We start from the raw sequence: 57,671 nt of genomic DNA on the forward strand, positions 1-57,671 counted from the left end.
AACTTATACATGGGATTTATTTTGACAGTTTTAAAATTTGTAGACAAACGCGTTGATATTCATGCCTGCTCCAACAGAGGCGAATAGCGTAATATCTCCTTTATTGATCGAATGCTCGGGTATTTCTCCGTGTAGAATCATTGCTAATAATGTAGGTATGGTTGCAACACTATTATTGCCCAATTTCTGAATGATCATAGGCATAACATTTGGCGGCTTCGGGAGATCGTATAGTTGATAGAACCTGCTTACGATCGCTTCGTCCATTTTCTCATTAGCTTGATGAATGATGATCTTAGAAAGTTCTTTTATGGAGTAACCGCTATTGTCAAAACACGTTTTCATAGCCAGAGATACATTTGTTAGCGCAAATTCATATATTTTACGTCCTTTCATTTTTAAATACTTGGTATTTGAATCCTGATGGAAGTAAGACTTGCCGAAATATAAATAATCGCTTTCATTAAGGGTGAAAGAAGCCGATAGATGAGATAGAAGTCCAGAATCATCTTGATTAGCATCTAGGATTACTGCACCAGCACCATCTGCATAAATCATGCTGTCTCTATCGTGAGGATCTATTACTCTAGATAATGTTTCTGCTCCGATAACCAGACATCTTTTAGCAATACCTGCTTGAATAAATGCATTGGCCTGGATGACGCCTTCAATCCACCCCGGACAACCGAATAATAAATCGTACGCAACACAAAAGTTATTTTTAACCTTTAAAAGGTGTTTAACACGAGAGGCTAAACTTGGAACCATGTCGGACTGTATAGATCCATGCACAACATCTCCATAATTATGAGCAAAGATGATATAATCTAGGGTTTCGGGATCGATCTGAGCATCTTCGATTGCTTTCTGTGCAGCAAGAAAACCAAGGTCAGATGCCACTTGGTCAGTTTCTGCATAACGCCTTTCTTCAATTCCAGTTATTTCCTTTAATTTTTGGGTTATAATTGCATTTGACTGTTTTAATGGTACTCCGTTTTCGTCAAAGAAAGTAGACTCGTCAAAAAATTTATTTGTAACGGTATGTAAAGGAATATAATTTCCAGCGCCTATAATTTTGCTATTCATTTTTTTTATATTACTTATTAATGTAGTCATTATTACTGATATCTGCAAATCTGCATCTCACGGCAATTGTAAATTTTATCAATCTAATGTAATTTTCCTTTATTTGTGAATATTATATTTGTATATTAAGTTAAAGCTATACTTATGTAGTTTTTAAATTGGTTCACACACTATAATTTGATTTTATAATGGGTAATAATTGTAATTTGATATTAGGTTCGTTTTATACGAAAAATCTTGTAGATGAACTTCAGCTTTCGATGTGCGTGTTTATTAACAAGCATAAACAAAAGTCGATCGGGTTATTTCTCATGAGCGATCTAAAAGTAGATAATGAATTATTGGTCAGTTATGTACAGAAAAATGCAGGTCAAGGTCCAAAGCTTATCATCAATGAGGATTTGGTATTAAAGCATTTCAATAATAAAAAGGAACAATTTTACTATTGGAAGGGTACTGTCGCTACAATTCGAAGTATGGTACGACTATTGGATTTCTATTGTTTTACTGAATTGGGACAAAAACCAATTACTCCGATTGAAGGCCATCCATTTGTTATTCAAACAATGTATATGTTAGAGGAAGTGGAAAAAAGAAATTTGCAGATTGGAGCGAAGCTGAAGCAGTAATTGTTTTCGCTTTTATACATCATGTATATGAATTTAGAGTGATTTGTATTTGAATAAGACATTAAGATTGATTCTTCAAATTTACTCGTTACGATGATTTGGTAATTCTCCGATTTTGGTTGATATTATTTATACAGGATGATTTCCTGAACTCGTGAAAAATTCAACCTCATTTCCAATCTTTGAGTACCATATCTTTCCTATATCTTCCATACTCAAAGTATCTTTATTCTCTAAAAGTTTTATAATCTATGTTTATCACGTGCTATAACCATATTGGGTTGGTTTTTAGCAGCGCAGTCTACTTTTTCAAATTTATCACCGTACCAACACATACATTCCTTAGATGTGAAGGTGTAGATTATAGTGGTAATAAAAAAAGTTAATAAAGGACAAAATTATGCTCGATCAAATCAGTTGGGACTGTGGAAACTATATGAAAATTCAGTATTTGATTAATGTCTACACGTTTAAATTAAAAGTTTTCTTAATAAAAGCTCGACCTCTTTAGCATGGGTAATGGTCATAAAATGACCAGCATGATCGATTACATAAGATGTCTTGATATTATTAATGGGGATTATACGATCTTTACTCCCATGGATATGAATGAGATCAGCTGAAATGATTTCATTTTTCCAGTTTAATATTTTATCGACTGCCCATACTAAGAATTGTGGGTCAGTATCACGTAAAATCTGTTTGAGCATCAATTTGTCTTCTTCGTAAGTTATGCCAAAGAAATAATTCATCACCATAGTATGTTTTTTGAGGAAATTATTAGGAATAATATTATTGAGTTTTAGCGCTCCTATGATTCTGTAAAGTACGGGTATTTCCTTAGTGCACTTTGCGGAGGCTAGCAGTATTATTTTTTTTACTTTAATTATCTTTGCTATTTCCATTGCCATCATGCCTCCAAAAGATAGCCCGATTAGGATGGGATTTTTGACTGTTATTTTTAATGATAACCTTTGAGCATATGATACCATTGACTCACTCGGAAGCGGAGACATCCAATCTAAGTATTCTATATTTATACCTTCAAAGTTTATTTTTGAAAATACTCTTCGATCTACGCCCAATCCGCTTAGTATATAAATATGACTGTTGCTCATGTACTAATTGATGATTATACTTGATGAATAATTCAATTCCTTAAAATTTATAGAGATATTGACCGGAATCTATATTTTATTATTAATACTTTTAAATTAGTGAAAATATCACAAAATCGATCTTATGAAAATTATTTTTTTGGTTTAATGGGAAGATGTTCAATATAAAATTTGAAGCAAACATGTTACATTATGATTTGGGACAATAATTAATTGGGGAAATTAATTATTGTCAGAAAAAAATATTTCTAATCAAAGGATTAGTCACTTCTTTTTGATCGCTGTAGAAATTTAGTTATTAAAAATGTGAATTTTGGATATAAGCTTAAATGATTTGTCATATCATGTAAGCTTAAACTAATTATTTTCCAGTTATTGCAATTTTGATTTCATTTCCTTTATCAAGTCCACTAACACCACCGCCCGTGTATTTTACGGTGTATTTTCCCGGCTTAATGGTGTAATTCTTGGCTAGATTATATATGGTACTCACGCTATCATGTGGTTGCACATGAATATAGCTCTCTATAGAAGGGGGCATTATTCTTCTAGCCATAGGACCAGTAAAAAGTGCTTCGTTGCCCTCCTCATCGAGAACTTCCATGTATTTTCCTAAAAATGGTTCAAAAGGTGTTTCCCATTTGCAAAAATGCTGCACCGTATCTGCATGATTGATCACAGTGAAAGACAATTGTACAGAATCTGTTGAGAAATTATTACCTATTGTTCTTAAATGTGTTTGAAGTGTGGGTAGTGCGGAGTCATTTTGTTTTACTTCATTGGACGAGCTTACCGTTTTTTGATTTTGACAACCTGTTAACGTTACAGCTGCAATACATAATATTAAGGAATAGTGACGAATCATACATTTTTTAATTTTAATAATTAATTATTGTTGTGTTTAGGATGTATTTAGATCGATGACATGTTACTGAGAAAGGGGAGTGCTGATGAACATTTTTCATATCTGAAATTGTATTGTGTTCAATATCATTACTTGAGCGAAATATCTGATACTTCAATCAATTCGGGTCCACCCTCTAAAGGATAGCCTGCGAGCTTTTTACCTTTAATTATAACAGATTTATTTATATAATCATCCAACTTTATTTTAATACTTTTCAACGCATAGCTTTTATTCTCTGCATTTATCATGTGTGTTCCATATTGAAAGGTAGTTATTCCTAACGGAGTTATTTCCCCTGTAATAACAAGATTGCTCTTATCTCCAGTATTTTTCATACTGCAGCAGCTAGAGAGAAAGCCTACAAGGATGGTAAATATCACGATCTTTTTCATACGTACTAAACGATTAAAACAATATTTATGCTACACATTTAATAGTATTAAATAAATCAGCTTAGAAATTGATAAACATACTGGTGCCTGATATCTCTTTATATATACAAAACGCCCATATATATGAGCGTTTTGCATTACTTTAAATATACTAATCTATATTTTTCTTATAGATTTCTTCTGCTTCTTTATCATCAAAAAGACGCATTTGTTTTACTAACTTTTTTTTCATCATCTTGACCACAGCGCCATATCCAGGATCAAGATATACATTATGAAGTTCTTGAGGATCTTTTTGTAAATCAAATAATTCCCAGGTTTCTAGACGTTTGTAATATCTGATCAATTTGTATCGGTCATCACGCACTCCAAAATGTGGACTTACTGCGTGCTCCCCATTTTCAAAATAATGATAGAAAAGATCTTTCCTATGTTCTTTGTTAGGTTTTTTGAGCACATGTACAAAAGATTCACCTTGGATATCCTTCGGCTTTTTGACCGATGCAAGTTCAAGTAGAGTCGGTGCAATATCGGCATTGACCACTTTGGCATTAATTTCAGTATGGGGTTTTATCAATGCTGGATAGCGCATGACCATCGGTGTACGGAAGGATTCTTCATACATCCAACGCTTATCAAACCAACCATGTTCGCCCATATAAAAACCTTGATCGGACAGATAGATGACGACTGTATTTTCCTTGAGTTGCTTACTGTCTATATAGTCCAATACTTTTCCGATGTTCCTGTCCATGGATTGTGCAGTATTGAGGTAATCGGTCATATAGCGCTTAAATTTCCACTCTGCTAAAGCTTTTCCCGTCAACTTGGATTGCTTAAGTTCTTCATAGATCGGTCTGTAATAATTGATGTATTTTTCTTGCTGTGCTGGTGTCATGCGTTTAAAATTACCATCCTGCATCATCGCTTCAACAGATTCGAACATCTTTAGATCGTAGCCCATGCGCATATCCTTATCAATAGACATCTCCTGAAGCTTGGCTGGTTTACGGCTTTCGTAGTCGTCGTAAAAGGTTTCCGGTAATTTAAAATCAACGCTGTCATAAGTGCCAAAATCTGCAGGATCGGGCATCCATGTACGATGGGTCGCTTTATGACCGATAACCAAGCAAAAAGGTTGTTCTTGATTTATGGTATCGAGCCAATTTAAAGCTTTGTCGGTCACGATATCTGACACATATCCTTCACTTTGTTTACGTCCTTGTTTACTGATAAAATCTGGATTGAAATAGGTGCCTTGATCAACCAAGATGTCAAAATAATTGAATCCTTGTAATTTATCCCCCAAATGGATTTTACCGACCCAGGCGGTATTGTAACCGACCTGCTGGAACTGTTTGACAAATAAATCTTGACTGAAATCGAATTCGGAAGTCTCGTTATCCTTAAAACCATTTTTGTGACTGTACTTTCCTGTCAATAAAGTGGCCCTACTGGGGCCACATATTGAATTGTTGACAAAAGCATTTTTAAAAATAGCCCCTTCATTGGCGATACGATCTATCTGGGGTGTTTTTCCGTATTTTGAACCATATGCTCCTATGGTTTGATAGGCATGGTCATCGGAAATGATGATCAAGACATTAGGTCTTTTTTGTCCGTAAGCATGTCTTCCTGTAGTCAAAGCAAGCGCTAGAATTACAATAAAACTTAATTTCATGAGCCTTTTTGTTTAAAGTTGATGGTTAATTCTTCTTTTGAAGTGGAGTTTATTTTGACCCAGCCTGATCGATCTTGACCCGAATCATTTGCTTTGATCGTCAGCTTTTGTGTTACATTACCAGATCCGAATTTGCGTTCCACACTGTACCACTGTACATTTGCCGGTAAAGTAACCCACCAGCCATTGGTGGTCCCCTCAATACTTATGGTATAAGTACCTGCTATTTTCTCTATTTCGTTTGTCACGGTACTGGTCACCTGAAATGGACCAGAGACAGGTTTAGCAGGAAGGTTTTCTTTTTTGCAAGCAATTAACGATAATAAGATTAGGAGGATAAGGAAACCGAAGTTTCCTTTTTTATAAATTAATGTCTTCATGATAGTGATTTTACCAGTTTGGGTTTTGTTTCCATTTACCATTTGTCAATTCGATCATCCGTTGCTGGATGGGAAGTAAGTAATCTCGATCGACTCTAAATCGATAGCCACTTGGCAATACTGCTTTGTAAGGATCCATGTAGCGTGTAGCATCACCAGGATTACCTGAAAGGAAGAAATTGACATTTTTTCCTGTTGGTGCTGTGTCATAGTATAAAAGATTGTCTTTGTAAAAACCTGCACTGCTGTTTTCTTGCGCAATATTGCTTCCCATAAAAAGGATACCTAAAGGTCTTTTGCCAACGATCAGTTGATCAGCAGCTGCCCAACGGAAAATATCTTGCAAGCGCAGACCTTCAGCTACGAGTTCAACACGTCTTTCTCTTCTCACTGCTTGTATATATTTGTCTAGCTGTGCAAAAGGATAGTTTACTGAAGTATTATATTCTCGGTCGAAGTCCATGTCAGGCATATTAACGCGTGCACGCAATGGTCGTATCGCATCAATAATTTTACTCGGATCTTCTTTAAGTTCAGCTATAGCTTCCGCATAGTTGAGCAATACTTCTGCATAACGAAAATAAATGACAGGAGCAGCACTCATGCCATCATCAGATACCGCAGGAAGACTGTTGTATTCCACATATTTGTACATCGGGTAACCTGTGGTGGAACGATTGAATCCACTTTGATTGATCGGTGGAAAATTGGCTGCAACAGCATCAGGTCGTAAAGGTGCCTGTGGCACTACTGCTGTTTGTGCCAATCGTGGATCACGAACTGTAGGTCTTAAATCTTGGCTGTATGTTTTTTGCACTTCGGTCTGTAGTGTACCTACAAATGGTTTCCCATCTGCTGTTAAATAATCACTCACGAGACTTTGGGTCAAACCGATATCTCCTCCTCCTGTTGATAGGTATTTGGAAACACCGTGTCCGACATTTTCTGAAGGATTATAGCGTCGATATAATAAAACTTCATTGTTTGTAGAAAGATTTGCCGTATTGAACATATTGCGATAATCATCATTGAATTTTCCGGTGGTATATATTTTCCAGCGGTTACCATCTATAATAGTCTTGGCGGCATCGCGTGCTTGAGTCAAATAACTCTTAATCTTATCTTCTGTAGCTTCCGTGCTCGCAAATGGTGTCCCTTTTAATTTATGGTACCGCTGCCACGTTCCTTCATAAAGACCAACTCGCGATTTTAATGCCAGAGCTACATCACGGTGCACACGCATACTCGCATTAGTAGATGCTGTAGGTAAAAGATCGATTGAACGGTTCAGGTCGTTGAGGATAGAATCTACGATCATAATACGACTATCCCTAGCTAATAACGTGGATTCATCTTCGGAACTCAACAATTGATTGACCCAGGTGACATCGCCATACTTTTTGACCAATTCGAAATAATACCAAGCACGGAAGAAATATGCTTCGCCAAGATATTTGTTGATATCGGTTTGATTTCCTTTTGCATTTTTAGATTGCTTTAGAAAAAAGTTGATCGATCTTATTTGCGTGTATTCACTAATGTTGGAAGCATTGGAGATCGTCAACTGTCCGCTAAGTCTCGGATCCACACTGGTAAAAATCATATTGTCAGTACGTGCGTCATCAAAAGCAGGCCCGATACCACCGGTAAAATTCGGATGACCGGGTAAAGTTTGATAGAATTGATTGACATACAATTTAAGCTCATTGGTCGAAGATAAACTCCCTGTTGTGGATAGCTGATCCAATGGTTCCCGATCCAGAAAATTACTGTTGCATGCTGAAAATATCGTAATACTTGCTGCAAGTAGGCATAAATATAGATTATATAGTTTCATGTTGCTCGGATTAAAAATTAACGTTTAGACCAAAAGAATACACTTTGCTCAAGGGATATATCTTCCCAGTACCTGAACCGCCGTTAATGGTTTCTGGGTCAAACATTTTCGCCAATGGGCTAAAAGTCAACAAGTTTTCGCCACTAAAGAATAGATTGATGCGTTCGAATTTCCAGCGCTGTATTAATGATTTTGGAATATTATAACTGATAGTTAGGTTTTTGAGGCGCAAGTACGCAGCACTTTGCAAATAACGGGTTGAAGATAGCTGTGTCTTATTGATATAAGAATTGATGGCACCTGCAGGTGCTGCATAAGGATTTGGATAGTAAGCATCAGGATTACTTTCAGAGAAATAATCTAAATGTTGTTTGAAAACGGTCACTTGTGCTAGGGCACCTGCTCCCCAGAAATAAGCATCGGCAACTGCTGGACTAAAATCCCTTTTACCAATACCTTGCCACAGCATATTCATCGATAAATTTTTCCACGTTAATCCACCAGATAAACTATAGTTGTACCTTGGGGTGTTGTTTCCGATGATGGAAATGTCGCCCATATCACCTAATCGGTTGGTCCCATTATTGATTTTCCCATCATTGTTGTTATCTAGATACATGACATCTCCAGGGATCCAATCACGAGCGGATAAAAATGATTGATCCAATTTATTATAAGCATCTGCTTCTGCTTGTGTACGGATCAATTGATTGGCGGTATAGCCCCAGATTTCACCAGAGGTTTTGCCTTCATACCATTGTCCACTTGGATCAAATTTGGTTGGATTTTGATATTTCGTAACCATTGATTGGTAATCTGTGAGTATTAAGCCTAGGTTATAGCTCCAATCGTCAGAAAGTTGATCACGCCATTTAACATTGACTTCCCAGCCACGTGTTCTTAAATCAGCATTATTACTTTTTGCAGGTACTGTACCGAAAAGATCGGCTACATCTCGAGATGGACCGAGCATATCTTTGGTATTGCGCTGATAGATATCAATTGCACCTGTCAATCTATATTGGAATGCCGTAAAATCAAGACCGAAATTTGCGCTGCGTACAGTTTCCCAAGTAATCAAAGGATTGAATGCTCCTGGAGCGTTTATGTAGCTCTCGCGGCCATTTTCAAAATAATACCTTCCCCCAGCTCCATTAGCTCCTGGTACGACGATGCTCATGTTTTCCGAGTACGCATAGAGTCCTGCTCCAGCCTGATTTCCTAGTGATCCGTATGAACCTCTTATTTTCAGTTGATTGACCCAGCTGACTTCATCTTTAAAGAATGATTCTTCACTGATGTTGTATGCAGCCGATACCGATGGAAAGAATCCCCAACGATTGTCGGATGCGAAACGTGAAGAACCATCATAACGTCCATTCACTTCCAATAGGTATTTTTGGTCGAAATTGTAATTCAAACGCGCAAAGAAACCACGAGTTGCCCAATGATTACGGGCTTCTTTACTGGATTTGGTTCCTGTTGATAAGTCTATGCCAGGGCGGTCAAAACTAATCAAATCACTAGCGGATGTATAGATTTCCTTAAACTGATTTAGCTCTTGCTGAAAACCGGCTGTGAGATCAAAGTTGTGCTTGTCGACCGAAATTTTGTAATTGGTATAGATGTTGGGTGTGAGATAATTGTTAGTATTCATTTTACGTTCGAAACTGCCACCTAAGGGTATATTGTACTCAGAACGGTTAACAAGATAGGACGTTCCATCGATGCCATAGATCGTGCCTGGTAATTTTAAGATATCATTGGCATCATTATCCAATCTGTAATTGAGATCAGCAAATATTTTCCAGTTTTTTAGCGGACTTATTTCTACACCACCTAATATAGCTAATGTATTGTTTGTTAATTCATCTTTTGTTCCCGATTGTAAATATGGCACCATGGATTGTTCATTCCAGTTTCCATAAAAATCATAGGGTGATACATTAGGACGCATACGAGCTAAATTGTGAAAGAACATGTCTTCGTATCCTGCTAAAGGTGTTTGATTGTTGTTTTTAGTATATTTAACATTGGCTTTGACTTTTAACCAAGAAGTCAGATCTGAAGAAATAGAACTGTTGAAATTATAGCGTTTATAGTCAATATTTGCATAGCGCAAGATTCCTTCTTCGTTGTAATAACCTGCCGATACGTAAAATTGAGTACCAGCATTACCTCCGCTCATGTTTACGGTATAATTCTGACGTAGAGCAGTAGGTTTATAGTGCAGATTGAACCAGTTAGTATTAGCAATTCCATTGGCACTGTTTTCCCAGCTTGCATAATTGTTCGTGTTGACTTCTGGAAAGATCGACAGACTGCTTGGATCATTAATATACTGTTGCAATAGCGCAATTTTGTCTTCCGAATATTGCTTTGTACCCAATGCATTAAAGGTTGCTGTATTGAAGAAATTGGCAAACTCTACCGAATTGGCCATATCGGGTAATCTTACAGGGGATGTGAGTCCAGTATTACCAGTAAAACTGATTACTTTTTTTCCTGCGGTACCTTTTTTAGTTGTTACCAAAATAACACCGTACGCAGCTCTTGATCCATATATCGCAGATGCTGATGCATCTTTTAATACCGAGATGTTTTCAATATCGCTGGGATTGATATCTGCTAGTGACATCTCCATTCCGTCGACAAGTACATAAGGACCATCGGTACCGCTGATATTTCCTACTCCACGTACATTGAGATTGAAACTTTGACCAGGCTTGGTATTCCCTCCAACATTCACATTTAGTCCTGGGACCACACCCTGCAAGCTTTGTGTGGCATTGACAACGGGTCTATTCTCCAATTCCCGACCGCTTATAGCGGAAACAGCACCTGTTAAGTTGACACGTTTTTGCGTTCCATAACCAACGACAACGACTTCTTCGAGTTGAGCAAGATCATCGGCCAATTGGATAGATTGAAAAGTCGATGAGTAAGATAATTCTCGCGAAACAAAACCGACACTACTGATCATGATCGTACTTTGAGTGTTTTTAACTGCAATTGTAAATTCACCTTTTTCATTTGTAAGTGTACTTCTATCAGATCCTTTTTCCTTAATGGATACGCCAGCTAAAGGCTCGCCTTTGCTATCGGTGACCTTACCATGAAATTTTGGATCTTGTATTACGATTGGTGAAATGATGATGCGACCACCATTGATCTCCTGCATTTTTAGTCCTGTTTTTTGTAAAATAGGTTCCAATAGTTCATACCATGGTTTTCTAATTGCATTGATATCACTGATCACAAATTTGTCGATCTGATTGTCATTGTAGATAAATCGCAGATCAGTTTGTTTTTCGATCAACTGCAGTAAAGTTTTAAATTTTATGCTTTTGTTTTTTAATGTAATGTTGCCTTGAGCAAGTGTCGAATTTGCATAACTACTGTAGCCAAAAGCTACAATAAGTAAAAGCGTAAATTTTACCATGAAGAGCCACTTTAGGTAATAAAGAATTGGCACATGACTGACGACATGTGAATTTTTTTTCATAATTTTAGATATTAGAAGTTAGTAATTAAGCACATTACTTTCCTAGGGCTTTGTGCTTGTTCATTCATCTTTAAGGGTGTATCATTACGATATACCCTTTTTTGTAAAGTTCTGATTCATAATTTTAAGTTTTAATAAATTAATATACTGTCTTGTTTTTCTGTATAATGTAAATTAACACCTGTTTTAATCAACAGGTCAAGTAAATCTTTACAGGTTTTTTCCTCAAATACACCGCTGAAAGATTCATTCATAAGTTTTTCATTTTCGATTAGAATCGTTTTATTATACCAACGTTCCATTTTTTTTGTCATAAGCGCTAGTGGATCATTTTGAAAAACAAGCTTATTTTTAGTCCAAAGCATATCCAGTTGCTCACCGTCTTCAGAGTTAGCTTTTTTTATATCAATAATTACTTTCGTATTTTCAGTTGAGGCACTTTGACGATTTGTGTTGATCCGCATGGCATTGGTCATCATATTGGTCACTTCAATCTTGTCTCCAGGCTGCATGATATAGTGGCGAAATTTACCATTGTCCTTTATCTGCAAGTTGACCTTCCCTTCAATCAATGCTGTTTCCATTCTCTTTTCTTCGGGATATGCTCTGACATTAAATTGAGTCCCTAATACCTCGATTCGGTTACCATAAGAATCGACATGAAAAGGTAGCTTTTTGTTTTTTGCAACATTAAAGTAAGCTTCACCAGAGAGTTTCACATCACGGTTACTATGTCCATATGACTTGTTGTACTCCAATTTGCTCTCACTATTGAGCCAAATCTCCGTACCGTCTTTCAACCGGTAGAATTTGCGTTCTCCTTTGGCAGATATAAGTATGATGTTGTCATTGGTCATTGGTTTATAGATGTAGTTTACAACTATTGCGAGCATAAAAAGTATTAGTATTGCCGCTAGAGGAATACTATATTTTCTTATTTTACTGTATATTTTTTGTTGTTGCGGTATGATTTGTTCTTCTTGAATAGCAGTTAATTTAAATTTCTGCTTAGATTTTTCATATTGCGTCTCGATCGATATTATTTTTTCGGTAGAAGTAGGTTTACTGTTCGTAAGGAAAAGGTATAGATCGATTCTGCTTTCATCTTCAGCCATCAGACGATATAGATCATCTAGTTGTGGTCCCGTGATAGTTTGGTCCAAAACTTTATGAATCAATTGTAGATATTGCTGATCTGTTGATGACATATTTTTAGGGTTTATCATGAAGACACATGAAAAGATCAATATCCCCAATATGAAATCTTATTTTTTTGATTTTAATAGAAAATACAATTTTTCAATCGCGATCTGGATATGTCGATCTACTGTTTTTACCGCAATGCCCATCGTTTCTGCAGCTTGTTTATAAGTCATTTGGCAATCTTTTACCAATAGAAAAGCTTCTTTGGTTTTAGGCGAAAGTTGATCTATAGCTCGTTCTATCTCTCGAGTTTTTTCTTTCGATATGAGTAGAGCTTCCGGTGATAAGTCGTCCACTAGAGTATCACAATACACTTCTGCAGGTTGGTATTGAATGATTTTGTTTCGCAATAGATTGAGACATTTATTCTTTGTCGCTCTGTATGTATAGGCAGATAGTGATTTGATCTGAACAAGTTTTGGACCCATATTCCAAATTTCCCAAAGAACTTCACATGCTACATCTTCAGCATGATATCCGTCTTTTATAATAGATGATGCATAGCCTTTTAGAACTTCAAAATTTTGCATGAAAAACTGTTTAAACACATCTTCATTGCGCATAATGGCAATTTTATGTTTTTGTTCTTCAGTGATTTCTTGAATGTCGTACATCGTTATGGGTTTTTGATTGGGCTTGACTAAGATAAACAAATCATACATAAAACGATTATTCTTGAAAAAATATTCTTTGCGCTGTCTCTTACTTAATGAAAAAAAATCAATCTACTATCTAGTTTTAACATCTACAAACTTATCTTTCTTTAAATCTTACGTACATTAAATAACACTGAAAATCTTTTAGTTATCTACATGTAATTTATCAATGGTTTGAGTATTTATCAAATATTCTTTTCAAGTATTAATGCTGTTTTGCAAATATAAAACGAGGAAAATTGCAATGTTGAATTGGGATAATACTAAATAAAGCTAGCATATTCAAGTAATACATTTGATAATGTATACTTAAAAATTAACCAATATTGTAAACCTTTTCTTTGTTGCCAAAGAAAACGAAACCAAAAAACATAAAAAAAAGTATGTTTTACTGCCTATTATGATCGGGCTTTCCCTACATAGTTGGGTTCAGGCTAAACTCACATTTATATCATTTAAAAATGATTTGGAATCGAATAATATAAATCAATGACCTATTAAAGGAGTTCTCAAATCTACTAATGGAACAGTAATCACCAACCTCTCTACGTGTAAGACGACTCAAACAGACACAGTTGGGACATTTGAAATAGCTGGATTTATGGACCAAAGTCTTAAAATCACAATGGTAGGTTATCATGCACAAATACTCAAGGTTGAATCAAATGAGATACAGATTATGTTATCTACAGCGGACGTATCACTCGCCAACACTAAAATACCTAATTTTAATTATAAATTCTATTTTGGATTTTTGATCAGGTTTGAAGTTATTCAATAATTTCGGTAGGCTTGTGGATATGCTATGGTAACCTTTTTTATCTGATAAATATTTCTGAAGTTGAAATAGAGGTGATTGAGCAATTATTACTACTAAATATCGAAAATGTGTTACGTTGATATCTGTATAAATTGATTACATGTAATACTTAATCTGACCTAATAAAGTATTTGTATACCATTGATTTTTATATCTATACAACCGGTCTTTCCATCTCTTTAGCCATTCCAAAAGCATTGCTGCCACTATTATTTTTGTTAGATTATTTTTCTAGATAATAGATATGTAATTCCAGTTGACCATTTTTCATGTCATAAAGATATTAGTAGATATTAAGTATTGAAATGTATCATTAATGGAGTGAAATTGTCGGCTATGGGATAAATAAAATATATACATATTTATTGATCTCTCCATAGTCGGCTAATAAATAGATGTTACAGAGTGAATTTGGGTATAAATTTTTTTTATAAAAAAAATAGTTATTATAAAAATTATTGTATCTTAGAAATATTATGTACTACATAACTAATAAATTAATCATTTGTAACTAAAGCAGCTAAGATTAGAATAGACTGAAAAAGAAATGTGATAAGGAGGATTTTCTAGTTACAATTTATAGTGAACACATTTTAAATTTTTTTAATAATCATTATGAACAAGAGAATCCTAAATTTTATGACAGCAAGTTCCTTGCTATTTCTTTGCAGTACAATAGTATCTTGCAACAAAGAACAAGTAGATCAATCAAGTAATCAAATGGTAAGTGTATCAAAAACAAATGCTTTGACGATTACTTCTTCTTTACAAAGCCTATCCGATTACGAGTTAATTTGGTCAGATGAATTTAATACAGTCGGTGGATTTGACGATAGTAAATGGAGTTATGCAGAACGTGGTACCGTTGCCTGGAACAAATATATGACGCACACTTCTGATTATGTTTCGCAAGATGGTAATAACTTATTATTGCGTATGGATAATGCTGTGATTCCAACAGATCCAGTCCCTTATCATAGTGGGGGAGTAAAATCTCAGAATAAATTCAGTATGACTTTTGGTAAGGTTGAGGTAAGAGCAAAATTTACACAGGGTAGGGGTTCATGGCCAGCAATTTGGATGATGCCAGAGCCTGCAACAGCTTACGCTGGATGGCCAGGTTGTGGCGAAATTGATATTATGGAACATGTTAATAATGAGATGGTCGTACACCAGTCCGTACACAATGCTACAGTTACAGGTTCTGGGGGGGGCACAAGTGCTACACATTCTACGAGTTATAATGCAGCAGACTATAATATTTATAGTCTAGAATGGAGCCCGGTTGCACTCAAATTTTATGTCAACAATATTTTGCAATATACTTATAACAAAGCCAGTGGAGCTACTTGGCAACAATGGCCATTTGATGTTCCATTTTATATAATTTTAAATCAAGCTGGAGGTGCTGGTTGGCCAGGAGCCATTACAAATGCAGATTTACCTTTTAATATGCAAGTGGATTATGTTCGTGTTTATAATCTGCCTATATTTTACAATGGTGGTTTTGAAACAGGCACACTTTCCCCTTGGACTTCTTGGGGTGGAAATGCATCTATTATCAACACCAATGTGCGTACCGGTTTAAAATGCATTCAATTATCAGGTGGGGCCAATGCTATAGAACAATATTTAACAGGTTTACAACCCAATACAACATATCGCTTTTCTGGTTATGGTAAAGTGTCTGCAGCTGGCCAACAGGTGTTGTTAGGAGTTAAAGGCTATGGCGGCACGGCTGTTAATGTCGCTTTTAATACGACCTCATATATCAATAACTCAGTTACATTTACAACAGGAGCGACACAAACTACAGCAACCCTATATTTTTATAAGGCAGGTTCTGGAACTGTTTATGGCGATGACTTTACATTGGAAAAATTATAATAATATCTTAAGTATTTAATATTTCATTCACTAAAACTCAATGAATATCAGCAGGTTTTAGTGAGTGAAATTTATCCCCTTTTAGGGGGGGGGTATCGTTGCATTCTTTTGCAGATGTACTTTTTAAAAAGTAGCAAGGAGCTCGCATGGAAATTCTTTTTGGCAAGAAATGTACAATAATTAAATCCTAACCTTTCCACTGTATAGTTAAACTAGCGGTTGTTAAAATGGTCATTGATAATTATGCTTGCTAGCTAGTCCAAATAGATCAAGTGTGTTTATATGAAAAAAAAAGATCTGATTATCCTACAATTTTTACTTAGTATCGGCTGACAAATAATTTGCATTAGCTATTTAGTTATTATATTTCTAATAATATGTTTTGTTCAAAGCATTAGTTATGAGTGTGTAACATATGTTGTGATTGATTTTACGTTGATATATAGTCTGGGCGTGACTTACATAAAGCTCAATTTAACCGATTATAAGTAATACGTATGTTAAAAACTAATTGTATTATGTTATGTATTAATATACATATTGCTTTATTTTTATTTAAAAATATTCATGGAAAAAAGAACAGTACTAGTATCTGGAGCCAGTATTGCTGGTCCAACTCTTGCTTTTTGGTTGTCTCGATTTGGTTTTGAAGTGACTGTAGTAGAGCGCGCTCCAGAATTGAGATTAGGTGGACAAAATATAGATGTTAGAGATGAAGCACAGAAAGTCGTACAACTCATGGGGTTGGAAGATAAAATCCTAGCCGCTAATACTGGTGAGTTAGGAATTCGTTTTGTCGATGCCGCTCATCGTATTAAAGCTGAGTTTCCAAAAGCAAATTCAGATTTTGGAACGGCTGAATTAGAAATCCTCCGAGGGGATCTTGCTCAAATCCTCTATCATGCAACCCAGGAAAATGTAGGTTATATTTTTGATGACCAGATTACGGTGTTAGAAGATCAGGGAAATCAGGTTTTAGTTACCTTTAAAAATAATGCGCCGCGCATTTTTGACCTCGTGATCGCGGCAGATGGAATCCGTTCCACGACACGTAAGTTGATGTTCGGAGATGAGCCACAAATCAAGTATATTGGCGTTTATTGTTCATATCTCACCATTCCTCGGATCGAGTCTGATGATGAATGGGCATATTGGTATAATGCACCTGGCTCGAGAGTCTTAAACACAAGACCTGATAATGTGGGTACAACCCGAGCTTCCTTTTCTTTTCTTTCACCAGATAACGGCTATGAAAAATTAGATTTAGTAAAACAGAGAGAAATTTTGAAGGATAAATTTGCAGATGCCGGATGGCAAGCTCCACGTATTCTAAAAGCATTAGATCAAAGTAAAGATGTGTATTTTGATCGTATAAGTCAGGTAAAGGCTCCTCGATGGTCTAATGGAAGGTGCGCAATGGTTGGTGATGCGGCCTATTGCCCCACTCCAATGTCAGGAATGGGAGCAAGTCTATCCATTGTGGGCGCATATATATTGGCAGGTGAATTAGGACGACATAAAAATCATCAAGATGCTTTTGAAGCTTACGAAAAGTTGATGAGACCTTTTGTTGAAGATATTCAAAACTTACCTCCAGGAGTGCCATGGGTAGCACATCCTAAGACAAAGTTGGGCATCACACTTTTTAATGCTGCCCTTGGAATAGCATCAAGCAGGTTGGTGAAAAAAATTTCAAAAATTTTTGGAGGTAATGCCAAAAAGGATCTAAAAGAGCGTGTTAAATTGCCTAATTATAGATAAATAAGTTGTTAAATTTTAATGGTTCAATCTTTCTTTGTTTCCATATTAATATTTGGATAATAAACAGATACTAAATTTAATTTTTTAAGTCAATGCTTATATACTCTCCCAAATATCTGGTTTTAATTTTTGCCATGCTGGTATTGATCGTAAGTAAACTGAAAGGGCAGTTGATTAATAATAATGATATTGGGTATGTTGAAGATTACCAGAAATTACCAAGAATAAATTTTGTAAAATCCAATGTTGTGGAATATGAACAATGCAAATCACTAAATCAATTCGTAATACCTAAGATTAAGCAGAGCAAAACAAATTTTTATTTACAGACAAATACCGGTCAAATAAAATTTAAGAAAACACTACCGGATAAAAAAGATTTTAATGGATATGAATTCCTTGGATACTATCCTCAGCTTAATATGTATGCGATCACAGAGAATATCATGTCTGATGAATTAAGTTTTGGTTCACTTGCATTAATCGATAGTATAACAGGAAATTCGTATACGATTGTTTCCATAGGGGATGGGGCAGTTGAAACCCCTATCATATCTCCACGGGGCAACTATTTAGTTTATTATTATAATTGGCTATATGATGGCAATAGTTGTTTTATTGGGTTATTGCAGATGAATAGAAATAAGACACATATTCTTGAAGAGCATCAAAGTTTCGAGAGTAAAAATTTTATGATTGAAGGAATCCGTTGGTTGGACAACGATACGTTTATAGTAAAAACTTTTCAATCAAAAGATATCGATGGTGTTCACTTTAAAAAAATCAATTATTATAGAGCCAGTTTAAATTGATAATGGATCAAAGACATGTAATAGATCCATTGGAATGTTACTATAAAATAAAGACGTAGTTCTCACATAAAAATGTATGTTAACATTTAAGCGTATTTTTTGTTAATAGAGTACTTATCGTAAATCAGAAGTTAACCGTTAAATTATAGATATATTGAATTATAAATATTTTATTATGAGAATTAAGTTGGCCATTTTATTATTGTCCGTTTTGTTTTGTGCTCCGGTTTTTGGTCAGATCAAAAGTATTTATGAAAAAACAGTAGATTCTTTAAATCAAATCGGCCAACCAGAGAAGATTATTCCATATTTAGAGATAGAAGTTAAAAAGCAACCTAAAGACGAAACGTTACTTCGATTAACGGGGTATCAATATTTGCAATTAAACAACTTAGAGCGTGGTGAGCATTATTACCGTCAAGCACTTATGGTCAATCCAGCATGTGCACGTTGTTATCTCAATCTAGGTCTGATTTACGCTTTTAAAAATGATTTTAATCAAGCATTAAACTATTTAGATAAAGCTGTGGCTAATGATTCAAACGATGATATGATTTTATCAAATCGAGGAAGAATAAAGGATATGATCGGTGATAAGATTGGTGCTTTAGTAGATTATGATAAATCAATATCAATTGCTCCTGATCGCGCCAGTAACTATGTGGAAAGAGGAAATTATCATTTAAATCATCAAGAAAAATCTAAAGCTTTGTTGGATTTTAATAAAGCGATCGAACTCGATTCTAAGCATTATAAGGCTTATTTTTTTAGAGGTAGATTGAAATTTGAAAATAACGACCTCTCTGCTGCATTGGAAGATATCAATCAAGCAATCTCCTTAGTTGCTCCTGATCCTCAATTATATAATTTTCGGGGTACTGTTTATAACCATTTGAAACAATTTGAAAATGCTTTGACAGATCTTAATACATCGATCCAACTTAATCCCAATGATGTTATCACTTATTTAAATAGAGCCGAAATATATTATGCGCTAGAAGATTTGGATGCATCCTGTCAAGACTATACAACAGCAAAAGCATTAGCTCTGGAGCAAAAGTTAGAGGATGCTGAATTATACAAAAACATGGAGGAATCAATGTCGACCTTTTGTGATTCCAGCAAAGCCAGTTATTACTATCAGCGCGGGGTGGCTTTTTATAACTTACAACAATATGAAAAAGCATTAAAAATTTACGATGCAGGATTACGGCAATTTCCTGATAACGCCATGATTTTATCTTTTAAAGGTAATGCACACTTGGCTCTGAAAGATTTTACTAACGCTACTTTAAATTATGATATTGCTTTAATTAATAAGGCGAGCTTGATGCTTGAATTTAAAAATAATCCTCGCTTTATCAATGCAAGCCAACAAGAACTTCAATCCTATTACGATGCTTCTTTAGCGGATATTTATTATCACGACGCGGAAAGTAAAGTGAATACTGGAAAATTGGATACCGCTTTAGTACGAATGAATGATGCCATTGCATTGATTCCAAATCTCAATGGATTTGCAAAAGAATTATATTTTAATAGAAGAGGCCATATCTATTTGTTGCTAGGGCAATATAATCAAGCTTTGGTTGACTTCAACCAAAGTATCCAAATCAATGGAAAGTATGCTCTAGCTTACATAAATAGGGCCATAGCCAAGGTAAGCCTATCCGAAAAACCAACCCAGTCAGCTATTATTATCCGTACTAAACAGCCTAACCAACCTTTCAGGATGAATTGGACAATTAATTCAAAAATACGTTCTGAAAAAGCAGATCTAAATCTTAAATCTGCTTTAGCAGATTGTAATAAGGCAATAGATCTAGACAAAAGCGATGGTTTTTCATATTATGTTAGGGGACAGATTAAACAGTTTTTAAATGATCCAACATGTTGCGCAGATCTTCTTAAAGCAAAAAAAATGGGTATTGTCGTAGAAGATGATTTGCTAGTTTCATGTAATCAATAATTCTAAATTAAAATAGTATAACCTAATCGTTAAATAATGAAAATTTTAAAATACTTTCTATTACTTTTTGTTGTCGTTGCTAGTCAAAGTATAGCACAAACAAAGTCTACAAAGAAAACTAGAATTAAAAGACCAGATATTATAGCACCGCCAGAAATTGTCATTCCTGAGGAATATAAAACGAGTGAAAATGTACCGCTTTTTCCTCTAGCTTTTGCTTGGCAAATAAATGCGGATACGACCTTAGCTCCAAATGTTATTTTTAGGGAAATTATCGAATTAAACGGTGACCAGGTAGACAGCAGAGTTTCCTTTAGAGATGTTGAAGTTAAATTGAAAAAGAGCGAACAAGAGAATTATAATGTACAGAACGACGTGCTATCTATGTTTGTCAAATTAGTTCAGTATGATGCAAAAATTGACCAGAATATGCTTTATCTGACGGATAGGAAGAACAAGATTTTGCGAACTTTTAAAATATTTTATGATCAGCATAACCATATCGAACGCTTGCAAGATCTGAGCACAAAAAAGTTCTATGAATCTACCCCGTTCGAAGGTGCTTCACCTTCTATGTAAAAAAGTTAAAAATTGCTTTAATGTAATATGATGTCTAGTCATTATATTACAATTATAAAAAGCTTATAGGTTTGGGTATATTCCTCCAAAACAAAGCTAGACTTAGTTTGTTGTTTTTATATACATAAAATGATACTAGATATGCTTAGAGTTATTCAAAATCTACCAGACCATGTATTTGGTGTACGTGCAAGCGGAGAGGTCACAGCAGATGACTTAAAAAATGTTTTATTACCCGGGCTAGAATCATTAACTGATCGTTATAACGAGATCTATTATCTTTTACTGTTGGAAACAGAGGTGCAAAATTTTACAGCAGGTGCTTGGGTGCAAGATCTAATAGCGGGCTTGAAACATTTTACAGCTTGGAAAAAAATGGCTATCGTGACTGATCAAACAGCAGTAGAAAAATTTACGGATGCCTTTAGCTATATCAGTCCAGGAGAGGCTAAAGGTTATGAAATAAGTGAACTACAAGAAGCTATAGATTGGTTAAGCATAAAAAAGTAAGAAAAGTTTATCCATTTATTGTAGGAGTTTAGGCTGTAGAAGTGCATAGGATATATAGGGAATAAATAAATGGAGTACAATATAAATGGGTTACATCATGTGATGTAACCCATTTATATTTTGGGAAAATATTTCATCAATAATGATCCTGTCTATTGATTTATTTTATTGAAAACTAGTTTTTTAAGTTGATAAAAATTTCATTAGGAATTTTTTTTTATTTAAATTTATTAGATTAGAATAACCAAAATAAGAATTTAAATTACTGATAAAATAGCAATCAATGGAAAACGAATTAAATGATATTAATAAGTGTCCATTTCATAATGGAACAATGCGAAAAGCTGTTGCAGGTGGAGGTACAACAAATCAAGATTGGTGGCCCAATCAGTTAAAAGTTAATTTGCTACGTCAACATGCTACTAAGTCAGACCCAATGGGATCAGATTTCAATTATACGGAAGAATTTAAAACCTTAGATTTAGAAGCAGTAAAAAATGATTTAAAACAGTTAATGACACAGTCACAAGATTGGTGGCCAGCTGATTTTGGGCATTATGGGCCATTATTTATTCGAATGGCTTGGCATAGTGCTGGAACTTATCGAGTGGGTGATGGACGGGGCGGTGCTGGGCGTGGGCAACAACGATTTGCTCCGCTAAATAGTTGGCCCGATAATGTGAGCTTAGATAAAGCAAGACGTTTATTATGGCCTATAAAACAAAAGTGCGGACGTAAAATATCTTGGGCAGATTTACTGATCTTAACTGGAAATATGGCTTTAGAATCCATGGGATTCAAAACTTTAGGTTTCGCAGGTGGTCGAGAGGATGTATGGGAAGCAGATCAGGATGTGTATTGGGGTTCCGAAAAAACTTGGTTAGGAGGTGATGTCCGTTATGCGCAGGGATCTGAAGGTGTTGCAGAGTCACATGGTGTATTGGTGTCGGATGATGATGCAGATGGAAAAATACACAGCCGGAATTTGGAAAATCCCTTAGCAGCTGTTCAAATGGGATTAATATATGTGAATCCAGAAGGTCCCGATGGCAACCCTGATCCAATTGCTGCCGCAAAAGATATTCGTGATACATTTGGTCGTATGGCTATGAATGACGAAGAAACCGTTGCCTTGATCGCAGGCGGTCATACATTCGGTAAAACACATGGTGCAGGTCCTGCTGACCATGTTGGTAAAGAACCTGAAGCTGCAGATCTAGCATCTCAAGGTTTAGGATGGGCAAACTCATTTGGATCTGGAAAAGGCGCAGACACGATTACCTCTGGCTTAGAAGTAACTTGGACTAGTAAACCCACAGAATGGACGAATCAGTTTTTTGAATATTTATTTGATTTTGAATGGGAATTAACAAAAAGTCCTGCTGGAGCACATCAGTGGATCGCTAAAGATGTTGGAGAAATTATTCCGCATGCTCATGATGCCACTAAGAAATTAAAACCAACCATGTTAACAACGGATTTGTCACTGCGTTTTGATCCGGAATATGAAAAAATATCTCGGAGATTTCGCAATAATCCAGACGAGTTTGCTGACGCTTTTGCTCGTGCTTGGTTTAAGTTGACCCATCGCGATATGGGACCTCGGTCACGTTACTTAGGACCAGATGTACCTCATGAGGAGTTTGTATGGCAAGATCCACTTCCAAAAATAGAATATATACAGATCGATGACGCTGATGTTCAGTTTTTAAAGACTGAAATTTTGAATACAGGTCTATCAATTTCTGAGTTAGTATCCGTAGCTTGGGCATCGGCATCTACTTTTCGTAATTCGGATAAACGCGGTGGTGCCAACGGTGCTCGCATCCGCCTTTTACCGATGAGTAATTGGGAGGTCAATCGGCCAAACCAATTGAATCAGGTTTTGATCGTGTTAACAGATATCCAGCAAAGGTTTAATCATGCGCAATTTGACGGAAAGCAGGTTTCAATTGCAGATTTAATTGTGTTGTCTGGCGTAGCTGCTATTGAAAAAGCAGCACAGAATGCAGGTCATGATGTGCAGATACCATTTAATCCTGGACGTACGGACGCTAGTCAGGAGCAAACCGATATGGAATCCATTGCATTTTTAGAACCACTTGCAGATGGCTTCAGAAACTATCGTAAATTAAAAAATAAAGCCATTTCAACAGAGGAGCTTTTAATTGATAAAGCTCAGTTGTTAAATCTTTCTGTTCCCGAAATGACCGTTCTAATTGGTGGTCTTCGAGTGTTAGACATCAATTATGATGGCTCTAAACATGGTGTCTTTACCTTGCGCCCAGGGCAATTAACTAATGATTTTTTCGTGAATCTGTTAGATATGCAGACAGAATGGAAAGCCATGGACGAGACAAAAGAATTATATTTAGGGACTTGTCGAAAAACGGGGCAACCAAAATGGACTGCTAGTCGAGCTGATCTCGTGTTTGGATCACATGCTGAGTTGCGAGCAGTGGCAGAAGTATTTGCTGAATCGGGAAATGAGAAATCTTTTGTCCATGCTTTTATAAAAGCATGGAATAAAATCATGAATGCTGATCGATTTGATCTGGTATCAGCATAAATAAAGATTTGATTTTAGAATTCGTATTATAGTTTTTTGATCTAAAATAATATTGAAATATGATCAATCCTAGTTTTTAACCTAAAAGTGCCTAAAGAATCTAGTTCTTTGGGCATTTTTTATGCTTCATTATTCCCCATGTTTTTAGAAAGAGCAATCCGATAAGCACAGCGTCTAGCACCAGCTACTATGTGGTCGGTACGGTGAATAGAAACACTTTCTCCTAAAACGGACTGGAAAATTTGTAATTCTGAATTACAAAACCCTTGACAAGCTTTTGCCGCTGCACAAATGGGACAATGATTTTCGACCAGTAGATATCCTTCTTCATCTTCAGAATAATCTGCCATATACCCCTCACGTGTACGAATAGCAACCAAACGGGCGATTTTAGAGTTTAGATCGGGTAGAGGATCGATCTCTTCATGATATCTTTTTTTACCTGTTACCTCATTAGCATCAATAATCGTTTGTAAAGCATCCTTGCCCATTGCATCTTTTATGATTGTTAATAATTTAACAGTCAATTCAGCATGAGTATCCGGAAATTTCCGATTTCCGATTTCTGAAATCGTAAAATACTTTTGAGGCCTTCCAACTCCTTTCGATTCTGTTTCAACTTCTATTAAGCCTTCTTCCATAAACTTAACGAGTTGTTGTCGAACACCTTCCTTAGTTATTTTTAATTCATGGGCAATGTCGAGTGCCGTTAGAGGCCCACGCATTTTCAGTAACATTAAAATTCGATTTGTCGTCATAAAATAATAAAACAAGTATTTAGTTGTTTTATTATTCAAAATTACTACTTTTGTTACACTTATCAAAATGGATAATTTTAAGCATAGACTTTCAATTATAAATTTGATGAATGTAAAGTAAGAATTGTAATATTTATTTTATGTGGATTGATACATCAAAAATACACCTTCCTAAACAAATAACTCAAGGAGCTCATTTTGCCTTTATAATTGTGGTTCCGTACTGGAATACGCTGAAGAGGTAATAACCCTCGCGCAAAAGATGAACATATAGATTTCATCATCTAAATATTTAAAATATCCCCAATCCCAAAACAGGTTTGAGCGGGGGAACGGGATAACTATGTCTTGTTATTAATAGCATGTTGTGATCTAAAAATCTCATTATTAAATTTTTACATATTGTTTATTCAAAAATTATTACCATGAAAAAAACACACTTATATCTATTATTCTTTCTTTTCATAGGATTAATATCTTGTGAATCGAAAAAGGAGTCTCCTACAAATAAAATTTCTTCATATCCAGTGTTAACGTTAAATGCGCAGAAAGCGGATTTGTATGTTGAATTTCCAGCTACATTAGAAGGGATACAAACTGTTGAGATTCGATCCAAAATAGATGGTTACATCGAGGAGGTTTTTGTCGAGGAGGGTAGTCTGGTCAAGATAGGACAAAAGCTATTTAAAATTAATGCCAACCGTTTTGTCCAAGATGTTAATCAGCGAAAATCAGCGGTACTAGCTGTCGAGGCTGCTTTGGAGACGGCTAGTATTCAAGTTTTGCGAACACAGGCTTTAGTCGACAAAAAAATAGTGAATTCATTTGAATTGACTACAGCAAGAAATGTGGAACGCGTGAAGAAAGCCGAGCTTAACCAAGCTAAAGCTGCTTTGTCCGATGCGCAATCACAATTGGCATTTACACAGATTGTAAGTCCAATTACGGGTATTGTAGGTCGTCTTCCTCTTAAAAAAGGTAGCCTAGTCAGTAGTAATTCTGAGATGGCCTTAACCACAATTGCCAATACAAGAGAAGTATATGCACACTTTTCATTAAGTCAGAAGCAGTTAAATGGCTTTTTAGATCAATATACAGGTCGAAATATGGCTGAAAAATTGAAAAATATGCCTTTTGTTACTTTGAGAACAGCAGATGGAAATGATTACATGCCCCAGGGGAAAATTCAAAGCTTAAGTGGTGTGATGAGCAGGGAAACAGGTTCTGCTAATTTTACAGCATTGTTTCCTAATACTGAAGGACTTTTATGGAGTGGCGCCAGTGCGATACTTCGTATACCTACTACTATTGATCAAGCAATTTTGCTTCCTAAAAAAGCTGTTTTTGAAATCCAGGGAAATTACTTTGTTTATAAGGTAGGTCCAAAGAATATTGTCAATCACACTGAAATAGTGGTGTATCCAACCTCAACGGAACAAGAATATGTTGTGAAAAGTGGGCTTCATATTGGAGATATTGTCATTACAGAAGGTATTGGGACTTTAAGTAATGGGATGGAGATAAAACCGGCCCCTATTTCGAATAAATAAAATAGAAAAAAAATGTTAAAAAAATTCATAGAAAATCCGGTATTATCCACGGTAATATCGATTATAATTGTGATGCTTGGTGTTTTAGGATTGTTATCGCTACCCATTTCACAATATCCTGAAATTGCACCTCCTACAGTAGTGGTAACAGCCTCTTATCAAGGAGCAAATGCCAATGTGGTCATGAAAAGTGTCATTATACCTTTAGAGGAACAAATTAATGGTGTTGAAAATATGACTTATATGACCTCTACTGCCAGTAATAACGGAACAGCTGCTATCACTATATTTTTTAAACAAGGAACTAATGCAGATATGGCGGCAGTGAATGTCCAAAATCGGGTTAGTAAGGCAACTAGTTTATTACCTGCTGAAGTTATTAAATCTGGAATTACCACCAGTAAGCAGTTGAGTAGTACAGCATTTAGTTTCTTATTGTATAGTAAAGATGGAAAGTATGACCGTAAATTTCTCGATAATTACTTGCGTATAAATATTATGCCTCAGATGAAGCGCGTAGAAGGGGTTGGTGCAGCAGAGATCTATAGTGATCAAGAGTATTCCATGCGTATTTGGTTGAAACCAGATGTCATGGCGACTCATGGTTTAATACCAGAAGATATTATAACTGCTTTGAAAGAACAGAATATAGAGGCTGCACCAGGTAAAATAGGAGAGAATAGCCGTCAATCTTTACAGTATGCATTGAAATTCACGGGTCGCCTTGAGGATTCAGAGCAATTTGAAAATATCATTTTGAAAAGTGGTGTATCTGGAGATTATTTACGGTTAAAAGAAGTTGCAGATGTAGAATTTGGTGCGCTTGATTATACGACTTCATTGATAACACAAGGTAAGCTCTCGTCTGGAGGAGCGATAAGTCAAATTTCAGGTTCAAACGCAAGAGAATTGATTATTGCTTGTGAAAATATTTTGAAAGAAGCTTATAAAGATTTTCCTCCCGGTGTGGAGTATCATACTTTTTTAAATGCCAATGAGTTTTTAGATGCATCGGTTGAGAAAGTTATTTATACAATCATCGAGGCGTTTATATTGGTTTTCTTAGTTGTTTTTCTTTTTTTACAAGATTTGCGTTCTACCCTTATTCCTGCCATAGCCGTTCCAGTAGCTATTATAGGAACATTTTTTTTCTTAAAACTCTTTGGCTTTACGATTAATTTATTGACTCTATTTGCACTTGTGTTAGCTATTGGTATTGTGGTAGATGATGCAATTGTCGTAGTTGAGGCGGTACATGCAAAACTTGATCAAGGGGCTAAGTCTGCAAAAAAAGCAACTCTGCATGCCATGAGTGAGATTAGTGGAGCTATTGTTTCGATTACCTTGATCATGTCGGCTGTATTTGTTCCTGTTACTTTTATAACCGGTTCCGCAGGTGTCTTTTATAAACAATTTGGTTTAACGCTAGCTGTGGCTATTATTATTTCGGCGATCAATGCCTTGACTCTAAGTCCAGCATTATGTGCTTTATTATTGAAACCACATACAGCTGATGCTGAAAACCACAAAGGTTTTATTCCTAAATTTTTTACAGGTTTTAATATCGCCTTTGAAGTTGTGACTAAAAAATATGTAGGAGTGGTGCGCTTTTTAATACGACGCAAATGGATTTCTTTTGTTGGTATTGCAGCCTTTGCATTGCTATTTTATACCTTAATAAAAACCACGCCAACGGGGTTTGTTCCTAATGAAGATGGAGGTGCGATCTTTGGAAATGTTGTTTTACCTCCAGCCTCAACTTTGGAACGTACTGAAAAGATCGCTTTCGAGGTTGATAGTATCGCCCGTAACATACCAGAAATTGAATTATCCTCGACATTGTCTGGAATGGATTTACTGCACGGTACCGGTGGATCTTATGGTGCCTTGTTCATCCGTTTAAAGCCTTGGAAAGAACGTAAAGGAAAAGATCAAAGTGCAGCAGCGATTGTTCAAAAATTATTTGAAAAGACAGCTCATATCAAAGGTGCAAGTGTTATTTTCTTTGCGGCACCGACTTTACAGGGATTTGGAAATAGCAATGGTTTTGAAGTGCAGTTGCAAGATAAAACAGGAGGAAGTTATTTGCAATTTAACGAAAATATTGATCAATTTATTACTGCCCTGAGCAAACGTCCAGAGATTAATTATGCGACGAGTTCATTTAATGTTGGTTTCCCTGAATTGGAAATTAATATTAATGTAGCGCAGTGTAAAACTGCTGGTGTGAGCGTCAATACCGTGTTGACCACTTTGCAAGGATACTTTGGTGGTATTTATGCCTCAGATCTCAATCGCTTTGGAAAGCAGTATCGTGTGATGATGCAGGCTGGAGCTGATTATAGAGCAAAGGAGGAAGATATCAATAAAATTTATGTGCGTACGATAAAAGGTAATATGGCGCCAATTGCTGAGTTTGTAACCTTAAAAAAAACTTATGGGCCAGAATTTATTCAACGATTTAACCTATTTACCTCCAGTACCATTACAGGAATCCCAAATGTGGGTTATAGTTCTGGCGATGCTATTAAAGCCATAGAAGAGACAGCCGCTCAAACATTAGATCGTGGCTATTCGTACGAATTTTCAGGATTGACGCGTGAAGAATTATCCAGCGGTAGCCAAACGGTTTTAATCTTTTCCCTTTGCCTTCTTTTTATATACTTTCTTTTAAGTGCACAGTATAAAAGTTATATTCTTCCATTTTCAGTACTCTTGTCATTACCTATTGGTCTAGCGGGGGCATTTGCTTTTGCGCAATTATTTGGAATTGATAATAACATTTTTTTACAAATCAGTCTAATTATGCTGATTGGTCTATTAGCAAAGAATGCGATTTTGATTGTAGAATTTGCTCTTTTACATCGTCTGAGTGGTAGAACTTTGGTTCAGTCCGCTATTTATGGAGCAAAGTCGCGATTAAGACCTATTTTGATGACTTCCTTTGCTTTCATTTTCGGATTGATTCCTTTGATGTTAGCAACTGGAGCTGGTGCGCTAAGTAATAAGTCTATTGGGACTGCTGCAGTAGGGGGTATGTTGATTGGGACTGTATTTGGTGTTTTTGTAATACCTATTCTTTTTATAGTATTCCAAGGTTTACAAGAAAAGATTTCAGGTGTGAAAATATCCGATCAATCAGCTCGTGCCTGAGAAGATATATAATAAAAAATGACAATCACTTTTAAAATAAATTCAATTTAGATGATAAATATGCCTTATAAAATAATGGTGCTTTTTATGATCGGCCTGGTTAGTTGGAGTTCCTGCCAGATAACACGCCCATATGCATCACCAGAAAATAAAGTGAATGAACGTTATCATTCCCCTATGTCCAACCCTAAGGATACCACAGGTCAATCGTCTTTAGAGATCGATACCATGAATATGGCTACTTTAAAATGGTCTGAAATTTTTACTGATACCCTTTTGCAGGGATTGATAGCAGAAGGACTAAAAGCAAATATCGATATCAAAATAGCTGTTGAACGTATAACAGAAGCGCAAGTTAATTTACGTTTGCAAAAGGCAGCATTTTTGCCCTCATTGAACACTAATATATCTGCAAATTCTCAACAATATCCTACTTTTCAAAGTTTTGGTTTTCCCAGAAATAATACACAGTATGATGTGCGGTTAAGCACCGATTGGGAAATTGATATCTGGGGTAAACTAGGGAGTGCTAAACGTGCTGCTTTATCTCAGCTATTGGCTACTGATGCAGCAAAACGTGCTGTACAGACGCAATTGATTGCAGATATTGCGTCAAATTATTATGAACTATTGGCGTTGGATCAACAGTTGCTGATTATAAAAAAAACAGCTGAAAATCGGGCTGAGGATGCAGCTGCCATTGAAATGCTTTTTGAAAATGCATTGCTTAATGGAGTAGCAGTTGTACAAAGTAAAGCTAATTTTTATGAAGCTAAATTGGATATTCCAGATATTGAGCAAAAAATAAAAGAAAAAGAACATCGTCTTAGTTTTTTAGTGGCTCGAAATCCAGGTACAATCATACGTCAATCATTAAAGGAACAGCAGGTTGAATATGATCTAAAACCAGGTATTCCTGCACAACTCTTAGCGCATCGTCCAGATGTACAAATGGCAGAATTAAATTTCAGAACAGCATTTGAGGAAACGAACGTAGCCCGTACCTACTTCTACCCCGTTTTAAAAATAACTACTTCTGGAGGTTTTTCAAATCTTGGTTGGAACCAATGGTTTTCAAGTAAAAGTCTTTTCGGTTCCATCGCTGGTGGTTTGACACAGTCAATCTTTAATAAAGGTGCTAATCAAGCACGTTTATCTACCGCTCAATCTAGACAGCAACAAGCTTTATATCAATTTGAAAAATCCCTATTGATTGCCAGTCAAGAAGTGTCTAATGCTCTTTTTGAATATGATACTGCTTTACAAAAAGAAAAATCGAGGAGAAAACAGTTGGATGCCTTATCCCAAGCACTTGAATTTAATAAGGAACTGTTTATAAACCATCAACAAACTAATTATACAGATGTGTTGGCTGCGGAACAAAATCTTTTAAGGGCACAATTGAAAGATATTGATGACCAAAGCCAAAAATTATATGCGGTAGTTCAACTATATCGTGCATTGGGTGGCGGTTGGGATTAATTAGGATATGGAGAAGGTCTATTCGATTAAATTAAGGACTAGACCTTCCCCATTCTATATGATTAGATCCATCAATCTCGAGGTTCACACATCACATATAGAACTCTATTCTATCAATACACCTATATAGTAATTGAAAGTGTCTATGGTGATATTTTCTTTAGTTAGATTGGGTATTTTTATCTCTTTGAAATGTTGATCCAGCATCAAAAGCTGTTTTGGATTTTCGTTTGTACCGATATGGATGGGCATATGAAAGTCTTTTACTTCACTGATCCACCGCCCAAGTATTTTACCAGAAATATCCTTTCTTATTTCAAGTATCGGAATAGAAATGTGTTGTACATATTGTTCAAAAAACTTGGAGAGATCTATACCTGATTTTTCAATGATGTACTGAGCAATATCTTGATAGTCAACCTGCTGATGAAAGTACTTCGCATTTAATCCTCTCAAGATGGACCGCCATTTTTCATCATCATCAATCATTGTACGAATCATATTGAGCATGACTCCTCCTTTGGGATACATATCACCAGATCCTTCTTTATTAACATGAAATGGGCCCTGCATGGGCTTATCATTCTGTATGCCGCTGCGATTACCATGGACATAGGCCTGACTCGCTTCTTTTCCATAGAAATAATCTATAAATAAAGCTTCTGAGTAGTTAGTAAAGCTCTCATGAATCCACATGTCGGCAAGATCTTTGGAGGTTATGTTATTGCCAAACCATTCATGTCCAGATTCATGGACTACAATGAAATCCCATTTTTTGCCCCAGCCAGTTCCAGAGGCATCTCGTCCACGATAGCCGTTTTGGTATTGATTGCCATAGGCGACTGCGCTTTGGTGTTCCATACCAGTATGTAAAGTTTCGACTAATTTGTATCCATCCTCATAAAATGGATATGGGCCAAACCAATGTTCAAATGCTTCTAATGTTTGCTTTGCATTTGTTTGTAAATGTTGTTTTTTCTGTGGTTGATTATTTTCTCTCAAGATATAATAATCAATATCAAGAGGACCTTTTTCACCCTTATATTTTTCTTTGAAATGAATGTAGTCTCCAATATTCAGAGCGACATTGTAATTGTTGATTGGATTGACAACCTTCCAATGATACTTAGTAAAGCCGTCCTTCATTTTTTCTATTTGGATTAATTTTCCATTGGAAACATTCATAAGCCCATTTGGAACCGCTATGGAGATTAACATACTGTCCACTTCATCATATTGATGATCTTTATTTGGCCACCAAACACTAGCACCCATTCCTTGACATGCCGTAGCAATCCAAGGTTTTCCATTGCTATCTTTTTTCCAATCAAAACCACCATCCCAAGGAGCGCGTGCTGCTTCTGTTGGATGACCCTCGTATGATACTATAAACTCATCTTCTTTGCCTTTGGTAATGGTTTCGGGAAAGTCAATAAAAACGGCATTGTATTCTCGTGTAAAAGGTAGTTCTTTACCACGATAAATAACCTTGTTCACTTTTAGATTGGCAAATAAGTCAAATTGTAATTGCTTAAAATCTTGTGTTGCCTTAAAACGAAATAGATTAGTTCCTGATATAAATTTACGATCAATATCAACTTTAACATCCAGATGATAATATTGAATATCATAACAGGTCCTTAAAGGAGTTAAATGACCTCGCAAGGAATCTGCTCGGGAAAATTCTTCCTTCTCTTTCATTAACTGAGCTGAAGCAGATTTTATACCTGCTGTAAATAAACAGCAACTGGTGAATAGATATATTAGTTGTCTTTTCATATTAAGATGATATGTTATGGAGCCTAAACTATTACTCATTATTTGAAATGAGTAATAGATTATACTTATTTAGTAATGATAAACACTTATAATTTGCTCTAATTTTATCGATTTTTCTAATTTTTTAATTCGGTTTGCTATTAAACTATTTTTTGAACATTTCTTATTGAATAGCTATCTTAAATATAGTGACATCATGGTATATCAATTGATTGTCAAAATTGGACCATAGAGAAGATGACTTGTTCATAATTTGTTACAATTTTTTAAATATATTATATTCTTACACCAAATAGACTAGGAATGAGATGATATAAAGTTCAATAATTTTCATGAGGTACAACAACAGAAAATTATCTAAGTAGATTTGTATATTAACATTATTCTTTTTTTTGGAAAAAAGATTCTCAGTATGATGAGTTTGTTGCATTAATCTATTCAATCACGTCGATTAAGTAAGTTTCCTTTTTATGATTTTTTAATTAAGTTTTTTGAATGTTTACTTGATTTTTGGGGATATTGAGATGTAGTTGTTATATTTAGATCAACCAAATAATAAATTTTTGTAAAGTTTAATTTTGAATATGCTATGAAAACTCTCCAATTTAACGTGCCAACAACCCAAGGACAAAGCTTAACAATACAAGAAGATGTAATGGATTCCTTCTATCCTCATTTGCACAGGCATCAAGAAGCACAATTGATGTGGATTAAAAAAGGTAAGGGCGTATTGGTTGTTGAGGATACTTTGCATCCTTTTAAAGAAAATGATATATTCTTTCTGGGAGCAAATCAGCCACATGTATTTAAATCGATGTCACAAGATGGCTTATCAAATGAATCTAGATCTATTTCTATTTTCTTTGATCCTAATGGTAAATTGAAATCTTTGTTTTCGTTAGGTGAGTTTGATTCTTTGAACCATTTTATTCAAAGTAATGCTCGCGGATTTAAAGTTCCTCACACTTATTTTCAACAAATCTCGGAAAGAGTAGTGCAATTAAAGGAAGCTGATGAGCTCGATAAATTGATGCAATTTTTTTATTTGTTACGCTCTTTAGCTATGATTTCAAAAGAAACAGAACCGCTTTGTGCAGAAAGAATTGAATTTAATCATGAAAATTCAAGTGGTGTAAGCCGAATTACTTTAATATGCAATTATATAAAGGAAAATTTTAAGAATGAACTTACTCTAGAAGATGTTGCCAATTATGCTAGCCTTACCCCACAGGCTTTTTGTCGGTATTTTAAAAAACACTGTGGAGTAACCTTTGTATCTTACTTAAATCGTATTCGGATAAAAGAAGTCTGCAACCAATTAAATGAGGATCATTTGGAGAGTGTATCCTTTATTGCCTATAACTGTGGTTTCAACAGTATCACTAATTTCAATCGTGTCTTCAAACAGATAAGGGGATGTAATCCAAAAGAATATACGGATAATTATAAAAGTACAGTTTTTTCAGAAGTTTAATGAAATAAATACCTATTAAATTCCCTTTTAAGAGAAGATAATAATATCAAATATTTAGGGTTAAAATATGGCTGATCATTGTTAAGATAATGTTAAGATTCCAAGGATAGTATTGATAACTTAGTTTATACATATAAATCATAAACTAACATTTGAAACTACTATTTTATGAAGAAAACAGCTATTGCATTTCTAGCAGCTAACTTGTTGGTTAGTTCAGCTATTTATGCACAGACCGTACTCAAGGGTACGGTTGTCGGTCAAGATGGAAAACCAATCCCTGGGGTTTCCATTTCCTTACAGGACGGCACAGGAACACAAACTGGGCAAAATGGTGATTTTTCTATTTCTTACAAACAAGCAGGCACATTAAGTGTATCAGCAATTGGCTACGAGCGAAAACAAATTAATCTCAGTAACCAAACAAACCTCTCTATTACTTTAATCTCAAATACGGAAAGTTTGGACGAGGTCGTAGTGACGGCAATGGGTATTTCAAGAGATAAGAAATCTTTGGGATATGCCGTTCAAGAAGTAAAAGCCAAAGAATTGACCGATGCAGGACAATTAAGTGTCACAGGTGCATTGACAGGTAAGGTCGCCGGAGTACAGGTGAATCAATTTGGGGGAGCTGTAGGTTCTTCTGCAAGGATATCAATTAGAGGAAATACGTCCTTGCAAACTGATCAACAGCCACTAATTGTTATCGACGGTGTACCTATGACAAATAATAGCCAACGAAGCGGAGATAATACTTATTCAGGGGTTGACTATGGATCAGGTATCAACGATATCAATCCAGAAGATATTGAAAGTATGACGGTCTTAAAAGGTGGATCAGCTGCCTTATACGGAATGCGTGCAGGTAAGGGTGTCATTATGATTACAACCAAATCGGGTAAGCGAGCTAATAATGGCGTACAAATCTCTTATGATGCTAATTTTAGTGTTGACAGAGTATCCACTCTTCCCAAATATCAAAATTTGTATGGACAGGGGTCAAGAGGAGATGAATATAGCTATGGTCGATACGCTAAAGGAAAAGGTATCACTTATCAACAATATGCACAAGATAGTTCTTTCAATTATGTTGATGGTGCAGGAGGTGGCGTGAACGATGGATTTGATGAATCTTGGGGTCCTCGCCTAGATGCAGGATTAATGATTCCACAGTTTAATAGCCCATTTGTGGATGATGTAAGACAAGCGACTCCGTGGATTTCTCATAAAAATAATATTAGAGATTTTTTCCAAACTGGTTTTTCTCAAAATCATAATCTTTCATTACTGTCAAAAACTGACCGCTCATCAACTCGGGCAGCAATATCTTACCGTAATCAAAAGGGAACCGTTCCTAATACGGATCAAAAGAAATATACGGCTCAACTCAATAATGACTATAAAATCAGTGATAAGGTTTCTTTTGATATCATGTCCAATTATACACGAACAGAAAGTGATAACTTGATTATGCAAGGATATGCTGGAGCAAATCCGATGAATGGATTGATTTGGTTTGGTAGGCAAGTCGATATGAAAGACTTGAAAAAAAATTGGGATCAACGAGATGCACAAGGCAATTATACGTATTATAACTGGAACTCCAACTATCATATGAATCCATTTTATACGATGAATGAGTCCATTAATTCATTGCAAATGAATCGTGTATTTGGAAAAAGTTCATTGTATTATCAACCTGTTGATTTCTTAACATTTGAAGGAAGGGTTGGTCTTGATTATGTTAATTCGCAAAGATTTGAAAGAAACTATTATAATTTCGATCATTTGAATGGAAGTTTTAATGAAAATAAGAATGATAGGACAGAGCTAAATGTTGACTTTTTAGCTAATTTTAATAAACAATACGGTGATTTTAGTGTACTGGGTACTTTAGGGGCAAATTATCGTGATTATAAAATGAGTATGAATTCATTAGGAGCAACAGGTCTTAATGTACTAGGTGTATATACGATTACCAATAAAATAGGACCTGCAGAAGTGGATATGGATCATGCACATAATCGTTCTAATTCCATTTATGGGCAAGCATCAGTTGGCTGGAGAGATCAATTGTATGTGGATATGACAGCACGAAACGATTGGTCATCCACTTTAACCAAATCATTCTTTTATCCATCGGTTAGCATGAGTTGGATTCCAACGACTTCTTTTTCGAATCTTAAGGGGGATGTATTATCTTATTTAAAATTTAGATTGAATATTTCTGAAGTAGGAAATGCAACGGATCCTTATCGTAATCAAAACTATTATTATGCACAACTTGATGGATTCAAAGATCTAGCTCAAATGTATAAGAGTATGACCTATGCGATTCCTGGTTTAGAGCCTGAAAAAATTCGAACTTGGGAGACTGGTGCTGAAATTGCTTTATTTAATAATCGATTTCATGCAGATTTCACCTACTATCATAAAAATGCTAGAAAACAATTGCTTGCGGTAAGTACATCAAATACCGTAGGTTTTACACGTATTTTTTTGAATGCTGGTGATATACAGAGCCATGGTGTAGAGCTTCAATTGCGTGGTGATATTTTTAAAAAGGAAAATGATTTTAACTGGACTGCGACAGCAAACTTTTCAAAAGATAAAAGTAAAATTTTGGAATTATATCCGGCACTTGATTTAAGAGATCATCAAATTGGATGGACTTGGGGGATTGCGAATATGGCTAGAGAAGGTCAGCCATGGGGAACTTTAGTTGGAATGGGATATGATCGCGTTGAGGATGGACCGATGAAAGGGGCGATTAAAGTGACTGATACTGGAGTAGTTGAACGAAAAGCAGGCCAAAATATAGGTAGTGTTGTGCCAGATTTCTTGGCAAGTCTGCGGAATGATTTTTCTTACAAGAATTTTAGTTTTGGCTTTATGTTGGATTTTCGAAAGGGCGGCGACATTTGGTCTCAAACCATGTCGCATGGTTATACTACCGGAATAGCAGAGATTACAGCGGCCAATGGAATACGCGAACGTTCAATTGTCGCAGGAAAGGATATGATGACAAATGAGCGCTTTGCGATGTCTGATGGCAAGAACGGATGGGTAGAGAATACCATAGAAACTAACGCTCAAAGTTGGTATGAAGGAGGAGGGATTGATGAAATGTATGTTTTTGATGGTTCGTTTTTGAAATTAAGGGAAGCCTACTTTACATATAATTTACCTCAACATCTTTATAGTCGTATCAAAGGTATTAAGAGGGCAAATCTATCTGTTATCGGATCTAATTTGGCTTTACTTTGGGTAGATAAATCTAATACCATGAGAATAGATCCTGAATCAGGAGGCGTATCTAGTGATTCGAGAGGTGTTGGTTTTGAACAGGCGACAGTTCCAAATTCTAGAAGTATTGGCTTAAAACTAGGATTTACATTTTAAGTCAAAATACTATTTATCTGGAATGAATTTCAATTGAATTAAAGAATCAGAAAAATGAAAAAACTACTATTTAATATAAAATTTGCTTCCATACTCGCGATAGTTTGTCTAGCAAGTTGTACAAAAGATTTTGAGAAAATAAATACGGATCCCGATGCATTACCCAATGTTCCTCCCCAAAATATGTTGATCAATGTACTACGAAATGCGGGCGAGCAGTTTGGAGGAGATGTGGACGGCTATGGTACTTTTGCAGGCTATATTGTTAAAATTCAGTATCCTGATTATCTGTCATCATTAGTTCCTGGAAATAATACCTATGGTAACCGTTGGTATGCTTGTTATTACAATATCACCCAAATGAATGATATGTTGAAGAAAACCGAAGACCGAGCTGAGGGGTTTAAGAATATTAGAACTGTTGCTCGTATTTGGCAAAATTATATGTGGTCTTATCTTTTAGATGGCTGGGGAGATATACCTTACTCAGAGGCATTTAAAGGAATGCCAGAAGATGGTAATCTGTTAAGACCCAAATATGACAAACAGGAAGATGTTTTTCCTGCAGTATTAGCTGATTTAAAGAAGATAGCTGATGAAATGTCCGATGGTCTAGGAACCGATGATATTGGCGATTACGATATTATCTATGAAGGAGATATGCTCAAATGGCAAAAGTTTTGTAATTCTTTGCGACTTCGTATAGCTATGCGTATCTCATCAGTTGCCCCAGCTTTAGCAAAATCAACCATTGAAGAAATTGCAGGAAGTAAGATTAACTATCCAGTTATGGAAACAAATGATGAAAACTGTTATTTATATTATCCTGGAACTTTACCCTATATGGAGCCTTGGTACAAATCGGGTATAAATGGTAAGCGTATTGATAATTGGGGTATGTTTGACATCTTTATTAATTATTTAAATGAAGTAAAAGATCCTAGAATTGCATCGATAGCACAAAAAACCAATTTGGGAACTTATGTTGGATATAAGAATGGTTTAGCTGCCTCACCTAATCCCCTTAGATCAGTTTCTTGGATAGGTGAACATTACATTAATGATGCTTCAGGATATACTCCCTTTTTTAAATCGTGTGAAACTTACTATATTCTGGCTGAAGCTGCAATGCTTGGTTATGATGTTGGAATTAGTGCAAAAGATGCATACAATAAAGCTGTTATGATTTCAATGGAAGATAATGGAATTTCTAAAGACGATGCGAATTTATACCTTTCAAAAGAAGGTCAATTCGATGGGACAAAGGAGAGAATTTGGTGGGATATGTGGACAGCATTATTTAAAGAAAATTACGAAGCCTGGGCATTGTATAGGAGAACTGGTATTCCTTCAACCAATTATCCTTCTGTAGGCTCGATATTTTTGGATAGGCACACCGATCAACCATGGAGATTGCCTTATCCCAACAATGAGTATTTAAATAATAAGGTTAATACCGATGCAGCAGCAACTGGCATTGTTGACCACTCTTGGGGTAAAAGACTTTGGTGGGCAAAAGATAATGGTAAAAATTAATTTCATGTGTATATGTTTATTGAAAAGCGGGGTGACGAAAGTCATCTCGCTTTTTTTAGTTCACTGAGGGAGGTGTTACAAAATTTAGTAACTAATATTTTGGTTAAGGACATTAAATGCTTTTGAGACCTCTAAAATTTAATTTTTAAATAAGACAAGAGCGATTCTTAGAATAGCTCTTTTGTATGAAAAAGGTTTGATAAAATTAATCCATCTTAATGGTCACCATATCCGACATCATCTAATTTGCCTCTGAAAACTTTAAATTGAATGATGAAATATACAATCACCAATACTGCTGCTACACAGAACCAACCTATCCCAACAGATAAACCATATTCGTTTGCGGATACATTCTGTATAGTTAAAGAAGGATTTACCGCATTAGTCGAAGGTAGTAATATGGGGAACATGGAAGCTATAGTAGATCCAAAACTTCCAAAAATAAATAAGGATGAATAAATAAAACCAGATAAATCTTTTGTAAATTTTTTAATTCTAAACTGTCCAAAAAGACCAACTGCAGCAATAAGAGGGAATATCCACAACCAATAATAAGTTTCAAAATTATGTAATGATATTGGTTTCACATCATGCCATACGTAAGCGGATAATATTACTAAAAACAATAAAACAAAATTGAGTTTAAAAATTACAGTTTTTAGACGTATACTCAGGGTGCTTGATGTTTTAAGAATGATCCAATTTGCACCATGAATGGTCAGGGTCACAACTGCGACAAGACCCAATAATAAAGTGAACCAATCAATCACTCCTTGATGTTCGGCCAATGGATCAAATGTTGGATTCCATAAGGCTAAAAAGAAATAATGAGGTTCTTGAGTAGATACACCATTTTCAACCATACCAAGATTAACTCCTCGAACGACATTTCCTAAAGCTGCTCCAAAAAATAGAGCGAGTAATAGACTCGCCAAACCGAACAATTTATCCCACATCAATTCCCACATCCGGTTATGAACCTGTCCTCTTAATTCTAGACTGATCGCTCTAAAGATAAGCAACCATAACACAAGCATAAGGGGTAAGTAAAAACCACTAAAAGCTGAAGCATATAAGGTTGGAAAAGCGAAAAAAAGTACCCCTCCCGATGCGATGAGCCAAACTTCATTGGCATCCCAAAATGGTCCAATGGAATTGGTTACAGCTTTTTTTTCTTCTTCTGTTTTAGCAAAGAAAAGATGAACAATTCCTGCTCCAAAATCGTAGCCATCGAGAATGACATAGATTCCGAGCATAATCATCAACACAACAAACCAAAATATTTCCATAGCTAATTATTTAAAGCAATTTGGGATTCAGGACCTTTTCTGATGATTTTTAATACCAGCATTAAAAACAATAATCCCAGTAGTATATAAAGTCCTACGAATCCTAAAAGTGTGAATAATGCATTTCCAGAAGAAACGGTAGGTGATACACCATCTACCATGCGCATCAGGTTATATACCAGCCATGGTTGCCTTCCTAATTCAGCTGTATACCAACCTGCAGTATTGGCGATATAAGGAAATGGAATCATAAACATGAGGATCCATAGTAGCCATTTCGTTTGAAATAGTCTATTCTTCCAAAGTAAAAAAGTAGCTGTTAACATGATCGCAATAAATATGGTTCCAAGACCAGCCATGATGTGGTAGCCATAGTATAATCCTGGAATATTTGTAGGGTGTATAGATTCATCAAATTCATTTAAGCCCTTAATTTCAGCATCCCAGCGTTGATAAGTAAGAAAGCTAAGGACATTTGGAACAGCAATTTTGTTATCTAATTTTTTATTTAGCATATCAGGCTGACCGATAAGAACAATTTCAGAACCTCCTTTTTCCGTTTTGAAAATGCCCTCCATGGCAGCAAAAGTGACAGGTTGATATTTGACTACATTTTTTGCAGCCATATCACCTGTGGGGAACGCAACCACAATAGAAGATATGACTCCAAAAATAACTCCAGTCTTCACGAATATTTTTCCAAATCGACTATGCTTGTTACTCAGCAAGTAAAAAGCTCCCACTGCAGCAACAAAGAATGAACTGGTGATCAGAGAGCCAGCTTGATTATGTAAATATGATGGCCAGAGCCAAGGATTATTGAATAGAGCTGTAAAGTTATTTAAAACAAACTTCCCATTTTCTACTATTTCATATCCCACAGGATATTGCATCCAGGAGTGTGTAGCGATAATAAGGAAACCACTTGCCCACGATCCTATAAATACCATCAACCCAGAGAGAAAATGGAGTTTATGACCAAGAAGCTTTTCCCCAAATAGAAACATTCCTAAAAAAGAAGATTCTAAAAAAAAGGAAAACATACCTTCCATGGCTAGTGTTTGTCCGATAATACCTCCCGTCAACTCAGAAAATTTGGCCCAATTTGTACCAAATTGAAATTCCATTGGTATTCCTGTCACCACTCCCATTGTAAAATTCAAGGCAAAGATTTTCATCCAAAATTTTGCAGCATGATTGTAGTCATCAATTTTTGTGCGTAAAAATTTCCATTTGAAGTAAACAATCATTAAAGATAATCCCATCGTCAATTGCGGAAACAGATAGTGAAAAGTGATGGTAAAAGCAAACTGTAACCGATTGTAAAGTATCATGTCTTCCATACGACATTTTTGTAGGTTGAAATATAAATTAAATATAACTGTTTTTTACTTAAAACTCCATGTTAAAATGCTCTTTTTTATGGTATAATATTAAGGGAATATTAGTTGTTAAAATGTCTCATGAGTAAGCATTATTATTGGATAATTTCAAATATTTATTTTATATTTACCTATCAGTCAGGTTAAAATTGATTTGAGTGTAAACCTAAAAAAATCTCCAGGTTATAATTAAAATACAAAATAGTAAGCATGCAGATGTCTTTGTCAACATGTGCATGTATGATAATAGTATGTTTAATAAATTATAAATAAATATGAACAAGAATTTTTTAATGATAATGAGTAGTTGTATGTTGTTCTTTGCATCTTCAACTTATGGACAAACGAAAAGACAAAGCTCTTTCATACCAATTTTTGATGGAAAAACATTTAATGGATGGAAAATCCTTGGAGGAAAAGCAAAATATACGATTGAAGATGGTGTGATTGTAGGCGAAATGGTCAAAGGAGTGCCAAATTCATTTTTGTCAACAGAAAAGGAATATGAAGACTTTATTTTAGAGTTGGAATTTAGAATTGAAGGAACAGAAACTAATTCTGGGATTCAGTTTAGAAGTAATTATGATCCACAGGGAAATAATGGTCAAGGTCTTGTTTTTGGTAAGCAGATGGATATTGATCCAAGTGAGCGAGCATGGACCGGTGGAGTATATGATGAAGGTCGGCGAAACTGGCTTTATCCGCTGGATTTGCAGGAATCTGCTCAAAAAGCTTTTAAAGCAAATCAATTTAATAAAGTACGTATAGAAGCGATCGATGATGAAGTCCGTATTTGGTTAAATGATGTTCCTACCGCTGCTGTCATAGATACACTCGATAGAAAGGGAATAATTGCATTGCAAGTGCATAGCGTACCAGATCGTTTGGTTGGTCAGAAAGTGTATTTTAAAAATATAAGAATTAAAACAGCAGGCTTGTCATTCACCAAATTGCCTCAAGATATGTTTGTTGTTAATCTCAAAAAAAACAATGTATCATCTCAAGAAAAGAAGTCTGGCATCAACTTATTGTTTAATGGTATAGATTCAAAAGGATGGCGTAGTATAGATGCAAATCATTTTCCAAAAAAAGGATGGGAAATTAAAGATGGTGAAATAACTGTTTTAAAAGCTAATGGAGGAGAGTCAACTAATGGAAGGGATATAATAACCGATAAACAATATAGCGCTTTTGATCTTTCATTTGAATTTAAACTAACTCCAGGAGCGAACAGCGGTGTGAAATATTTTGTTACGATGCAGGAGGAGACGAAAGGATCGGCGATTGGACTTGAATACCAATTGTTGGATGATGAAAAACATCCAGATGCTAAAATGGGTAAAAATGGTAATCGTACCATGGCATCTTTATATGATTTAATTCCTTCGCTGAAACATGTGCGCGCACCACGACCTATAGGTGAATGGAATAGAGGACGAATTATGGTTACACCAGACAATCAAGTCACACACTATTTGAATGGTATAAAAGTATTGACTTATAGACGAGGTTCGCCAGAATTTAAAGAGCTTGTAGCAGGGAGTAAATATAAGGATTGGCCAAATTTTGGAGAGGCTGAAAAAGGACATATTCTGTTGCAAGATCATGGTGATGAGGTTCATTTTCGAAATATTAAAATTAAGGAATTGAAATAATGAAGCAATTATCAAGAAGAAATTTTTTACGTAACACAGCTTTTATAGGGGGTGGATTATTGATGTCAAACGCAGCTCTTGGAAATGTAAAATTAGCATCGGCAAATGAAAGACTGAATTTGGCATGTGTAGGAATAGGAAATCGAGCAGCAGAAGTGATCAAAGAACTTTACAAAACAGGTTTGTGTAATGTTGTAGCATTATGTGATGTTGATTTAGAAGCTCCACATACTTTGGAAATATTAAAGATGTTTCCTAACGTACCCCGCTTTCGAGATTTTAGGCAAATGTTTGATAAAATGGGTGGACAAATTGATGCGGTATCTATAGGTACTCCTGATTTTGCACATTTTGCAATTACCATGATGGCTATAGACATGGGGATTCATGTATACGTAGAAAAACCGATGGCGAGTACATTTTGGGAAACAGAGCTTATGATGCAAAAGGCTCAAAAATTTAATAAAGTAGTTACTCAAATGGGCAATCAGGGACATTCGGAACCCAACTATTTTCAATTCAAAAGTTGGCAGGAAGCTGGTATCATCAAAGACGTGACACGCATAGATGCACATATGAATTTTGCAAGACGTTGGCATACTTGGGATGCTAATATCAAAGGTTTTCCATATCCAGAACGCATTCCCTCGACGTTGGATTGGGATATGTGGCAGATGCAAACTTTAGGTCATGATTATAATAAAGACTTTGTTAACGGACAGTGGCGTTGTTGGTTTGATTTTGGGATGGGAGCTTTGGGAGATTGGGGAGCACATATCTTGGACACAGCACATGAATTTTTACAATTAGGTTTACCTCATCGTGTAGAAGCAGTGAAACTTTTGGAGCATAATTCTTATTTCTTTCCGAAATCATCCACGTTGAAATTCAAATTTTCCAAAAGAAAGCATATGCCAGCTCTTGATATCAATTGGTATGATGGATTGGACAATTTACCAGAAATACCATCAGGTTATGGAGGTTCTAGCTTGGATCCAAATATACCAGCTCCTAGTACGGGTAAAGTAGAAACTGTGAAGTTGAACCCTGGGAAAATTATATATACTAAAGATTTGATATTCAAAGGAGGTTCGCATGCAAGTATCTTAGAGATTATTCCAGAAGAGAGGGCTCGTGAGGTAGCAAAACTTCTTCCAGAAATACCGAAATCACCCTCTAATCATTTTGCAAATTTCTTGAACGCCTGTAAAGGGCTAGAAAAAACACGCTCAAGTTTTGAAGTAGCAGGTCCATTGAGCCAAGTGTTTTGCTTAGGCGTCATTGCACAAAGATTGAATGCTAAGTTTGATTTCGATGCAGTTAAAAAAGAAATTCCTAATGATCGTTTTGCCAATGCTTTGCTCTATGGTCCTCCACCAGCAAAAGGATGGGAGCAATTTTATCGAGTATAAAATAAATTAGACCATCTAGAACAGCAAGTAGTTGCAGGATGGTCTAATTTTCTTTCTTTCTTTCTTTCTTTCTTTCTTTCTTTCTTTCCTTATTTCTTCTTAAAATGGTTTTACTTCAGGACTATTGAGGATTGATTGACAAATAAAATTACTTATATTCTTATCTATATTTAGGATCTCGTCATGCTTTTATACATAGGGCAAAAAGTATTAAATGATTTTATGTATTGCTGAATAATAACTTATGTCTAAATTCATTTGAGAAATGATTATGATATGTTGAGATTAAAATTTATAATTTAATTAAGCAACTATGTTGCATTTGAATATTGTTTTATTATATTTGCAACATAGTTGCAAATGCTATAACATTTAATGGTTGAATTATTAAACTGAAATCAAAATCAAATCATGAAAATTAAATTTATCAAAAGTACTACTGTATTCGTGTTAACATCCTTAGGTCTTTTAGTTGGTATTGTATCGTGTAAAAAAGACGATGATACTCCAATAGTAGGTAAGGAAGTGAGAGCATCCTTACAATTTACTGAGCTTGAAGGAACTAAAGGAGCCGCTCACGGAGACCATTTCCATGGTGTAGCTACTGCAAAAGAAGGCGCTGTGATCAAAATAAATTTTGATGCTTCAGGTCAATCACTAGCGAGTAGTGCTATTAATCTAAATACTGAGATTGCCTATAAGGTCGACTTAAAAGTTTACGATGAAAATGGAGGCGAAATCCAAGATACTTATGTCAAGAATCTCACTACAGCAAATGAATATAAAGCTTTCCTAATCGGCGATAAATTGATCGCAAATGCAAATTCAGAAACGAATGGTGGAGCGATTTTTCAACCACGTGATACAATTTATGCAGACGGAACAAAGGTTAATGGTAAATATGAAATGACAGGCTTGATGGCTTTCTTTACATTAGGAAATGAAAATAAAGGAAATACGAAGAAATTATCGTACATCTTACGCAAAATAGAACCGGATGTTAAAGCAAAGATTGAACGTGTAGATCTACTTGATCAGGCATATGCCACTAAATTCCAAGGCAAAAATATCTTAGAATTGACATTTGATATCAAATAAGTACCTAATGACTTTAAATTGAAAAGGAAATTAGAGAAATAGGCTATCCATTTTGGATAGGCAAGTACACGTATAGGAAAGGAGTTATCTATTTTTTTGGACAGCTCCTTTCTTATTGATGTTTTATTGAATAGTAATGGTTAGCCATATCATAGCGTATTAAAAAATTATAGTTTATAATTTAATTAGTTATAAGAGTTATTCTTCTGGTTTTTCTGGCGCAATCGTTAACGAGTTCTCATTAAAAGTAAATATCACATTCTTTCCTTGAAGTGAGGCTAGATAAACTCCCTCTTTCACTTAGGTCACATTTTTATCAAGTGTACAAGTTGGTTTTTTCTTGTCAGCACGCGATCTGACTTGTATCGTGATACTGCTGTCCTGTTCGCTTTTAATAGTAATACCAACCCAGTCAAATCCCTCCGCTCTTTGATCATATTCAGAAGTCACATAACTGCCATCTACGATTAATGTACCTGCAGTTTAAGCCGCTGTGGCTTGGATTTTGGAATTTGGTTGGTTACAACTGTTAAGTGTCAAAAGAAAAAATCCACACACAACGATGCTTTTTAGAATATACATTTAAAGTGATTTTATTGCTCCTAGTAATATAGCAAAAGACCTATCAGAAATAAAAATGTATTGGCTAAAAGTAGAATATCTTCATAGTAGGATTTCTTTTTAATAGTTGAGGTAATATAGTGTCAAATCAGGTTAGTATTGTTGCAGTAAGTTGTTTTATATCCCATTCACTTTATGATCAAGTCAATGCTTATTTTTAAGCATAAATCTGTACAGATCGTATTCGTATCGTTGTGTATTGTTTTTTAATAGTCAGATTGCAGAGTGAATTCTCCAAAAAATCCAGATCCAAAATTGTTTATTAATCAGGGACAGGTATATTATATGCCATTCGAGACAACAGTAGTTTTGGGACAGCAGTTTTTGGGAAAAGATCGTTTTATTATGCAGATGATCATACGTCGCGCCCTGTTGCTGAGCTCGCTGATCTTTATAACAAAGCAACGGCTCAAGATCATATTTTGATATTAAACGTAGGAGCTAATCGTGCAGGTCGGATAAAAGATTCGGATGTAGAAGTGCTAAAACAATTAAAAGTAAATCTGGGTTTATAATCAATCTATTAATTTTTGTTATACACCCAATTTTCAATTTGATCGAGATGGTTTTTAAATTTAGCAGATTATAGGCTTTTATCTAAGATAATATTAATTTATTACGATATTCACGAGGCGTTGAGCCTTTAATTTTTTTAAAAAACTTGTTAAAATTAGAGAGACTATTAAATCCGCAGTCATAAGCTAAATTGCTCACCCGATACTCTTCCTGATTAAGTAATTTACAGGCATGACCGATGCGAACTTCATTCACAAATTCAACAAATGTTTTTTGTGTTCTGTTTTTGAAATATCGGCAAAAAGATTGTTTATTCATATGGATCATATCTGCTACATCTTCTAATAGTATTTCTTTAGAAAAATTATTGAAAATATACTTTAAAATGATATCCATCCGATCGTTATCTTTTAAGTGATAGGTGTTGGTGTAACCCGCACCGGTAAGTAAATCATAATCTTTAGTTTGACTCAATACGTGAAGTATTTTTGTGAGCAATGTCAATCTCTGCAATACGTTTGCTTCCTCCGCTAATTCCATTAAAAGATTTTTGATTTGTAGTTTTGCTTCCCCCTTAAATCGCATACAGCGTTTACTGAGTTGAAAAAAATCAGCAAGTGTCTTGACATTTCCAAACTGTGAAAAGATATCGAGTATTTTATCGGGATGAAAAAAAAGTGTGATTGACTTGGCCTTATTTTCAGGATTAGAAGAGATGAAATATTCCCTACTGTTGTGCCAGACATGTGGAATATTAGAACCCACTAAAATAAGATCATCATGACCAAAACTCTCGACACTGTCTCCGATCATTCTAGTGCCTACACTCTCGACGACATAGTTTATCTGACATTCTTCATGAAAATGAAATAAGGTAGAAAAATAAGGTGAGGTGACAATTTTTGTATCAAATACATCATTTTCTTTACCCTCTAATATTTTAGCAGGAATCGGTTTCATAATTTGATATCACTTAAATATTTAAAAGCAATGTTCTATTGCCTGAATATTAACGTGAAATTTTTCATTATGCTAATATAACGCATATAATGGTGAATTGCCAATTGGTTTTTAATTTTTTTAGCAGCTACCTTAGTATTTATATACACGAGCTATATATCCTTAATGATAAAAATATCAAATTAATGAAATCAATTATAAAAAGTAAGCGTTACTCAACATGGGCAATTGGAAAAATTAGTCTTTTGTTATATGTGTTGCCCATACTTTCGACTGCCGTTTACGCACAAGATAAGCGTGATCTGTATCCCTTACAGTCTGATTTTGTTGATCTACGATTTGGTGTGATGCTGCATTTTAATATGGGGACATTTACCGATGAAGAATGGGCATCTCCAGATCATGATCCGCAAAAATTTAATCCTACCCAACTTGACTGCCATCAATGGGCTGATGCATGTCTTGCAGCAGGAATGAAATATGCGATTCTGACAACAAAACATCACGATGGCTTTTGTTTATGGGATTCGAAATATACGGATTACGATGTAGCCAGTAGTCCCTATAAAAAAGATATTGTTAGAGAATATGTAGATGCATTTCGTAGTCGTGGTATTAAGCCCTGTTTGTATTTTTCCATTTGGGATCGGCATAATGGTGTAGAAAATGGAGGATTGGAAGAAGAAGAATTTGTCATCAACCAACTTACGGAATTATTAACAAACTATGGAGAGATTCCACAAATTATCTTTGATGGTTGGAATTGGAAAATGGGTCACAGTAGAATCTCTTATCAGCGTATCTATGACCATATAAAAAAATTGCAACCCAACTGCCTAGTATCAGAACACAATGGAAATAGCAATTTTCAGACGGATCTTATCTATTATGAAGGCCCCAAAGGAGTCTTTCCTCCGGGAAATAATATCTTTGCTTCACAGATGGCTCTAACGATGACAAATGGTTGGTTTTGGCATACAGACTCACCTAAGAATGTGAAAAGTCTTGACTATACCCTTGACAAGTTACAGCGTCTCGAGCCATTGTATTGCAATTTTATGCTCAATGTAGCACCTAATCGCAACGGTCTTTTTGATAAAGAGGTGGTTGATCGCTTGGCTGAAATAGGAAAAAGATGGAAACCCAATATGAGTCGATTACCACTGCCAACTCAGCCTAAGACGATCAATAACTATATATTGCCAGCAGGGATCATCGCTTCTGCAGGTAAAGCAGTGACTCAACCGTCACCACCAGCCAGTGAAGGATCGCCTATTGCCGCATTACTGACACAGACTAATGCTGACGTTATGATTGATGGATGCAGCGATGAAATACCAGACAATGGTGGATTTTCTGCATTCCAGACCTATTGGAAATTTGAGCCAAATCCATCTCGTTATCTTATTCTTGATCTTGGAATCTCCAAAGATATCAGTAAGCTTTATTATCTCCCTGCACGATGGTTAGGGTATAATGGAGTGGTGACTAAATATCGTATTCTAACAAGCATAGATGGTAAAAATTATAAAAAGATCAATGAAGGAAAGTGGGAAAAAAACACCAATCTAAAGATTTTAGATTTTCTTTCAGTGAAAGCACGCTATGTGAAATTTGAAATTTTGGAATCTATTGATGAAGCTATTATAAGCGAAATAGGAGTTGGAAATTGATCTTAAGATCAATGATTGATCATCAATTTTTAGTTTAATGTATGATTTTTATAAAAGAAAAAATGAAAGCAATTATATTACAAGAGCCTGGCAAGTTTCAATATATGGAAAAGGAAAATCCGACAGAATTGAAACCCGATGAAGTCCTATTGAAAATTAATAAAGTATCCATTTGCGGTACAGATTTGCACGCGTTTAATGGTAAACAACCGTTTTTTACGTATCCCCGAATTTTGGGACACGAAGTGTCTGCTGAAATCGTAGCTACTGGAGATGAAGTTAACCAATTTACTGTAGGAGATAAGTGTACTGTGGAGCCCTACCGTAATCTTGTGAATGATCAGGCGGTCTATAGAGGTAAAACTAATTGTGGCATTACGCTAACGGTTCTGGGAGTGCATGAGGATGGAGCTATGCAAGAATATATCACGTATAAAGCAAGTAATGTACACCTCGCCAATGGGCTTGAAGATGATCAAATTTCTCTAATTGAACCGTTTGCTGTTGCAGCACATGCAGTCGATCGAGCTAATATTATAGACGGTGATACTATTTTAGTAATCGGTGCCGGACCCATTGGCTTAGGTATTATTGCTATTGCGCGCTTATTGGGGGTCAAAGTCGCTGTTTTAGATCTTTCAAAATTTAGATTAGATTTTGTGAAAAATAAATTTCCTGATGTGGCAACCATAGTCTTGTCTGATGATTTGGAAAAAGATATCAAAACATCTTTCAATGGCGAACTTCCCACTGTAATATTCGATGCTACGGGAAATAAAAACTCGATGGAAAATTCATTTAATCTCATTGCCCATGGTGGTACAATCATTTTTGTCGGACTTTTTGTTGGACATGTTACATTTGATGATCCTAATTTCCACAGAAAAGAAATTACTTTAAAAGCCAGCCGTTCTGCTCGTGCAGTTGATTTTAAAAAAGTGATTCAACTGATGAAAGCAGGACTTATCAACACGAACGGATTTATTACCCATCGTATCCCATTTGATCATCTTATTGATAAATTTGATCATCTATACAATCCCGAAGAAAATCTTATTAAAGCTGTTATCGATTTTTAAAATATAAAAAGTGTCGATTTTTATGAATTTCTAGAGTCAAAGAATCATGTATTCAGAATCAAAAAATCTATGTTAACCAAAAATTAATAAAATTATGAATAAATCCATCCTATGGACAGCTATGTTAGGGCTTGTCTCTGTATATAGTCATGCGCAAGTGAATAATAAGAAAATACCTGTTAAAAGCACCTATGAAGTTAAGAGTACAGATCGTCCGGAAGATATCATATGGAAAGCCGTACATGTTGTGCCTACAGCAAATCAATATCAGGCTCTCAAAAATGAATTTATAGCTTTTATCCATTTTGGCCCTAATACATTTACGAAAATGGAATGGGGAAATGGTATGGAGGATCCTCAAGTTTTTGATCTTAAAACTTTGGATACCGATCAATGGTGTGAGGCTATGAAAGCTGCAGGAATGAAAAAAGTGATTATTACAGTGAAGCATCACGATGGTTTTGTGCTTTGGCAGAGTAGATATACAAAACATGGAATTATGTCTTCAGGATTTAGAGGTGGTCAAGGAGATGTACTGAAAGACTTAACCGCTTCTTGTCAGAAATATGGATTAAAACTGGGAATTTACTTGTCCCCTGCAGATCTTTTTCAGATTGAAAGTCCCGACGGACTTTATGGTAATTTAAGCGAGTATACGCAACGTACCATCCCTCGTGAAGTAGCTGGAAGACCATTTAAAAATAAAACGAAGTTTAATTTTAAAGTGGACGATTATAATGAATATTTCTTAAATCAGCTATTTGAATTACTGACGGAGTATGGTCCGGTACATGAAGTTTGGTTTGATGGTGCACATCCAAAGAGAAAAGGAGGCCAAACATATAATTATAATGCCTGGCGCGAGTTAATTAAAAAATTAGCTCCAGAAGCGGTTGTATTCGGAAAAGAAGGCATTAGATGGTGTGGAAATGAATCCGGAAACACTAGAAGTACCGAGTGGAATGTAATTCCTTATCAAGAAGATCCAGCAATACTTCAAAATTTCAGTGATTTGATGGATGAGGATTTGGCAAGCAGAGAAAAGCTTTTTAAAGGAAAATTTCTTCATTATCAACCCGCAGAAACCAATACTTCCATTCGAGAAGGATGGTTTTATAGAGATGATATACATCAGAAAGTGAGGAGTACAGACGATGTTTTTGACATTTATGAACGATCGGTTGGCGGTAATTCTATATTTCTTTTGAATATTCCACCCAATAGGGAAGGAAAGTTTTCACCTGAAGATGTAAAAGTTTTACATGAAGTAGGAAGTCGTATTAAAGAAACATATGGTCGTCATCTTTTGCGAGGAGCAAAAGGAAGTAAAGAAACATTAGATGGCAATCTGGAGTCCTTTACTGTACTATCCGATAAAAGTCCGGAATTGATTTATACAACTCCAAAAGCTATAAAAATAAATCGTTTTGTGATTCAAGAAGCAGTAAGTACGCATGGAGAGCGTATAGAAAAGCATGCTTTAGATGCCTGGATTGGTGGAAAATGGAAGGAGATCGCTCAGGCGACTAATGTAGGATACAAACGTATTCTTCGTTTTCCAGAAATAACAGCAGATAAATTCCGCATTCGAGTACTGGCTAGTCGGGCAACTCCCATAATCAGTGAGGTGTCGGCGCATTATGCTCCGGGAAGACCTCCACAACTGGTATTTAATCGCAGTATAGATGGTATGGTTACTATTGATCCTATGAAAAGTGAATTTGGATGGAATCCTCACGGAGAGGATATTCTTAAAAATCTAAATACCAATTATCAAATACATTACACATTAGATGGTAGTCAGCCTACCGAACAGTCACCGGTATATAAACAACAGATCTATGTAAAAGGCGGTCAAATAAAAGCTGTAGCCATCAGTGCAGATAAACGAATAGGAGCAGTTGCTGAAGAAACAATTGGTATTGCGAAAAAACTAGGAAAAATTTTAGATTTTACTAGCGAAGAGCCTAAGCATAGTGCAAAGATGGCTTTCGATGCAGATCCGAAAACGTATTGGCAGTCTAATAACGATGGTGCCACTCAGCATATTTCAATAGATCTTGGACAGCAGTACAATTTAACAGCATTTAGTTATACGCCACAAAAAGAGCATGGAAGTGGTATGATGGCTAAGGGTATTTTAAAAATCAGTAATGATGGAAAAAATTGGAATGAGGTCGAGCGATTTGAATTCGGAAATCTAATTAATGACCCTACAAAACGAACGCATCGATTTTCTAAAAACATTCAAGCGAGGTACATTCAGGTTGAATCCACTGAAATAACGGGTGGAGGAAAACTGCTTACTATTGCTGAACTGGATTTTATTGAGCAATAGCTTTGAGTTCGGTTCTTAATTTTTTTTAAAATCAATAAATAACAATTCTCGAGCTGTTATTTATTGGTTTTTTAAATTTGATCTGTCTGTATAATTTAAGATGTAGATGTGATATCTGGACTGAATTACCTTGATTTAAAACTCGCAAACCTAGTTTGGTCATTAATGAATGTAGTTGCTGTAAATTTCAAATTTTGAAAGATTAGCTATCTTTATAGTGAATGATTAAGTTTTTTATGTCGACTTCTTTAAGGTGTTCAACAGGGCTTTTATTCATTATTGGTTTAATTTAAAAATCGGAGAAGCCAAGCCCTCCGATTTTTAAAAATGATTTCTTTTCATTATCATTTACAACCTAATAGAGATTGTTATAACTGTTTGATAATATCAATATACGCTTTAGGTTCTTTAATAAATAGGTCATGTGGATAAGCCATTAATTCATTTTCTTTGTGCGTGCCGTAAAGAGAACCTACTGAATAAAGTACATTTGCATGGTGTGCAGATTGTAGATCAGAAGGGGTATCTCCTAAGTTAATTACAGATTTGCTGTCTGAAATATTAAACTTTTGCATCGCCAATTTGATCATATCTGGAGCTGGTCTGCCATACATCACATCGCTGCTGGATATGGAACAGTTAATGCAATTAGATTCTGTATTGTCTATACAAAGATAATTCTTGTCTAAGTCTTTATCCCAGCCTAGTTTTTGTAGAATGATGCCCGTTACTTTACGGTAGAAACCTGTTGTCAAAGCTATTTTAATATCCTGCTTTCTACAGAACTCGAATACGTCCAGTACGCCATCGTATGGCTTAGCTCCAACAGACTCATAATGATTTTCTAAGGTATGACAGAATAGTTGATAAGACTTATTTACTTGATCACGGTAGGAGGGATGATCAATATCAATTTCCTCTTTCCAGATCGTTTCAAATACTAAGATCTTTGACCAGCCCATCATACTATTTATTTTTTCCGGAGATACGTCTATGTTTGTTGCTTTAATGGCATCAAAGAAACATTTTTCTACTTCATTGTGGTCTTGAACTGTTGTTCCCGCGATGTCAAATACGGCTAATTTTACCTTACTCATGTTTATTAATAGATGTTTGCGGTTTTAAAAAGATATAATGATTGCGCAAGAAGCATAAAACCACAAAATGTATGAAGATAATTGCCACAACGTGTAGCATAATTTATTTTAACCAGTATTTCGCCATCTTCAAGAGTGAGTATCTTACTTGATACTGCCCGAAGTAGTTGATGAGGTTTTTCAAAAACAAAAAAATTTCCTTGTATAGCCATGATAGTATGGTAAATATAACTTAAAAAGTTTTACAATACTAAACATTGTTTATAAATACTACATTTAATATATATTAAGTTTATATTAAATAGTTGATTTTTGCCTTTATGTTATCGGCCCTAATAGATTGGAAAAAGGGATTTTTATAATGCAGCCATCCAATGCATACTCCTATATCGTATAAATATGATTTCAATAAGATAAATATGATTTTAAATCAGAAATACTTTTTATCCTTTGATCATGAGCATCTTTATTTCGCATCATCAAAGCGTATGCATTATTAAAACCGATCGGTTTTAACCATTTTACACCATATTTATCTTTAAATTCTTGTTGAACATAATCATATGTTTTTTCCGGGTTTTGGGTCACCTCTTTCATATTTTCTTGTGTCGTATTTAAGAGGACCAATAGTCCAGTACCGGTATACTCCGGATAGAGATCGATTGCATCATTCATGAGCGCATCAAAGCAAATTTTAGTACCCCCTAATCCTGTTTTTGTTTCCACGGCATAGGAGGTATGTCCTTCAATTAGCATTTTGTATAATGCCGCAAGAATATACTGTTCTCCAAAAATTTTAGAACCAATTCTTATCTTTCCTGCATTACGTTGGCCGGCACCTTTATATAGATGTATGGACTTTAAAAAGTCTTGTGCTACTTTTTCCGGTGTTTGCTGTAGAAAATCAGTTTTATAATTCATTTCTGTCATCAAGGAATCATTGATCTTACCCGCTAATAGATCAATAACAGGTTCTAAATCTGGATATTTTAGTAATGTTTTTGATTTAATGATTGGTGCAGCATAGTAAGGTGGAAATATTTTTTTATCATCTTCTAATACGTTAAGGTCAAATGCCTTTATTCGTCCGTCTGTCGAATAGCCGCTAATCACATCCAATTTACCTTCATGGATAGCTTTGTACATAATCGCATCACTGATAATTTTTGGATTCATGTACAAGCCATATACCGCACGTAAGCCGAGATCACCATCTTGTCTACCCATAAACTCTGGAGTAAAACCTGCTTTTAATTTGTTTGATGTAGGGGAGGGCCAAAAATAAGATGCAAGAGCAATTATGGTTATCAATGAGCTGATTACACGCCATCGATTTAAATTTCTAAATTTTAAACGTTGCAAAAAAGCGATAGTCTGATCCAAAAAAATGGCTAGAAATGCTGCCGGAATTGCGCCCGCTAATATCATATTACTATTGTTGAGTGATATACCTCCGAAGATAAATTCACCCAGCCCACCAGCGCCAACAAATGAAGCCAAAGTTGCAACTCCTACATTGATCACCGTAGCGGTTCTGATTCCAGCAAGTATGACGGGCATTGCCAAGGGGAATTGTACTTTAAATAATAATTGGCGCGAATTCATACCCATCGCTTTTCCTGCTTCCATCACATTGGTACTAACTCCAGTAATGCCTGTATACGTGTTTCGAATAATTGGCAACAGCGCATAAATCAATAATGCTACAATTGCAGGAATTGCTCCTATACCAAAAAAAGGAATCATAAAACCGAGCAATGCAATACTCGGTACTGTTTGTAAAATGCCTGCTATACCCAATATAAAATGGGCTAGTTTTTTCTTTCTTGATATCAATATACCGAGTGGAATACCCACAATAATAGCAAGCAAGAGCGATGAAAAGGTCAATCCCAGATGCTGTATGACCTGCATGAACAGTTTTTCATGTTGCTCGACAACAAAGGTCCAAAAGTTTTGTTTCATCATGCTATTTGCATTTTTCTGTAAGCAGCAAATGCTTTTGAAAGTTTTTCATAACGATCAAAGTCATGCTTATCTGTACTCAAATGTTGTAAAGCCGACCATACCGTTGATTGTGCTGAAAGGCTTGATTGTATGATATCCTGAATATGGAACATCTTCTCGAGATCTGCTAGGGTTGTTACTTTATGTTCTAACAATAATCTATTGCTAGCAAAAAAATCACTTACAAAATTATTTTTAGGATGATAGATCATTTCTTTTGGAGTCCCAATTTGAAGGATTTTTCCCTTGTCCATTAAAGCGATTCGATGACCAAGTTCAAAAGCCTCCTGCACATCGTGAGTCACTAAAATAGTCGTTTTATTTTTTAATTCATCCAGCGATTTAAACGCGGTATGAATTTCGGATTTAGTAATATTGTCCAGTGCACCAAATGGCTCATCCATTAAAAGGACAGGTGTATTGGCAATTAAGGCTCTGATGATCCCTACCCGTTGTTGTTGTCCACCACTTAATTCATGTGGATATCGGATTAACATATCCGTAGAAAGATGCAATTTATGCATCAATTCATATGTACGGTTTTGAATATGTTTTTTATCCCATTTCAATAGCTTTGGAACTGTGGCGATATTTTCTTGAATGGTATAATGTGGAAACAACCCCGTATTTTGCATGATAAATCCTATTCCCATCCTGAGATCTTCCATTTTTTTATCCCGTATATTTTGACCATTGATCGAGATATGACCCGTATCCGTTTCGATGAGCCGATTGATCATTTTGAGCGTCGTTGTTTTACCGCATCCGCTAGTTCCTAAAAGAATCAAGATTTCTTGGTCAAAAGCTTCAAAGGATATTCCATCGACAACAGATCGTCCTTCATAATGCTTTGAAATAGACTCTACTTTAATCATAAGCTATAACTCATTTTGCAAGTCTTATACCAGTAAATTGCCATTGATGATGAGCGTGAAAGAAATTTCGATATGTCTTTCTACTATGTCCTTGGGAGGTAGCTTCTGAGGCCCCTCTTAAAACCATTTGGTTGACCATAAATTTGCCATTGTATTCACCTACTGCACCTGCTTCCTTTTTGAATCCAGGATAGGGAAGATAAGCACTTCCGGTCCATTCCCAGCGTTCGC

Annotated in this window: 39 protein-coding genes (1 of these 39 cut by a window edge); 20 read left to right on the plus strand and 19 right to left on the minus strand. The window is 35.5% G+C overall.

The window, feature by feature from the left end; all coding sequences use genetic code 11:
• Positions 1-30 precede the first annotated feature (30 nt).
• Positions 31-1,086: a 3-oxoacyl-ACP synthase III family protein gene (locus B3P23_RS14245; protein WP_260948796.1), complete on the minus strand. Its 1,056-nt coding sequence runs from the start codon at positions 1,084-1,086 to the stop codon at positions 31-33.
• Positions 1,087-1,397: 311 nt separating this feature from the next.
• Here B3P23_RS14245 and B3P23_RS14250 point away from each other — a divergent pair, with 311 nt between their 5' ends.
• Positions 1,398-1,715 carry a hypothetical protein gene (locus B3P23_RS14250; protein ID WP_293927274.1) on the plus strand — a complete coding sequence of 106 codons (318 nt, stop codon included), beginning with the start codon at positions 1,398-1,400 and terminating at the stop codon, positions 1,713-1,715.
• A 470-nt stretch (positions 1,716-2,185) separates the two neighbouring features.
• Here the strand turns inward: B3P23_RS14250 and B3P23_RS14255 are convergent, their stop codons facing one another.
• The 9 genes from B3P23_RS14255 to B3P23_RS14295 all read right to left on the minus strand — a co-directional run bounded on the left by B3P23_RS14255 (position 2,186) and on the right by B3P23_RS14295 (position 13,400).
• Positions 2,186-2,833, minus strand: coding sequence for an alpha/beta hydrolase (locus tag B3P23_RS14255; protein WP_293927276.1), 648 nt, complete (start codon positions 2,831-2,833; stop codon positions 2,186-2,188).
• Positions 2,834-3,194: 361 nt separating this feature from the next.
• Positions 3,195-3,698, minus strand: a complete 504-nt coding sequence (locus B3P23_RS14260) for a protease (RefSeq protein ID WP_293927279.1) — start codon at positions 3,696-3,698, stop codon at positions 3,195-3,197.
• 128 nt (positions 3,699-3,826) lie between these two features.
• Complete coding sequence (locus tag B3P23_RS14265; protein WP_293927282.1) at positions 3,827-4,075, minus strand: hypothetical protein; 249 nt, start codon at positions 4,073-4,075, stop codon at positions 3,827-3,829.
• Between the two features lie 208 nt (positions 4,076-4,283).
• Positions 4,284-5,813, minus strand: coding sequence for a sulfatase family protein (locus tag B3P23_RS14270; protein WP_293927285.1), 1,530 nt, complete (start codon positions 5,811-5,813; stop codon positions 4,284-4,286).
• Positions 5,810-6,193 (minus strand): hypothetical protein, encoded by a 384-nt coding sequence (locus B3P23_RS14275; protein WP_293927288.1) that lies wholly within the window; start codon positions 6,191-6,193, stop codon positions 5,810-5,812. The genes B3P23_RS14270 and B3P23_RS14275 overlap by 4 nt, the downstream gene beginning before the upstream one ends.
• A gap of 10 nt (positions 6,194-6,203) precedes the next feature.
• On the minus strand, positions 6,204-8,030 hold the full coding sequence (locus B3P23_RS14280; protein WP_293927291.1) for a RagB/SusD family nutrient uptake outer membrane protein: 1,827 nt from the start codon (positions 8,028-8,030) through the stop codon (positions 6,204-6,206).
• A gap of 10 nt (positions 8,031-8,040) precedes the next feature.
• The gene (locus B3P23_RS14285; protein WP_293927294.1) at positions 8,041-11,535 is read right to left on the minus strand and encodes a SusC/RagA family TonB-linked outer membrane protein; all 3,495 of its coding nucleotides are present in this window, start codon (positions 11,533-11,535) and stop codon (positions 8,041-8,043) included.
• A gap of 131 nt (positions 11,536-11,666) precedes the next feature.
• Positions 11,667-12,743: a FecR family protein gene (locus B3P23_RS14290; protein ID WP_045756553.1), complete on the minus strand. Its 1,077-nt coding sequence runs from the start codon at positions 12,741-12,743 to the stop codon at positions 11,667-11,669.
• Positions 12,744-12,800: 57 nt separating this feature from the next.
• Positions 12,801-13,400: a sigma-70 family RNA polymerase sigma factor gene (locus B3P23_RS14295; protein WP_045756552.1), complete on the minus strand. Its 600-nt coding sequence runs from the start codon at positions 13,398-13,400 to the stop codon at positions 12,801-12,803.
• 1,429 nt (positions 13,401-14,829) lie between these two features.
• Between B3P23_RS14295 and B3P23_RS14300 the strand changes: the two genes are divergently transcribed.
• The 7 genes from B3P23_RS14300 to katG all read left to right on the plus strand — a co-directional run bounded on the left by B3P23_RS14300 (position 14,830) and on the right by katG (position 24,301).
• A complete protein-coding gene (locus B3P23_RS14300; RefSeq protein ID WP_293927298.1) occupies positions 14,830-16,101 on the plus strand; it encodes a family 16 glycosylhydrolase in 1,272 nt (423 codons plus the stop codon).
• A 567-nt stretch (positions 16,102-16,668) separates the two neighbouring features.
• Entirely contained in the window at positions 16,669-17,862 is a 1,194-nt protein-coding gene (locus tag B3P23_RS14305; protein WP_045756311.1) for an FAD-dependent monooxygenase, read from the plus strand.
• A gap of 92 nt (positions 17,863-17,954) precedes the next feature.
• A complete protein-coding gene (locus B3P23_RS14310; RefSeq protein WP_094772439.1) occupies positions 17,955-18,674 on the plus strand; it encodes a hypothetical protein in 720 nt (239 codons plus the stop codon).
• Between the two features lie 175 nt (positions 18,675-18,849).
• Positions 18,850-20,643, plus strand: coding sequence for a tetratricopeptide repeat protein (locus B3P23_RS14315; RefSeq protein ID WP_248753142.1), 1,794 nt, complete (start codon positions 18,850-18,852; stop codon positions 20,641-20,643).
• A gap of 36 nt (positions 20,644-20,679) precedes the next feature.
• Positions 20,680-21,222 (plus strand): hypothetical protein, encoded by a 543-nt coding sequence (locus B3P23_RS14320; protein WP_045756313.1) that lies wholly within the window; start codon positions 20,680-20,682, stop codon positions 21,220-21,222.
• 141 nt (positions 21,223-21,363) lie between these two features.
• Positions 21,364-21,732, plus strand: coding sequence for an STAS/SEC14 domain-containing protein (locus B3P23_RS14325; RefSeq protein WP_094772562.1), 369 nt, complete (start codon positions 21,364-21,366; stop codon positions 21,730-21,732).
• 283 nt (positions 21,733-22,015) lie between these two features.
• Complete coding sequence (gene katG / locus B3P23_RS14330) at positions 22,016-24,301, plus strand: catalase/peroxidase HPI (protein WP_293927307.1); 2,286 nt, start codon at positions 22,016-22,018, stop codon at positions 24,299-24,301.
• 119 nt (positions 24,302-24,420) lie between these two features.
• Here the strand turns inward: katG and B3P23_RS14335 are convergent, their stop codons facing one another.
• Positions 24,421-25,026: a helix-turn-helix transcriptional regulator gene (locus tag B3P23_RS14335; RefSeq protein WP_248753145.1), complete on the minus strand. Its 606-nt coding sequence runs from the start codon at positions 25,024-25,026 to the stop codon at positions 24,421-24,423.
• Between the two features lie 458 nt (positions 25,027-25,484).
• Here B3P23_RS14335 and B3P23_RS14340 point away from each other — a divergent pair, with 458 nt between their 5' ends.
• The 3 genes from B3P23_RS14340 to B3P23_RS14350 are packed head-to-tail and all read left to right on the plus strand — an operon-like array spanning position 25,485 to position 31,244.
• Positions 25,485-26,609, plus strand: a complete 1,125-nt coding sequence (locus tag B3P23_RS14340; RefSeq protein WP_293927312.1) for an efflux RND transporter periplasmic adaptor subunit — start codon at positions 25,485-25,487, stop codon at positions 26,607-26,609.
• A 12-nt stretch (positions 26,610-26,621) separates the two neighbouring features.
• Positions 26,622-29,762, plus strand: a complete 3,141-nt coding sequence (locus B3P23_RS14345) for an efflux RND transporter permease subunit (RefSeq protein WP_293927315.1) — start codon at positions 26,622-26,624, stop codon at positions 29,760-29,762.
• Between the two features lie 60 nt (positions 29,763-29,822).
• Positions 29,823-31,244: a TolC family protein gene (locus B3P23_RS14350; protein ID WP_293927318.1), complete on the plus strand. Its 1,422-nt coding sequence runs from the start codon at positions 29,823-29,825 to the stop codon at positions 31,242-31,244.
• Positions 31,245-31,349: 105 nt separating this feature from the next.
• Here B3P23_RS14350 and B3P23_RS14355 read toward each other — a convergent pair whose 3' ends face one another.
• Positions 31,350-33,023 (minus strand): M1 family metallopeptidase, encoded by a 1,674-nt coding sequence (locus B3P23_RS14355; protein ID WP_293927321.1) that lies wholly within the window; start codon positions 33,021-33,023, stop codon positions 31,350-31,352.
• A gap of 589 nt (positions 33,024-33,612) precedes the next feature.
• Between B3P23_RS14355 and B3P23_RS14360 the strand changes: the two genes are divergently transcribed.
• From B3P23_RS14360 to B3P23_RS14370, 3 genes are all read left to right on the plus strand, one after another.
• Positions 33,613-34,497, plus strand: coding sequence for an AraC family transcriptional regulator (locus tag B3P23_RS14360; protein WP_293927324.1), 885 nt, complete (start codon positions 33,613-33,615; stop codon positions 34,495-34,497).
• A gap of 168 nt (positions 34,498-34,665) precedes the next feature.
• Positions 34,666-37,899 carry a SusC/RagA family TonB-linked outer membrane protein gene (locus tag B3P23_RS14365; protein WP_293927327.1) on the plus strand — a complete coding sequence of 1,078 codons (3,234 nt, stop codon included), beginning with the start codon at positions 34,666-34,668 and terminating at the stop codon, positions 37,897-37,899.
• A 54-nt stretch (positions 37,900-37,953) separates the two neighbouring features.
• Positions 37,954-39,435 (plus strand): SusD/RagB family nutrient-binding outer membrane lipoprotein, encoded by a 1,482-nt coding sequence (locus tag B3P23_RS14370; protein ID WP_293927330.1) that lies wholly within the window; start codon positions 37,954-37,956, stop codon positions 39,433-39,435.
• Positions 39,436-39,650: 215 nt separating this feature from the next.
• Here B3P23_RS14370 and cydB read toward each other — a convergent pair whose 3' ends face one another.
• Both cydB and B3P23_RS14380 read right to left on the minus strand, forming a co-directional pair.
• Positions 39,651-40,727 (minus strand): cytochrome d ubiquinol oxidase subunit II, encoded by a 1,077-nt coding sequence (gene cydB, locus B3P23_RS14375; protein WP_293927333.1) that lies wholly within the window; start codon positions 40,725-40,727, stop codon positions 39,651-39,653.
• 2 nt (positions 40,728-40,729) lie between these two features.
• Positions 40,730-42,070 (minus strand): cytochrome ubiquinol oxidase subunit I, encoded by a 1,341-nt coding sequence (locus tag B3P23_RS14380; RefSeq protein ID WP_094772449.1) that lies wholly within the window; start codon positions 42,068-42,070, stop codon positions 40,730-40,732.
• A 314-nt stretch (positions 42,071-42,384) separates the two neighbouring features.
• On the opposite strand from B3P23_RS14380, the gene B3P23_RS14385 reads away from it, so the two are divergent.
• The 3 genes from B3P23_RS14385 to B3P23_RS14395 all read left to right on the plus strand — a co-directional run bounded on the left by B3P23_RS14385 (position 42,385) and on the right by B3P23_RS14395 (position 46,274).
• A complete protein-coding gene (locus tag B3P23_RS14385; RefSeq protein WP_293927337.1) occupies positions 42,385-43,764 on the plus strand; it encodes a 3-keto-disaccharide hydrolase in 1,380 nt (459 codons plus the stop codon).
• A complete protein-coding gene (locus tag B3P23_RS14390) occupies positions 43,764-45,176 on the plus strand; it encodes a Gfo/Idh/MocA family oxidoreductase (RefSeq protein ID WP_094772451.1) in 1,413 nt (470 codons plus the stop codon). Before B3P23_RS14385 ends, B3P23_RS14390 begins: the two co-directional genes overlap by 1 nt.
• A gap of 411 nt (positions 45,177-45,587) precedes the next feature.
• Positions 45,588-46,274, plus strand: a complete 687-nt coding sequence (locus tag B3P23_RS14395) for a hypothetical protein (protein WP_293927340.1) — start codon at positions 45,588-45,590, stop codon at positions 46,272-46,274.
• Between the two features lie 1,218 nt (positions 46,275-47,492).
• Here B3P23_RS14395 and B3P23_RS14400 read toward each other — a convergent pair.
• Positions 47,493-48,371 carry an AraC family transcriptional regulator gene (locus B3P23_RS14400; protein ID WP_045754725.1) on the minus strand — a complete coding sequence of 293 codons (879 nt, stop codon included), beginning with the start codon at positions 48,369-48,371 and terminating at the stop codon, positions 47,493-47,495.
• Between the two features lie 185 nt (positions 48,372-48,556).
• Here B3P23_RS14400 and B3P23_RS14405 point away from each other — a divergent pair, with 185 nt between their 5' ends.
• The 3 genes from B3P23_RS14405 (at position 48,557) to B3P23_RS14415 (ending at position 53,461) form a co-directional block, all read left to right on the plus strand.
• Positions 48,557-50,044, plus strand: coding sequence for an alpha-L-fucosidase (locus B3P23_RS14405; protein WP_293927343.1), 1,488 nt, complete (start codon positions 48,557-48,559; stop codon positions 50,042-50,044).
• A 62-nt stretch (positions 50,045-50,106) separates the two neighbouring features.
• Positions 50,107-51,123, plus strand: a complete 1,017-nt coding sequence (locus tag B3P23_RS14410; RefSeq protein ID WP_045755634.1) for a zinc-binding alcohol dehydrogenase family protein — start codon at positions 50,107-50,109, stop codon at positions 51,121-51,123.
• 94 nt (positions 51,124-51,217) lie between these two features.
• Positions 51,218-53,461 (plus strand): alpha-L-fucosidase, encoded by a 2,244-nt coding sequence (locus tag B3P23_RS14415; protein ID WP_293927350.1) that lies wholly within the window; start codon positions 51,218-51,220, stop codon positions 53,459-53,461.
• Between the two features lie 368 nt (positions 53,462-53,829).
• Here the strand turns inward: B3P23_RS14415 and B3P23_RS14420 are convergent, their stop codons facing one another.
• From B3P23_RS14420 to egtB, 4 genes are all read right to left on the minus strand, one after another.
• Positions 53,830-54,558, minus strand: a complete 729-nt coding sequence (locus tag B3P23_RS14420; RefSeq protein ID WP_293927353.1) for an HAD hydrolase-like protein — start codon at positions 54,556-54,558, stop codon at positions 53,830-53,832.
• 405 nt (positions 54,559-54,963) lie between these two features.
• Positions 54,964-56,526 carry an ABC transporter permease/substrate-binding protein gene (locus B3P23_RS14425; protein WP_260948841.1) on the minus strand — a complete coding sequence of 521 codons (1,563 nt, stop codon included), beginning with the start codon at positions 56,524-56,526 and terminating at the stop codon, positions 54,964-54,966.
• Positions 56,523-57,440, minus strand: coding sequence for an ABC transporter ATP-binding protein (locus tag B3P23_RS14430; RefSeq protein ID WP_293927361.1), 918 nt, complete (start codon positions 57,438-57,440; stop codon positions 56,523-56,525). The genes B3P23_RS14425 and B3P23_RS14430 overlap by 4 nt, the downstream gene beginning before the upstream one ends.
• A gap of 10 nt (positions 57,441-57,450) precedes the next feature.
• Positions 57,451-57,671 carry the final stretch of an ergothioneine biosynthesis protein EgtB gene (gene egtB, locus B3P23_RS14435; protein ID WP_293927364.1) on the minus strand. The gene runs 967 nt beyond the window's last position, so the window shows 221 of its 1,188 coding nt (coding positions 968-1,188); its start codon lies beyond the right edge, outside the window; the stop codon is at positions 57,451-57,453.

It is taken from the genome of Sphingobacterium sp. UBA6320 (assembly GCF_002440335.1).
Taxonomy (GTDB): Bacteria; Bacteroidota; Bacteroidia; order Sphingobacteriales; family Sphingobacteriaceae; genus Sphingobacterium.

Coding starts and splice junctions, on each gene's coding strand:
- B3P23_RS14245 (WP_260948796.1), bottom strand. CDS start 1,086: ATGAATAGCAAAATTATAGGCGCTGGAAATTATATTCCTTTACATACC.
- B3P23_RS14250 (WP_293927274.1), top strand. CDS start 1,398: ATGAGCGATCTAAAAGTAGATAATGAATTATTGGTCAGTTATGTACAG.
- B3P23_RS14255 (WP_293927276.1), bottom strand. CDS start 2,833: ATGAGCAACAGTCATATTTATATACTAAGCGGATTGGGCGTAGATCGA.
- B3P23_RS14260 (WP_293927279.1), bottom strand. CDS start 3,698: ATGATTCGTCACTATTCCTTAATATTATGTATTGCAGCTGTAACGTTA.
- B3P23_RS14265 (WP_293927282.1), bottom strand. CDS start 4,075: ATGAAAAATACTGGAGATAAGAGCAATCTTGTTATTACAGGGGAAATA.
- B3P23_RS14270 (WP_293927285.1), bottom strand. CDS start 5,813: ATGAAATTAAGTTTTATTGTAATTCTAGCGCTTGCTTTGACTACAGGA.
- B3P23_RS14275 (WP_293927288.1), bottom strand. CDS start 6,193: ATGAAGACATTAATTTATAAAAAAGGAAACTTCGGTTTCCTTATCCTC.
- B3P23_RS14280 (WP_293927291.1), bottom strand. CDS start 8,030: ATGAAACTATATAATCTATATTTATGCCTACTTGCAGCAAGTATTACG.
- B3P23_RS14285 (WP_293927294.1), bottom strand. CDS start 11,535: ATGAAAAAAAATTCACATGTCGTCAGTCATGTGCCAATTCTTTATTAC.
- B3P23_RS14290 (WP_045756553.1), bottom strand. CDS start 12,743: ATGTCATCAACAGATCAGCAATATCTACAATTGATTCATAAAGTTTTG.
- B3P23_RS14295 (WP_045756552.1), bottom strand. CDS start 13,400: ATGTATGATTTGTTTATCTTAGTCAAGCCCAATCAAAAACCCATAACG.
- B3P23_RS14300 (WP_293927298.1), top strand. CDS start 14,830: ATGAACAAGAGAATCCTAAATTTTATGACAGCAAGTTCCTTGCTATTT.
- B3P23_RS14305 (WP_045756311.1), top strand. CDS start 16,669: ATGGAAAAAAGAACAGTACTAGTATCTGGAGCCAGTATTGCTGGTCCA.
- B3P23_RS14310 (WP_094772439.1), top strand. CDS start 17,955: ATGCTTATATACTCTCCCAAATATCTGGTTTTAATTTTTGCCATGCTG.
- B3P23_RS14315 (WP_248753142.1), top strand. CDS start 18,850: ATGAGAATTAAGTTGGCCATTTTATTATTGTCCGTTTTGTTTTGTGCT.
- B3P23_RS14320 (WP_045756313.1), top strand. CDS start 20,680: ATGAAAATTTTAAAATACTTTCTATTACTTTTTGTTGTCGTTGCTAGT.
- B3P23_RS14325 (WP_094772562.1), top strand. CDS start 21,364: ATGCTTAGAGTTATTCAAAATCTACCAGACCATGTATTTGGTGTACGT.
- katG (WP_293927307.1), top strand. CDS start 22,016: ATGGAAAACGAATTAAATGATATTAATAAGTGTCCATTTCATAATGGA.
- B3P23_RS14335 (WP_248753145.1), bottom strand. CDS start 25,026: ATGCGTGGGCCTCTAACGGCACTCGACATTGCCCATGAATTAAAAATA.
- B3P23_RS14340 (WP_293927312.1), top strand. CDS start 25,485: ATGAAAAAAACACACTTATATCTATTATTCTTTCTTTTCATAGGATTA.
- B3P23_RS14345 (WP_293927315.1), top strand. CDS start 26,622: ATGTTAAAAAAATTCATAGAAAATCCGGTATTATCCACGGTAATATCG.
- B3P23_RS14350 (WP_293927318.1), top strand. CDS start 29,823: ATGCCTTATAAAATAATGGTGCTTTTTATGATCGGCCTGGTTAGTTGG.
- B3P23_RS14355 (WP_293927321.1), bottom strand. CDS start 33,023: ATGAAAAGACAACTAATATATCTATTCACCAGTTGCTGTTTATTTACA.
- B3P23_RS14360 (WP_293927324.1), top strand. CDS start 33,613: ATGAAAACTCTCCAATTTAACGTGCCAACAACCCAAGGACAAAGCTTA.
- B3P23_RS14365 (WP_293927327.1), top strand. CDS start 34,666: ATGAAGAAAACAGCTATTGCATTTCTAGCAGCTAACTTGTTGGTTAGT.
- B3P23_RS14370 (WP_293927330.1), top strand. CDS start 37,954: ATGAAAAAACTACTATTTAATATAAAATTTGCTTCCATACTCGCGATA.
- cydB (WP_293927333.1), bottom strand. CDS start 40,727: ATGGAAATATTTTGGTTTGTTGTGTTGATGATTATGCTCGGAATCTAT.
- B3P23_RS14380 (WP_094772449.1), bottom strand. CDS start 42,070: ATGGAAGACATGATACTTTACAATCGGTTACAGTTTGCTTTTACCATC.
- B3P23_RS14385 (WP_293927337.1), top strand. CDS start 42,385: ATGAACAAGAATTTTTTAATGATAATGAGTAGTTGTATGTTGTTCTTT.
- B3P23_RS14390 (WP_094772451.1), top strand. CDS start 43,764: ATGAAGCAATTATCAAGAAGAAATTTTTTACGTAACACAGCTTTTATA.
- B3P23_RS14395 (WP_293927340.1), top strand. CDS start 45,588: ATGAAAATTAAATTTATCAAAAGTACTACTGTATTCGTGTTAACATCC.
- B3P23_RS14400 (WP_045754725.1), bottom strand. CDS start 48,371: ATGAAACCGATTCCTGCTAAAATATTAGAGGGTAAAGAAAATGATGTA.
- B3P23_RS14405 (WP_293927343.1), top strand. CDS start 48,557: ATGAAATCAATTATAAAAAGTAAGCGTTACTCAACATGGGCAATTGGA.
- B3P23_RS14410 (WP_045755634.1), top strand. CDS start 50,107: ATGAAAGCAATTATATTACAAGAGCCTGGCAAGTTTCAATATATGGAA.
- B3P23_RS14415 (WP_293927350.1), top strand. CDS start 51,218: ATGAATAAATCCATCCTATGGACAGCTATGTTAGGGCTTGTCTCTGTA.
- B3P23_RS14420 (WP_293927353.1), bottom strand. CDS start 54,558: ATGAGTAAGGTAAAATTAGCCGTATTTGACATCGCGGGAACAACAGTT.
- B3P23_RS14425 (WP_260948841.1), bottom strand. CDS start 56,526: ATGATGAAACAAAACTTTTGGACCTTTGTTGTCGAGCAACATGAAAAA.
- B3P23_RS14430 (WP_293927361.1), bottom strand. CDS start 57,440: ATGATTAAAGTAGAGTCTATTTCAAAGCATTATGAAGGACGATCTGTT.